The following is a 57,671-nucleotide window of genomic DNA, read 5'->3' on the forward strand; positions in this document are numbered from 1 at the left end:
TCAGGACCGATATTCTGACTAAAAATAGGGGTACCCGTAAAACCAAAGTGCTGCGAATTAGTAAACCACTGATTAACATTCTTGCGCATTTCACCAAACTGACTACGGTGTGCTTCATCTTCCATAAAAATGACCCGTTTATCATGATAACTAGTCAATAGATTTTTATATTTAGGATTTTTAACAGCACTGTTCATCTTTTGGATCGTTGTAACAATCAATGGATTATCATGCGACTGTAATTGTCTCACTAAATTACCAGTATCTGTCGTTGTATCCAATGCGTTTTCACCAGGAATTGATGACATATACGAATTAAAGTTTTTTGAAGTCTGAACATCCAGATCATTCCGATCAATCATAAAAATAACTTTTTCAGCATTCGTATCACGTGCTAATAGTTGGCTCGCTTTAAAGGATGTAATGGTTTTCCCTGAGCCAGTTGTATGCCACACAAAGCCGTTCTTATCAGGATGTTCTTGTGCTTGTTTCATAATCGCTTCAACTGCATAAATTTGATAGGGACGCATAATCATCATCAGTTCTTTCGCTGAGTCAAAAATCGTATATTTCGCAATCAAACTATGCAACCGTTCTTTCGTAAAGAATGACGCAGAAAAAGCATCAAGTTCGTTCAGCCAATTATTTTCTCGATCAGTCCAGTAGAACATGAAATTAGCATTTAAATCACCGTCACCATTGGCGAAATAACGTGTTTCACCACCATTAGAAATGACAAATAACTGTACTAGTCTAAATAATCCTTGCTGCATACTCTCGCTTTTATAGCGAATAACTTGATTAAATGCCTTCCTAAAATCAACATCACGCCGCTTTAACTCAATTTGTACAAGGGGTAAGCCATTAATCAACACTGTCACATCGTAACGATTCTCATGCGTCCCATTAATTGTCATTTGATGGGCAACTTCATAACGATTATTTTCAGCATGTAAACCATCAAAAATCGTTAAATAAACCACCTCATCATTATCACGTTGAATACTAATTTTCCCCATTGGATTAGCATCTGATCCTCGTAATTGGCGAGAAATTTTATAATGGCTTTTAGCCCCAATCAATTCATTTAACACACGTTTAAATTCCGAATCTGTTAATGGTTCATGATTTAAATTATTAATATTTTGTTCATTTAAAATTTGTCGAAAATGAGCTAATAAACGAGTTTCATCTGGTAGAACGACGGTTTTATACCCGAGGCCATTAAACCGACTCATCAGTTTATTTTCTAAATTCTGTTCTGACTCATAATCGTTCATAACTTTACCCCTTAAAAATGTATAAACTTCTAATGTTAATTCTACTATATTTTGATTATTAAAATCTTATTTATTTCCAAATTTCTACCTTGAAATGTATTAAATAATTTTTTTATTGCGACATTATCTAACAGGTAACACGACACATCATTAATACATAAAAAACGAATACATAAAAAACGTTTAGAAATTTATTCCAATTTCTAAACGCTAATAGTTAATTTTTTACTGGCAAGACGATTTGCTTTAATTCCTTTTCATCAGCTGCAATCATAATCGCAGTCGTTGTGTCACCAACAACATTAAGTACCGTACGGAAAATACCCGCAAACCAATCAATTCCTGCTAATAAAGCAATACTGTCTAATGGTAATCCAAGCGTTGGAACAATAATTGTTAGCGCCACTAAGCCGCCACCAGGCACTGCGACAGTTCCTAAGCACGCCACAATGGCTAACAGCACAATCTTTAACATCATCGCAAATGACAATGACAACCCATAAAACTGAGTCATTGTCACACATGCTAATGCTAAATACATGGCTAACCCATTACTATTTAACGCCATCCCCAATGGCAAAACTAATTCACTAATCTCTTTTTTAACACCCAAACGATGTTCAGCATCAGCTATTTCGATTGGTAATGAGGCAGCAGAAGATGTCGTTGTCATTGCGATCAATAGAATATTAGCAAAACCATGCATGACTGTCCGTAAAGACATCTGCGCACGTATCATAATCATGCCAAATAGGGCAGCTAAGAAAAGAATCGTGCCAATCGCAAATAAGGCTAAAAACTTGAATAAGGGTAGTAGAACTAATAACCCATTTTTAGCAATGGTTGCTGCAGTTAACGCACCAATACCAATGGGTGCCAATCGTAAAACGAATTGAATCAAATCAATCAATAATTGGTTCATTTGTTCTAGGCCACGAATGATATTTTGATACTGTTGATGAGCATTTGTATGGCTTAAAACAACACCAAAACAGAGTGCAAATATAATCACTTGAATCGTATTGCCTTTTGCTAACGCCGTAAAAATATTGGTTGGAAAAAAATCTAATATCATGGTTGACGTTGAAAGGGGCTGACTCGTTATCTTTTCAACGAGTCCTGGATGTAATTTCAAGTGAATGCCAACACCAGGCGTCAACCACCAACCCAATAAAAGTCCAACTAACGCAGCAACAAGGGTCGTACCTGCAAACCAGACAGCTGTTTTTAATCCGAGACGTCCTAATTGCTGCAATGGTAATTTACCGACTGCCACAATAACTGTACAAAAAACTAAAGGCATCACTGCCATTTGAATCAGTCTCAAAAAGATATCACCAATCATTTGAATCCCTGCAATTTTTGTGCCAAAAATAGCACCGAAAGTCACACCAATGATCATCCCAATAATAATTTGCGTTGTTAGATGAACTTTTACTCGCATTTTCTCACGCCCCATTTGCTTGTGTAGATAGACTAACAGCTAACAATGCAATACCATTTAATAAATCTGACATCTTTGTGTATTCAACCGGGGCATGACTAATACCTGCTTCACTTGGTACAAAAATCATCGTTGTTGGCACGACCGCACTCATTATTTGACTATCATGACCTGCACCCGAAAATAACTCTTGGAAGGGGAGCTTCATTTGAATAGCTATCTTAGCATTTCGTTGTCTTAATGCCTGTGATAAAAGGGTTGCAGGAACATGTAATGTCTGTTTTACCGTCACATGATCAAATTGTGCTATCATTGCTTTCATCGCTGTCACAAATGTGGCTAATAATTTGTCTGATTCATCCCGACAATCAATGGTAAACATGCAGGTTTCGGCAATGACATTACTCACATTAGGAGAGACATGCATTTCTCCAATGGTAAATGTTAGACTTTGTGATGATTGTCCGGCCAAATCATATAATTTTGTCATCAGATAACTTGCCGTTGCAACTGCATCTTGACGTTGTGCCATTGGTGTCGTACCAGCATGGTTTGCCTGACCATGCACCGTTACATCATAGCGATTTTGTGCAACAATGCCAGTCACTAAACCAATTGATTGGTGTGCCTGTGCCAGGCGCGGTCCTTGTTCAATATGTAGTTCCATAAAACTTGCTGGTAAAGACGCTCGCTGTCGACTCACACCAGACATTGCTTGTAATTGTTTGACTGCACTGCGTCTAGCTTGTTCAAATGTTATACCTGATTTATCAACTAATGATGTTACTTGCCGATGTCCTGTATAATAACTGGACCCAGTAAATGCTGCTGGAAAACGGCTACCTTCTTCTTCGCTAAAAGAAATTAAACGGAGCGGTTTTTTAGGTAAATAACCTTGTTGATAGACTTTTTGTATCGCACAAAATCCGCCCAGAATACCAAATAAACCATCATAACGACCACCTTGACGCACAGTGTCCATATGAGAACCCGTTGCAATCGGTGCAACTGTTTCTTGTCCCGGAAAATCTAGAGAAACATTGCCATAATCATCAACAGTGGCTTTTGCATGATATTTTTGACCAAGTAAAATTAAAGCACGTTGATTCTGCAACCACTGTTGATTATAAACGAGCCGATTTTGTCCAACTTCATCTGATGCATTGAACTGATCTAGCAAATCACCTAATTGTACAGTTTCATTCGACATAATTATTTACTAATACCCGTTATTGGTGAAGATGCCGCAGCTTTTTTATCCAAAACACGACCAAGATGTGCAAGATAGCCTTTTCGGCCTGCTTGAACAGCTAACTTAAAGGCTTCTGACATCAATGGTATATCACCAGCTGTTGCCATCGCTGTATTAGCCATTACTGCAGCGGCACCCATTTCCATAGCTTCAGCTGCTTGACTTGGACGACCAATACCGGCATCAACGATAATCGGTGCATCAATTTCGTTAATTAAAATTTGAATCAACGCTTTCGTTGCCAAGCCTTGATTCGTACCAATTGGCGCTCCTAATGGCATCACAGCTGCAGCACCTGCGGCCACTAACTTACGCGCAGCATTTAAATCAGGCAACATATATGGCATCACAATAAATCCTTCATCTGCCAAAACCTGCGTTGCTTTGATTGTTTCTTCATTATCAGGTAACAAGTAAGTTTTATCTGGTACAACTTCAAGCTTAATGAAATCACTACCACTTAATTCACGAGCAATACGTGCCATGCGGATAGCTTCTTCAGCATTCGTACAACCAGATGTGTTTGGTAAAATCGTGACATCTTCAGGAATATAATTCAAAATATTTTCTTCAGCTGCGTTCGTTCGGCGCAAAGCCATTGTAATAATTTGTGCGTCAGCATGATGAATTGCCGAATCAATTAATTCATATGAATATTTTCCTGATCCTAAAATGAAACGCGAAGAAAAATGGTGACCACCAATAATTAAATCATCATTACTTTCAACCATGATTATTTATCTCCTATTCTGCTAAAACGGGGCGCTTAGTTAATAACCGTAAGATGGCATTAGCCTCATGACCAGCACATACCATAACACGTGGTGCCATCAGTCCTTCAGCACCTTTACTATAACCATCTCCACAAATATAAACATTTGGTAACTGTTGTTTTGTTTTCATCTCATTAGTGACATGTAATCCTGCCATACCATTGCCCATAACAAGTGGCTTGTCAGGATAAAAGTTGGTTATACCATCCAATAACATCGCCTTGGCCATTGGGTTATCAAACGCCTCACAGACAATATCACAATCTGCAAATAATATTTCGATATTATCAGGCGTTATTTTGACCTGCTGGATATCAATATCAATAAATGGATTAAATTCTAATAAATTTTGCTTCAATGCCACAACTTTAGGTATCCCAATCTGACTAACTTTATATTGTTGCCGATTAAGATTACTCATTTCGATGGTATCAAAATCAATGATTGTTAAATGACCAACACCACTACGGGCAAGTGCAATTGCAATATTTGAACCTAAACCACCTGCACCAGCAATCGTAACTTGCGCATTTTGCAAAGGTTCCGTTGTACCAGCAACATTACGTGCTTTCATGCCCTCAAAGAAGTCGGCGACAGCTACGCCTTGAAATTTTGGTGTCATTTTATTTGTCCTCTTTTCTAACCACCACCAACAAAAGAAATTAGTTCAACATGATCATTTTCTGATAATCTTTGTGTCGCTAATTCTTCACGATGAATAATTTTGCCATTTAATTCCACGACAACATTTTGCATCATATCTGTTTTTTCTTGTAATAAATCGACTAGTGTCTTACCAGCCATATTTGCGATTTGTTCACCATTTAAAATAATCAAAAAAATACCCTCCTTTCTGATCACGAAAGAAGGGTATTTGTACACAGTCAAATATCGTACTTCCTTCGATCGTATTATCGACATCAGGTTCATGGGTATATTCTCAGCTTGACAGCACCCCAGACGATGGTTGTTTAGATTTTGTTTTTACCAATTGCTTTATGCAATCCTCGTAAAATATAAAAAGCAGCCTCTTTGTTTTCACAAAAAGACTGCCCATCAATTACTATGTTCGGACTGTATCTTCCTGCGCAGGTATTAACCAAATCAGGTTCAGTGGGTATATTCTCAGCTTGACAGCACCCCAGATACGTTAATTAACTTAACAAGATAACCATAGCACGTTTAATTATGAAACACAACTCATTATTGAAATCGCTTTCAATGATGAGCCGTTGCATGCATCATTTATCTTGTATCATACGACAAGTCACCACCTCAAATTTCACTACTATGAAATTCTAAACCACTATTTATGACCCCATCTCTGGCTTTACCATCTGCTCTAAACGACCCATCCACCAGCCCAATCCTGTGCCAAGAGCTAATAAGATAACTGCAAACATATAATGCCAAACAGTGAAACCAGTATAATCTATCGGGATAATCATCACTGTTGATGCCATCACAATACCAAAAATAATATGGAACAACTTGGCATAAGCAACTTTAAAAACATACGCCATGACTTTTGCAAATACTAAAACAATCACAATCAATCCTAAGAGAAGGGGGACCAATACCGTTAAATCACCGTTTTTAATACCATCACTCATTCCTTTGTATAGTCCTAAATAAATTAAAAAATTAGATGGACTCAATCCTGGTACAAGTAATCCTAATCCAATCAATGCACCAGCTAAAAACCAAGCGCCCATGCTGGGCTCAATGGTTGAAAATAATGGTCGGCCAAACCATAAGAATATTAACATCAAAATACACGCCATTATGGACAATGCGATATCCCATTGTGATCGTCCCATTTTTCCCGCTTCGTACCATAATGCTGGCACCGTTCCTAAAATAGCACCAATAAAGAACCAACGTGCAACACTTTCAATTTCTCCTAACATAAAGCTAATCAAAAATGATAGTAAAAAAATACCCAGCACTGCACCAATTCCAACTGGTAAGAAAAACCGGACATTTGCTTTAAAGTTTTTCAATGGATTTGCCATAAATAAAATTAAGCGTTCATATAATCCAAAGACGGCGGCAAGAGCACCACCACTAATGCCTGGTAAAATAAATCCTGATCCAATTAATGCACCTTTAACAGCACGGAAGATAATATCTCCTGGTCGTTTTTGCATTGATTATTTCCTCATTTCATGTCGTTTATCACTATATTCGTGTTCATGGCGATATAAATGGCCATTAATTATTATTATATCTAATCATTCCTTATAATAAGTTAAAAAATCACCGTTTTATTAGCTTATTTTTTTATAAACCAATTTTTTTAATTATTTGCTATAATGAAGTACAAAATTTCAATTATATCGGGAGGCGCATATCCATGTCATTAACTTATACGCGACAAGCAAAATTAACGGATGTTGATGCTATTTATCGTATTATTCAACAGGCAGTAGCCTATCTCGGCAGTCAAAATTCACCCCAATGGCAAGGATCAGCAGAGCCCCAACGAGAAGAATTTGTGCAAGATATTCAGAATGGCCTTGTCTATGTGCTCATCCATCATCATCAGGTGGCTGGTGTTGGTAAATTAGTGCCCGGACCTGAGCAAGCTTATGAGGACATTGATGGTTCATGGTTAGGTCATGAGTCACAATATCTCTGTCTACATCGCATTGCCATCGATGCAGATGTTCGTGGTCAAGGTCTCGCACATCATTTAATTCATGATCTAGTGATATTGTCATTAGAGCATGGCTATCGTGATATTCGGATTGATACCCATGAAATTAATCAGGGGATGCAAAAGACGGTTAAAAAAGCTGGTTTTCAATATCGTGGTCACGTGCTTATGCCTGTCCCAAATGGTGAACGACTTGCTTTTCAGCTACTATTAGAAGATTAGTCATCGTTATTAATAAAAACATCGGTCGTTTTGAACAGCTGAAAAGGACGGCAATCTATCAATTTGATTGGTAGATTGCCGTCCTTAAATGTCTTCCAAAAGACTGAAGCCTTTTATCTCACGCTTATTTTTCATTTATTCCTGACGCCGACGTTTTGACCACAAACTATAACCACCCAGTAACAAGATAAAGAATAGAATGGTTAGAAAGACTGATAATCTGGTTTCAACGTTAATTGCTAAAATAATTAACACAATGATAAAGAAAATAATCGTTAAATAACTTGTCGCCGGAAATAGTGGCATTTTATAGGGATTATTAATCGCTGCTTGTGTTTGCCTATATTTAATATGTGCAACCATAATCAGTAACCAAACAAAAATGAAACTCATTGTGGCAACACTGGTAATCATCGCAAATATTTTTGAAGGGAAGAAATAGTTTAATAAGACAACCACTAAGAACACAATCGATGATGCCAACATACCTGTAACAGGCACCATATTCTTTGACACTTTTGCTAGTGAATGAGGTGCTTGGCGATTTTTTGCTAGCACGTATAATGTACGTGACGTTGAAAAAATCGCTGAGTTCGCCGCTGATAAAGCAGCTGTTAAGACAACAAAGTTAACTAGCGTTGCTGCAAACTTAATCCCCATACCCGAAAACACCTGTACAAAAGGGGACTGTGATGTATCAATTTGATTCCAAGGATAAACTGACATAATAATCGCAATGGCCCCGACGTAGAATAAACCAATTCTCACGGGCACTGAATTAATTGCTTTTGGTAAATCACGTTCAGGATTTTCTGTTTCACCAGCAGTTAAACCAACCATTTCAATTCCTGTAAAAGCAAAGATCACCATTGGAAATGCCATGATAAAGCCCTTAAATCCTGTTGCAAAGAAACCACCATGTGACACTAAATTACTAAAACTAGCTGTATTGCCACCTGTATGGAATCCTGAAAGAATTAGACCAATGCCGACAACGATCAATGCCAAAATCGCAAATACTTTAATTGAAGCAAACCATGATTCTAATTCACCAAACCACCGAACGTTAATCAAATTAAATGTTACTAATACAATAATAACGATTAATGGCGTAATCCACTGTGGTAATGATGGGAACCAATACCGCAAATAAATACCACTAGCTGTTAAATCAGCCATGGCTAAACTTGCCCAACTTAACCAATATGCCCAACCAATAGCAAATTCCCATTTATCACCCAAATAAATTCGCACAAAATCAATGAATGAACGAACTTTTGTATTCGAAAGTAATAGTTCACCGACCGCACGCATCATTAAATAGGCAAATAAACCAGTGATGGCATACGCTAAAATTAGCGCTGGACCTGCTGCTTTAATTGCCGAACCTGATCCTAAAAATAGACCCGTTCCAATCGCACCACCAATGGCAATCATTTGTACATGACGTGCCTTGAGACCACGTGATAACTCACGTTCAGACTGATTATTCATAAATATACCTCACTGCATGAGGATAAAAAAATATCCCCATGCCAAATTAAATTTGACATAGGGACGTTTGATAACGCGGTTCCACCCTAATTCTTAGTCACTGACTAAGCCACTTAATTACAGGTAATTTTCGTCTTTCCAAAAGCGCCACTATTAGCTGATGATAATTTGTTTTCACCAAATACAAATTCTCTAGATATCATCAATAACCAACAGTCTCTTTTTTCACCAAGACATCAATTAGTATGTCTAACTATAGGACGTTTAAGTTTGATAGTCAATAGCGATTCACTGATAATTACTTAATTTTGGCAACTAACGATTCAAAATGCTTCACATCTTTCGTTTCACCCGCAACTGTTAACACATCCCCAACCTGAATCACTTCATCAGGTTCGGGTGTAATAACGACTCGGTCTTCTGAACGAATTGCAATGATATTAAGACCATAATTTTTTCTAATGTCGATCTCTTCAATCGTTTTGTTTGCAAAACGTAAATTACCGATTTTAATTTCACCTAATGAATGTTTATCACCTAAGTCAATAAAATTAAGCAAGTTTGGTGTCATCAATTGTTCAGCTAAACGATGGGCCATTTCATTTTCGGGTCTCACAACCTGATCAGCACCAACTTTGTCTAGTACACGAGCGTGCAAATTATTTTCAGCTTTCGCAATAACGTGACGAACACCTAAATCTTTCAATAGAATCGTTGTTAAAATCGATGCCTGCTGATTATGCCCAATAGCAACAACAACATGATCAAAACTTGCTAAATCTAAATCTCGTAATGCATCTTCATCCTGTGCATCTGCAATGACTGCATGTGTTGCAATATCCATATAATTCTCAACTAGGTTGGGATTTTTATCAATAACTAAAACTTCCTGATCAGCTTCTATTAGTGATTCTAGTAATGAGCTACCAAACCGGCCCAAACCAACAATCGCATACGTCTGTTTCATATTGGTAACCTCGCAAATTTTCTTTAATTCATTTTATCACTAATTATATTCAGACTCTCGATTTAAATAACTTGATTAACCTAAAAATAACCTTTAAAATTGACCATGTTCGATTATGAACTTTTCATGAATATTGTGTGAAGTCTTGTAAACTGAACAAATAAAATATAATAAAAGGAGTTTTAGGACAGATATGAGTACTTTTTCACGAACTGCAACACTGTTTTCAACGGTTGTTCTTGGAAGTATGCTAGCAACAACAACTGTTTCAAGTGTTAATACGGTCATTAATGCTGCTGAAACAACTCAAGCTGCAACAACTAAAAAGAATTATGATTTGAAAATTTTGCAGGGAAATAGTGATGCAACTTCTACTGCATCCCAATTCTATTTAAACACGATTTCATTAGAGAAACTGGCTGATGGTAATTATTATGCCTATTTAACATCTAATACACCAGTTAGTCTCGGCGACGACCCCATTTCAAGCGAGGATACCCAACATCAAGTTGTTAAAATGGGGACCACTCAAAAAAATGGGTACAACCAGACAGTTTATCGCCTAACATTAACCGCTGACGAATTAGCAAGTGGTCAACCAATCAAAACGAAAATTCATGTGAACATTCCAATGATGAATTATGACCATGAATATGACATTCGTTTAGCTATTCAGGGATTCAAGCCTGAAACAACTACTAGTTCAAATAATGATCAAACGTCAGTTAGTTCACCAACTTCATCAGTATCTTCAACCAAGAATAGCCAATCCACAAGTGTGTCGTCTTCTTCTACAACATCAGTTTCTGATAATGACACAACCGTATCAACAGTTAACAATTCACAAACTGATGAAAGCAAAACAACTGACAATAACGATAGTAATCAAGTTTCAGCTGGTGAAGCAATTAAAATGACTGCTGATCAGGGCATGGACAAGTTCTTCAATTCAACTGCTCACATTAATGTCAAAGGGGATAAAACTGACGTCACAATCAGTCTTCTGGATGACAAAACAGTTGGGATGATTCCTTATATCACTCTTGATGGTCAAAAGAAGTCAGTGACTAGTCAAGATACAACCTTTACAATACCAACTAAGGATTTACAAGCTGATAAAAATGGACAAGTAACCTTAAAGTCTACTACTCATGTTGACGCTATGGGACATGTCCACGATTATCCATCTAATCTAACCTTTAACGTTGGTGATCTAACAGCAACGCAAGACACATTCAAAACTGGTGACTATCAAATTAATGTTAGCCCTGACAGTCAAATGGATAAGTTCTTTGCACCAAAGTTTAACGTTAAAATTGGTGATCAAACAAGTGTTGTCTCAGTCACATATGGTGTTCCTGACATAATGTCAATGGTTCCAAGTGTCACTTTTGACGGTCAAACTAAGGATACAGATGGTAAAACATCCGTTGATTTTACTATTCCTACCAAGGACTTGATACCAGATAAAGATGGTAAAGTAACAATTGCATCATTTACCAGTGTACCAATGAGTCCAAGCAAGGGTTATAGTTCAAATATCACTTTTGATATGACCCCCGCATTGATCAATGCACCAAGTGATAATGACAGCTCATCTAGTTCATCATCAGAATCGACAGCCACATCTGATAAAGACATCTTGCAAGACGGCACTTATTCTATTAATTATAATGTCTACAAATCAGGAACAACTGACGATTCAACGATGAAAACTTACATGACTGAATCAGCCAAAGTAAACGTTAAAGATGGGGAGGCTACCATTGATTTCGCAACCAAGAACGATGCGATGTCAATGATGAAGAAATTCTCAATCAATGGCGTTACGGCAAAAGCCAAAGATGATTCTTGGGTTGTGACCTTACCAGTTAAAGATTTGAATAAAACACTGACTGCTGAGATGACAATTTATGTTGCCGCAATTAACTTCACAGAAACACCTAGTGCAGATATTGTCTTTGACATGAAAAGTGTCAAAAATGTCGCAACGGATGATTCATCAAGTTCTAGTGTTGCTTCCTCAAGTCAATCTAACCAAAGTTCTTCTAGTGCTGCTTCTACAAGTCAGTCTAGCCAAAGTTCTTCTAGCGCTACTTCTACAAGCAAGCCTAGTCAAATCTCTTCTAGTGCTACTTCTACTAGTCAACCGAGTCAAAGCTCTTCTAGTGCTGCTTCTACAAGCAAGCCTAGTCAAAGCTCTTCTAGTGCTACTTCTACTAGTCAATCGAGTCAAAGCTCTTCTAGTGCTGCTTCAGAATCTAAGCCAACACCAGCTCAACCCGATATTCAAAAAGATGGTAAGTATGCTATAAATTACAATGTTTACAAATCAGGGACAACGACTGATTCGGCCATGGCTAACTACATGACTAAATCAGCCAAAGTGACTGTTAAAAATGGTGAGGCAACCATCAACTTTGAGACTAAGAACGATGCCATGTCAATGATGAAGGAATTTTCTGTCAATGGTGCCAAAGCACAAATGAAGGATAATTCTTGGATTGTCACATTACCAACTAAAGATTTAACTAAGACAATGAAAGCCAATATGACAGTCTATGTCTCACAAATTGGCTTCACTGAAAAGCCATCTGCAGATATTGTTTTTGATATGAAGAGTATCAAAAATATTGGTAGTGATACAACTGATAGTTCATCTTCAAATGATGCAAGTTCTTCTAGTGCTGCTTCTAAAAGTCAATCTAGTCAGAGTTCTTCTAGTGCTGCTTCAGAATCTAAGCCAACACCAGCTCAACATGATGTTCAAAGAGACGGTAAACTAACAACTGCTCTTCACGATGGTGTCTACAACAACGTTCGTTACCATGTATACAAAACCGGTACAAGCACAGTTTCAACTATGAATCAATACATGACTGATTTAGCTAAGGTGACGATTAAAAACGGACAGGCTACAATTTACTTTGCAACTAAGAATGGTGCTATGTCGTTGATGAAACAATTCTCTGTGAATGGTAGGACCGCTCATAGTTCTGCAAATGGTTGGACAGTTACAATACCCGCTAGTGATTTAACGAAAACCATGAATGCGCAAATGAAGATTTATGTTGCTCAACTTAACTTTACTGAAAATCCATCGGCTGATATTGTTTTTGACCTTGCCAAAGATGCTGGAAATTACCATCCAACAGGTAATACACAACAAACTACAGCACCATCATCACTAGCATTACCAACCGGTCAACAATCTGCTATGCAAGATACTGTTTTGCATCAATTGACGATTTTGCAGAGTAATAGTAATAGTACTTCAGTTGCTGCACAATATTTCCTACCTACTATTCAATTGCGTCACAATAAGAATGGCTCATACACTGGATATGTCACAACACATACACCTGTTATGATGGGGCGTAATCCAATTTCATTCATGGATAGTCGTCACCAAGTTAAGCAGATTAGCACGATTAAGACCGGTAACTACTATCAATCAACTTACGAGCTTCAATTCTCAGAAAATGAAATTAAAGCACCTATTGCAACGCAAATTCACGTTCAGTTTACCTCACCGCTTCAATACGATCACATCTATACGATTCGCTTGGTAATTGGCCGTGCATTGAGTAGTGCTAGTGAAGCCACGCAACCAACAACTGGTTTGCCAGATGATTCTGGTCTCACAACTAGCCCATTAAGTTCAGATGTTTCACGTGGAACATCATTTACACCTTTAAATAATGCAACAACTACTTCTAAAGGTAATACGCAAAATAACGCTAAAGCCAAGTCACATACCAACTCACATGCTAAGAAAAATAGTCATGCCACTCAAGTCACTAAAGATACCCAAGATGATTCTAAAAATGATAATACGACACAACGTAACGTATTAATTGTTGCTGGTGGTATTCTAGCTGCTGCATTGGGTTACGTTGGTGTCGCCCTTTTGACGAATTTCTTTAAGATGAGGTAGGCAAATGTTTCATAATAAATATCTTCGAGCAGTCCTTGGACTATTCGCATTAATACTTTGTATGTTTGGTATGCAAACTGCTGTTCATGCAGACTCATATACTGTTCCTATGCAAGTACTAGAAAATGGTACATCTAATACTTCTTATGCAGCAGCGTACTTTTCACATTCTGCGACAGTGACGGCAAACGGTAATAATACCTATACTGTAACGTCAACTGTGACAACTGGTAAAGATCTTGGTGACTATCCTGTTCAAGTACTGAACATTGATGGTGCAGGAGCAAATGTATCACGTAGCCAATCTGGTAATTCACAGACGATTACTTATAGTTTCGTGACATCAAACTTAAGCGCTCGTCACAATGCTGCAATTAAAGTTGATGTCGACAGTATCAATTACCATCATAACTACATTGTTGGTTTAGTATTAGATACCTCTAAAGTACCTGCTGCCTCTACATCAACATCTTCTAGTCAACAGGTTAATTCACAATCCAGCAGTTCATCAGTCACAACAAATAGTACAAGTGAATCTGTCACTAGCTCAAGTTCTCAAAATGACAATGACAACACTAATGCAGTAAGTAGCAAGTCGTCATCAACTAACAAATCAACTTCAAAAGCAAAACATAAAACTCAAGTTACTGAAGAAAAACACAAAGATCAGGGTACGCAACTACCAATCGTTGGTATCGTTGGCGGTGGCTTAGTCTTAGGTATCATTCTTGGTCTTGTCTTTAATTTGAAGAAAAAGAAGTAAGTGACGATGCGAAAACAACAAAAAATATTAACTATTTTATTGTTAATACTATTAATTATTAGTGCTGGCTGGGTTTGGCTAATGATGCGGCCAGTTCACGAAACGACAACTTCAAAGCGAATTATTGTGACAACAAATGCACAAGCCCAAATATTTGATAAGTTAAACGTGCCTTTAGTGGGTGTACCAACACCTGGTGATCAACAATCGCTACCTAAAAAATATCGTGATTTACCACAAGTAGGTAATCATGTGGCACCAAACTTGGAAAAAATTGGTCAATTAAAACCTGACTTGGTGTATTTAGATACGGCGATTGCTTCTGATTATCAGCAAAAGTTAGATAGTGATCATATTAAACATCATCAGTTGAACTTTAATACATTATCGAATTTACAGTCAGCAATTACTTCTCTTGGTAAAACTTACCATCGAGAAACTGCTGCTAAAAAATTAAATCACACACTGTCGTTACCACAACAACATACCAAGCATCATCAAAATGTTTTGTTATTAATGGGAATGCCCGGTGGCTCATTCTTAGTTGGCACGAAACATAGTTATGTCGGTGATTTAATTACTAAAGCTGGTGGTCATGTGGTTGGCAATGGTTCCAGTCCGTTCGTCACGATGAATGCTGAACAAATTGCCCAAACGCAACCAACGGTCATCATCACGATGGCTCATGCAATGCCTGGTAGTGTTTTCAAAAATTTTGACTCACTGTTCACGCAATCAACATGGCAAGCAGTTCCTGCCGTTAAAGAAGGTCATATTTACCGAGCAAAGGAACCAACATTTGGTATGACTGCTAATTTAAATGCGCCTAAAGCTTATCAACAAATTCGTACTTGGCTTAAAAAATAGGAGGCGATCATGTCAAAATATTATCGATTTATTTTGGCCATCTTAGTGGTTATCAGTATCATGGTCGCACTTGTCGTTGGTAGTACACCAATTTCTTTGATGAAAATTATTCAAGGTAATCATGACACTTGGCAATTAATGATTAATTACCGGTTACCAAGAATTCTTGTCGCGGTATTAGGTGGGGCACTCATTGGTATTAGTGGGTTATTGCTACAAAGCATTTTACGTAATCAACTTGTGGATACATCTATTTTAGGTATTATGAATGGTAGTCAATTTCTATTGATTGCTTTCTTGGTGCTTTTACCACATTTGTTAAACGTCAACGTTTTGCTAAGTAGTTTTGCTGGAGCAGTATTGACAGCCGTTTGGTTCGTTGTACTACCAAAACATCAACCACCATTGCGTCTAATTTTATTGGGAATTGCAACAGCCATGACTTTTCAAGCACTCACTAATATTGCTAGTGAAGGTTTGGGAGTTCCAATACCCTCACTAAGTACGGTGAGCTGGCCACAAGTCATGCAATTATTCATGATGACGATTATTGGTTGTATCCTGATCACTTTTGTTTGGCCAAATTTGAAATATTTTGCGCTCCCTTCTCGGCAAGTCAAACTACTTGGTATTTCAGAAGAGAAGACGATTTGGTTTATCCTGCTGGCAATTGGTTTATGGACTGGGGCACTAACCAGTCTCATCGGTATAGTGTTCTTTCTAGGAGCCATCTTGCCAGAAATTGCCCGTTTTATGAGTCCAAAACAACAAAGTCAGCAGTTAATCTGGCCTACCGCTTTATGGGGTAGCTTGTTATTGCTTAATGCCGATACCATTGCACGTACAGTCATGGCACCCAAGGAACTACCCACCAGTGCCATTCTATTAGCAATTAGTGGTCCGTTATTTGGTCTAATGTTAATCAAAGGAGGTCATCATGCTCAACCTTGATCATCTTTCCTTTAGTCGTGGTAATCATCAGTTATTAAATAATGTATCAGCGTACTTACCTGAGCATCAAATTACTGCATTGATTGGTCCAAATGGCGTTGGTAAATCAACTTTAATTCAATTACTAACCAACGAACTGCAACCTGACCATGGTTCAGTCATTAGTCAAGCCAAGCACGTTGCTGTATTATCTCAACATAACCAGTTATACGAACCCTTAACTGTGTGTGAATTACTACAACTTAGTCATGCAACGATGGATACAGAAGTCATCGAAACCTTGCAATTGACGCCGTTATTAAATCAACAAATGTCTGATTTGTCTGGTGGACAACAACAGCTTGCCTGGTTAGGATTCGTATTACAACAACAACCAGATTTATTGATTTTAGATGAGCCAACAACGTTTTTAGATTTGCATTTTCAAGAACGATTCTTAAAAACTTTGCAACAACTACAAGTAAAACGACAAATGACCGTTTTAATGGTGCTTCATGATTTAAATCAGGCATTTCGGTACAGCCAACACATTTGGTTATTACGGCGCTCTGCTGACCTAATCAGCGAATCTGCTGTCCTAATGCAAAAACAAATAGATTTGCTTTCTGAAGCATTTGATACACCGCTACAATTGCTCAAAATAGCCAACCAAACAATCATCCAACCAATTTAGGACGATTATTTGGTTAACAGACAGTAAAAACACCAATGGATCAATTTCAAAATTGTCATTGGTGTTTTTTACTGTCTGCTTATCAACAAATCAAACAATGACAAGCTAATCTTTTTACATTCTTTCAGTGTCATGTTACGCTGACATCGAAGGAGTGAATGCTCACTCACTTTTAAAGGTAACAGTGTCACAAAGAATAATCAGAGGGGTGACAACATGGGAGAAATCATTCAAATAAAAGATCTTGCCCAAGGTTATGGGAAAAATATTGTTATTAGCGATATTAATTTATCGATTGTATCTGGTGAAATTTTAGGTTTAATTGGTCCAAGTGGTTCGGGGAAAACCACGCTCATTAATACGATCATGGGCATGTCGAAACCGAAAAAAGGATCTGTTACTGTATGAGGGACAGCTATGCCTAATCGCAAAATATTGGCTAAAATTGGCTTTATGGCGCAAGCTGATGCTTTATACGAATCATTAACTGCTCGAGAAAATTTGATTTTCTTTGGACAAATGCAAGGTATGAATAAAAAAGCGTTACCAACGCAAATTGACTATGCAACAAAAGTTGTTAATTTAGATGAAGATTTAGATAAACAGGTGAGTGACTATTCCGGCGGTATGAAACGACGCTTATCTTTAGCCATTGCTTTAGTTGCCAATCCAGAAATCCTCATTTTGGATGAACCAACTGTGGGCATCGATCCTGAATTAAGACAACAAATTTGGCAAGAATTACACAGATTAAGTCATGAAGGCAAAACAATTCTCTTAACGACCCACGTTATGGACGATGCTGAAGAATCAGACAGTCTGTTGATGATTCGCAATGGTGTCGCCATCGCGCAGGGCCAACCAGCCAAATTAATAAAAGAATATAAAGTTAACAGTGTTGAGGAAGTCTTTTTAAAAGCAGGGAGGGATCAAGATGCGCACGCTAGCAATGATTAAGCGAATTTTACAAGAAATGTTGCGAGATAAACGAACTTTAGCCATGATGTTTATCGCACCCTTACTGATTCTTACTTTGATGTATTTTCTTTTTCAATCTAATGACGATTAAACAGCAGATTTAGCCGTTCAAAATGTTGACACAACGCTTGTGAAAGCTATTCACAATGACAATCTGAAAATACATCATATCTCTTCTGATGATTCAGCAAAACAATTGATCCATGATCATGACTATGCTGCTGTCATGACACAAAAAGACAATAAATTAACTCTAACGCTACAAAATAGTAATCAAACCAAAAGTTCAATTATTAAAAAAAGTTTGCAAGCCGGTCAAATTAAACTAAAAACACAGGCTTCAGTAACGGCTTTAAAAACACAAAAAGAAGCGATTCAAAAATTACAGCAACAACTAGCAATACTTGCAAAACAAACCGGTACGCAAGCAAATGTTCAAACCACATTACCTGAACAAAAAAATAATGCAACGAAATCCTATTCGGTTAGCACACACTACATTTATGGTGACAAAGACACGAATTTTTTTGATGCTTTCTTGCCAGTTATGATGGGATTTGTCGTCTTTTTCTTTGTTTTTTTGATTTCAGGAATCGCCCTACTACGTGAAAGAACAACCGGTACATTAAAGCGTCTATTAGCAACACCCATCAAACGTGGTGAAATTATTACTGGCTACTTAAGTGGTTATGGTATTTTGCGCTGATTCAAACACTATTGATTATTGTATATAGTATCTACATTTTTGATATTCAAATCTTGGGTAGTATTTGGCATGTCATCTTGATTAATGTTCTAATGGCTACGATTGCCCTAACAATGGGCTTATTTATTTCAACTTTTGCAACATCAGAATTCCAAATGATGCAATTCATTCCAATTGTTGTTATTCCACAAGTCTTCTTCTCAGGAATCATCCCCATCGACCAAATGGCGGGCTGGTTACAAGCAATTGGCCATGTTATGCCACTCTATTATGGTGCCGATGCAATGAACGCTGTTGTAACTAAGGGATTTGGTATCACCCAAATTTGGCCAGATCTATTAGCATTATTAGCTTTTACTGTCCTATTCTTGGTCTTGAATCTCAATGATATGCGCCGTTATCGTGAAGTTTAGGGGAAATTAAATTATCTATGACTAACAATATTTCAACACTATTTAATAAAAGCTTGACTGAAATGAATATTTCTGATAAACAAAAAGCCGTTTTGCAAGCATGTTTGATGCTATTTTCCGAAAAAGGCTTTGAAAATACGAGTACTAGTGATATTGCCAAGTTAGCTGGTGTCGCAGAAGGCACCGTTTATAAAAAATTTAAGACCAAAAAAAAATTATTACAAGTTGTGATTGATTCAATCATTAATGAAGTGATGCCTAATGTTGCAAATGAATTTATCAATGAACTAACAAAACTAAAAGTTCTTCACTTTCAAGAATTTTTACAAAATATCATTCAAAATCGACTACAATTTTTTATTAATAATTTGCCACAAATTCGTATTTTGATTCGTGAATCAATGACTAATGACAAAATTCGCCAACAAATTATCAAAAATATTTCTAATTTGAACTTGGAGAAATTAAACATAATTTTTGAATACTACCAACAACAGGGTCAAATTGTTAATTGGCAGATCAGTCGAACATGCCAATATATTCTAGGAACCATTGGTAGTTATCTTGCACCGTTAATTTTTTCTACGAACTATACGATCGATGTGACTCGTGTTAGTCAAGAAGCAGCCGAATTTTTAATGAGAGGGTTGCGTCTCGCATAAAAAAATTTTTCCTAGAAATTAGTAATAGAAACTCATATTATTTCTACTGTTAATTTCTGTGAGATGATAACGAAAATTACTTATTTTAATGCGCTTTGGTGTTCGCAAACAATATGTGTTAAGTATTGATGACTGGCAATCATCTCTTGGCAATGCCATTGATCTGCTAAGTTAATTTCATAGATGCAACTAGCTGACGGATTTATCTCATCAATAACGCGCTGCCAATCCACTCGTCCTTTGCCTAATGGTAAACTATCATGATCTTTTCCCATCGAATCAACCAAATGATAGTGTTTCACTTGCGGCTTCAGGTGTCGTAAGCTTGCTATCAGTGCATCATTATCAGCATGAACGGTAATGAACGCATGACTAATATCAAATGCCAAGGGGAAGTTCGCTTGAACGATTCGATTCTCTATTTCAGGATCACCATATCCGTAAACTGGTGAGATACCATTTTCAAAAACAACATGTTCGGGCGCAATTTCTCTTAACCGATCCATTTCATGAAAAACGGCATCTTGAGCGAGTGTAATCGTTGGCCACTGATTTGTAATATCACTCATAGCAGACTTATAAGCGCCATGCACTAGGGCATAGCTATTGGTTTGTGCTGCCAATTTTATTAAACGTGCTGCACTTTGAATAACAAATTGATACAGATTTGGGTTTACTGCTGGATTCGTATATAGCTCACAACGTTGATTATGCCATTTCATAGGATGATGAAAAACGATGTGAGGCACTTGATCACTAACATATGAGACCATCTTTAAAAAGTGTTCCCAACCATCAGTTGTAAAATCTTGATCCGTTAAATGAAATTCAAAGACATCAGGATGATATTGTAGTCGATCATCAATTTGACGTTTATTCGTACTAGCCTTTAATCCTAATTGCATAACAGTACCTCCATTCACCCTTAGTATACACTGTTTAAAACGGCACGATTATTAATCGTCACCGTGTTAAGACGTTAAAAATAACTGTTGTTTTCACAAAATAAGAGGTTGGAACAAAAGAACATGTTCCAACCTCTTATTTTTCTAATTTCAATTTTACTTATTCAAAATATGATTTCCAAGCCGTATTAATATTTTGTTTCTTAGTTGTATTTCCCCAGAATGGCACTTTAACAACCCCAAGCACTTTATTATTATCGACAAATCCCCAATAACGAGAATCATTAGAAACTGTTCGATGATCACCTAACACAAAGTATTTACCAGCTGGCACTTTAACCGTTTTTTGACCTGTCCAACCTTGACGATTACCTAATTGCTTAAGTGATTGCCAATTACCAACTTGATTGACCGTATTGGTTGCTAATTGTTCAGATTCAGAAATATATTTTTGATCAACAACTTTTCCGTTGACTTTTAGAACACCGTCAACAGCACTAACCGTATCACCAGGCAATCCAATCACACGTTTTACATAATCCTTACTTTCAGTTGCTGTTGGATCTTCACCATGAGCATCAAATACGATGACACTACCACGGTGAATCGTCTCTGTTTTTAATTTATCAGTTCTAAAAACAAAGACGCGTTCGTTATTGGTTAGATTTGGTTCCATTGACGCACCATCAACTCGAACCATAGTAAACCAAACAGACCTTATCCCAAAAGCGATAAGTAATCCTAACAGAATTGGAATAACCCAAGACATTAATTCACGAAATGTTTTCATGGGTACGCTCCTTACACATAATATTATTAATGCTTAATTTTACCATAATTCTAACCATAGAGGTGCTAAATTAAAAATAGATTAAGATGACCAAACAAAAAAACAGTCACGAATAATTTCGTAGACTGCTATTTTAGATGACTTATATTAACGCTTATGGCGACGGACCGCTTTACGAATAGCACGCTCTTTAGCACGTTCAGCTTCTTTCTTTGCTGCACGCTCTCGTCGAATCTCAAATGGATTTTGAATCGTCCACGTTTGGGCAACTTGGAATGCATTTGAAATCACCCAGTAAAGTGACAAGGCAGAAGGTACTGAGATCGCAAAGATAAAAATCATGATCGGCATGACATATGTCATTGACGTTGTCATACCATTTTTTTCTGGTTGACCCATCATAATCAAATATGATGACGCAAAGGTAAATAGGGCGGCCAAGATTGGCAAAATAAAGTAAGGGTCACGCTCACCCAGCTGTACCCAGAAAAATGTGCCTGTTTCCAATACTTTCGTTGTTCGAATAGCCGTATATAGCGCAATCAAGATTGGCATTTGGACAAGCAGTGGGATAAAACTGGCAAACGGATTAACACCAGCTTCCTGATATAACTTCTTTTGTTCAGCTTGCATTGCCTGCATTGTTTCAGGATCACGACTTGAATACTTTTGTTGTAATTTTTTTAATTCAGGTGCAATCTCTTGCATCTTACGCGTTGAACCAGTTTGATAAACCATCAACGGTAAAATCAATAACCGAATCAATAACGTAAAAATAATAATACCAAAACCATAGTTATTGCCAAACCAGGCTGATACACCCAATATTGAACGTGAAAAATTAGCGATAATTATACCACGCCAAAAACCATTTCCTGTAACATGCCCATCATACATGACGGCCGCAACTATCATGATCAACAACGCAACAATTGCAGTAATAGCCGAACGCATGGTAAACATTTTTTTAGCAGTCTGCATTCGTTCTCTCCATATATAGTAGTTTTTATTCCGCTTCATCATCGACAAAAACATTTGCCAATTTAAAAACGTGTTCTAAATTCTTTTTAATGATCGCCATGTCTTGATCATGTGCTGCTGGTCGCGCTATCACAAGGATATCAATATCCGAACGCATTTTGGGTTTGAATTCCAAAACACTTTGTCGAATACGACGCTTTACCCACACACGCTCATGACCACGCAAACCAACTTTCTTAGAAATTGAAATTCCTAAACGAAAGTGGGTTGGTTGTTCACGCCTCATTGTGTAAACAATAAACATTTTATTTGCGACCGAGTGATGCTGCTCAAAAACTAGTTGAAAATCAGCTTCTTTTTTTACACGGTAACTCTTACGCATTTGTTTTTGCTCCAAACTTTTTCACGACAAAAGAAAACGCATGAATCGGCCGAAATAGCCGACTCATGCGCGATCATTATCAGTAATCCTAATAGAAGGCCTGACCTAATTAGGCTGACAATACCTTGCGGCCCTTTTGGCGGCGACGTGCTAGCACCTTGCGACCGTTGCTAGTGCTCATGCGCTTACGGAAACCATGCACACGTTCACGGTGACGCTTCTTAGGTTGGTATGTACGCTTCATATGAATACACCTCCCATTCGTAGTTAGATTTGGCCTGCGGTTGGCATGGCCAAACCACAATTCGTATCCAATTGTACCATTACCGATACGTCAAATCAAGAAAATTAAGTCATTTAGATAATCTTTATGTATTTTAAATTGCAAATAATACGTGATTAATATTTTCCTTAAAAAAAACTTTATATTTAGAAGCACCTTTTTTTTAAAGAAGTTTTCCAAAAACTAACAGAGCGTTATGTTAATAAAAAGAGACAATCTAACAGAGTGTTAGGTGAGTTTTCCCCACAATCCACAGTTTTTCCACATGTTCCACATATTGGGAAAACCTGCTAACACATACCCTGTGGATATGTGGAAAACTATTTAAAAAACTGTACTATCAACATTCTGTTGTTAACAATTGCTTGTAAATTTCTCACTTTTCCCCTAAGTTATCCACACTTTCCAGAATTGGGTCATTATTTTGTTTCACATCCAGTTGATAACTTAAATTAAGATTTCCACAGCCTGTGAATCTACCAAAATGTTACTTAATGAGGCGAAAACATTGATATAATAGGCATATTCCTTGTGGAAAACTTATTCACTTGCTGATAAAATGAAGTTTGTCGAATTGTGCTATCTATAGAAGATAGATTCAGCAAACGTCCTGTGGAAAACCCACAAAAAGATAAATTAATTTTTTAAGGAGGTTACCAAATGGATCCTATCCAACTTTGGAATGCCATTAAAGAAGAGCTCCGGAATTCAATTTCACAAGGCTTTTCATACACAAACTATGTTGATACATTGAAACCGTTGCAACTGGTTGAAAATGAAAATAATACGGTAACCTTACAGTTAACAACGGCATACGAACAAGTCGCAACTGAATGGTTAAATGCAAGTAGTTCATATTATCAAGCATTCATGCAAGCAGCAATGACTGCCACACTGAACTTAACTGGTAAACCAACCTTTATTATTCCTTCTGTCACATATGTGTCACCAACACCAACGACGTTATTCGATTTACCAGATGATGATGAACAGCTAACACAACAAGGTAAAGCCAATTTAGCTTCTGAATTTGTGACGCAATCGATTTTAAATCCAGAATTTCGATTTGAAACATTTGTTTCTTCTGACGAAAATCGCGAAGCTTATGCTGTTGCACAAGCCGTTGCCGATAAGCCAGGAACACAATGGAATCCTTTACTCATTTATGGTGGTGTTGGTTTAGGAAAAACGCACTTAATGCAGGCTATTGGTAATAAAGTGCTTGAACGCACACCGAATGCTAACGTCAAATTCATTACGACTGAGGACTTTATCAATGATTTTACTGAAGCATTGCGTCGTGGTCAGAAAGAAACTGAAGCCTTCAAGCGTGAATATCGATCAACTGACTTACTAATGGTAGACGATGTACAATTCTTAGCTGGTAAAGAAAAAATCCAAGAAGAGTTTTTCAATACGTTCAATGCCATTACACGTGAAAATCATCAAATCGTTTTAACATCTGATAAATTACCAAAAGAAATTCCTGGTCTAGAAATGCGATTAGTCACCCGTTTTGGTCAAGGTTATTCTGCCAATATTACAAAACCTGATCTACCAACACGTGTTGCTATTTTAAGAAATAAATCTGACTTAGAAAACCTAAGCATCCCAAATGATGTCATTGATGAAATTGCAGCAGCCGTTGATACCAACGTTCGTGATCTAGAAGGTGTCTTCAATCAAGTTGTTGGAAAAATGCGTTTTTCAAATGTGCCAATTACCGTTGAAACAGCGCGTACTATATTGGAAACAATGAATTTCAAGCGACAACGAGCCATCACGATTCCATTGATCCAAGAAGCTGTTGCTAATTTCTTTAATGTCACTGTCCAAGATTTAAACGGGAAAAAGCGTAATAAAGAAATTGTTGTCCCACGTCAAATCGCAATGTATATCGCTCGCGAATTAACACAGGATTCTTTACCACAGATTGGCCGTGCATTTGGTGGTAAAGATCATACGACTGTTATGCATTCTACGGAAAAAATTGAGAATGCCATCGAAAATGATAGTATTCTAGCTGAACAAGTGCAAAATATTCGTGAAGAATTGAGCAATGGGTAAGAAAGTTCCTTGTGAATAATTCACTAATCATTAGCTAGTTATCCACAGATTTATATACATAGACCAATAATTGGTATAATGGTATAGGTTTGAGTTATCCACAACTTCCACACCCCTTATTATTATTATTATCTTTTTATTTATAATTAAGTAAGGAAGAACGCATTTCATAATTATGTTTTTGTACATTGAGGAGATCTTATGGAATTTACTATTAATCGAGCAGCTTTTATCAAAGCAATGAATAATGTTAACCGGGCTATTTCATCACGAACATCAATGACAATCTTAAAGGGGATCAAATTAGTTCTTGATGAAACCGGCCTAACATTAACTGGATCAAACACTGATATTTCAATTGAAATCTTAATTCCAGTTAATGATGATGAAGCAAAATTACAAATTGTTGATTTAGGAGCCATTGTTTTACCAGCAACCTTTTTTTCAAATATTGTCAAACGACTACCAGGCGAAAATTTTAAATTAAAAAATTCAGCAGGTTTACAAACAAAAATTACGTCTGAAAATGCAGAATTTGATATTAATGGTCAAGATGCGAATAATTATCCACATTTACCAGAAATTGAAGTTCGTAATAATTTGACATTATCTGCAGACACATTAAATGAAATTATTGGACAAACTGTGATTGCGGTTTCAAAACAACTTAGCCAACCAATTTTGACAGGTGTTCATTTTATTTTGGCAAGTGGTAATTTAACAGCTGTTGCAACTGATCGTCATCGTCTTGCACAACGTACTGTTGGTTTCGATGATTCTGATGTTAATGCAGACATTATTGTGCCAGGAACATCACTGAACCAATTACAAGCAATGTTGGATGAAGTTGAAAAAGTTGACGTTCGTGTTGCTGAAAATCAAGTTATTTTTCAATTAGGGGAGAACACAACTTTCTATTCACGCTTGTTAGAAGGCAATTATCCTGATGCATCACGCTTAATTCCAACAGAAAAAAGAACAACTTTGACGATTAATGCACGTGATTTACTACAAACGATTGAACGTGCAGCTTTGTTAAGTCATGAAGGTCGTTCAAATGTTATCCAATTTACAATTAATAGTGATAAATCATTGATTTCATCAAACTCACCTGAAGTCGGTCGCGTTGAAGAGCAAATTTTTGCTGCTGAAACAGCCGGGGATGATTTAACTATTTCATTTAATCCTGATTATATGCGTGAAGCATTACGTTCATTTGGTGATGAGCAAATTCAAATCGGATTTAAGACAGCATTAGATCCATTTACATTAGTGCCAACCAATAATGAGACAAATTTCATCCAATTAATTACACCAGTTAGAACTTACTAAAACATTTAAAAAGCCGAAAAATGCTATTTGACGACAAAACAGTATTTTTCGGCTTTTTTATTTAAATTAGGTTAAACAACCTGAGACAGGCTATGACGCCTTAATAAGATTGTGGAAAGGTAAAAAAAGGCGTATAATATAGGCAATATGAAACCGTGTAAAAGCCGTTTTAACAAGCGGTAGAGAGGATGGAATATTGGCAACAGAAGTGCAAATTCAAGCACCCTTTATAACGTTAGGGCAATTGTTAAAAGAAGAGAGCATTATTGCAACTGGTGGTCAGGCAAAGTGGTATTTACATGAAAATACGGTCTTAGTAAATGAAGAACCTGATGATCGTCGTGGTCGGAAACTATATCCAGGAGACGTGATTGCTGTCCCATCTGGTGAACGTTTCGTTATTAATGGAACAGGTGCTAGTACAAACTAATGGAATTATTGTCGTTAAAACTAAACAACTTTCGGAACTATGAAAAATTAGATGTCACTTTTTCATCGGGTGTCAATGTCTTTTTAGGACCGAATGCGCAAGGCAAAACCAATCTACTGGAAGCCATCTATGTTTTAGCTTTAACACGGTCACACCGCACATCAACTGATAAAGAATTAATTAGTTGGCAAGCAAAAGAAGCATTGGTTGCAGGGACTGTTGCACGACAATATAGCGATGTACCACTATCATTAAAATTCACAAATAAAGGTAAAAAAGCACGAATCAATCATTTAGATCAAGCAAAATTAGCGAACTATATTGGCCAATTAAATGTGATTTTATTTGCACCTGAGGATTTGGATTTAGTAAAAGGTGCACCAACCGTACGTCGTAATTTTATTGATCGTGAATTTAGCCAAATGAGTGCGAAATATTTATACACAGCTAATCAGTATAAAGAAGTATTGAAACAACGTAATCGTTATCTGAAACAGTTACAAAGTAAACAAGCAACTGACAAATTATATTTAGATGTTCTAACGGAACAATTGATTAATTTTGCAAGTGAATTAATCATGCGGCGAGTGACACTCATTGAAAAATTAGATGCGGCAGCACAACCAATTCAAGCGGCAATTACGCAAGATAATGAACAATTACATGTTCATTATGTTTCACAACTTGACACAGAGGCACTAAAAGATGTGGCGACTGTTAAACAAGAAATGTTCGCACGCTTTGAACGATTAGTTGAACGTGAAATGATGATAGGGACGACATTATTAGGACCTCATCGAGATGATTTGCGTTTTGATGTGAATGGGCATGATGTTGCTAATTTTGGTTCACAAGGACAACAACGAACAACTGCATTGGCAGTGAAGTTAGCAGAGATTGATCTAATGAAAGAAGAAACGGGCGAATATCCAATATTACTATTGGATGATGTGCTTTCTGAATTAGATAGTAGTCGTCAAACCCATTTGTTAGCTGCTATGCAAGATAAGGTTCAAACATTTATTACGACGCCGTCATTAAGTGATGTCGCACGTCAGTTGATACATGAACCCAAAATATTCCATGTCAATTCAGGACATTTAGTGGTAGATGAAAATGTTGCAGTAGAAAATACTAGCGAAAATTACTAGTTGTTAAGTTTAAGGAGGGAAACATGGCTGAAGAAGATGTATCACAAATGCATACACAAGCAGATGATTACGATGCCAGTCAAATTCAAGTTTTGGAAGGATTGGAAGCTGTTCGTAAGCGTCCGGGTATGTATATTGGATCGACATCAAGTCAAGGACTACACCATTTAGTGTGGGAAATTGTCGATAATGGTATTGATGAAGCCTTAGCAGGGTTTGCTGATCATATTACAGTAACCATTGAAAAAGATAACTCAATTACTGTTATTGATAACGGTCGTGGTATCCCAGTCGATATTCAAGCAAAAACTGGTAAGCCAGCTTTAGAAACAGTTTTTACAATTCTACATGCTGGTGGTAAATTCGGTGGCGGCGGATATAAAGTTTCTGGTGGGTTACACGGTGTTGGTGCTTCGGTTGTTAATGCGCTATCAACAACTTTAGATGTTCTAGTTGTACGTGACGGTAAAGGTTATGCAATGGACTTTGAACGTGGTCACGTAAAGACAGAAATGCATCAAGTTTCAATTGAGAATGAGCCTGTTTCACGTGGAACAATTGTTCATTTTTCACCAGATCCAGATATCTTTCGTGAAACAACCAAATTTGACTATAAGACATTGATGAATCGTGTCCGTGAATTGGCGTTTTTGAATAAGGGACTTCGCATTTCAATTACTGATATGCGTCCAGAGGAGCCAATTGTTGAATCATTCCACTACGAGGGTGGTATCAAAGAATACGTTGATTTCTTGAATGTCAATAAAGATGTGATTTTTAATGAACCAATCTATGTTGAAGGTATGGAAAATGATATTGCTGTAGAAGTATCACTACAATATACGGATGATTTCCACAGTAATTTATTGTCATTTACAAATAATATTCACACATATGAAGGTGGTACACACGAAACTGGCTTTAAATCAGCTTTGACACGTGTTATCAATGACTATGCACGTAAAAATAAAATATTAAAAGACAATGATGATGCACTTTCTGGAGACGATGTTCGTGAAGGATTAACAGCGATTGTTTCAGTTAAGCATCCGGATCCACAGTTTGAGGGTCAAACAAAGACGAAATTAGGTAATTCTGATGCTCGAACAGCAGTTGATCGCATGTTTTCAGATACGTTTGCTCGTTTTATGATGGAAAATCCAACAACTGCAAAGCAAATTGTTGAAAAGGGGATTCTAGCTGGAAAGGCTCGTTTAGCTGCAAAGCGTGCGCGTGAAGCAACACGTAAGAAGTCAGGACTAGAAATTGCTAATTTACCAGGAAAGCTTGCAGATAATACCTCAAAAGATCCAGAAATTTCAGAATTATTTATTGTCGAAGGTGATTCTGCTGGTGGTTCGGCTAAGCAAGGACGTGAACGTCTAACGCAAGCTATCTTACCAATCCGTGGAAAAATTTTGAACGTTGAGAAAGCATCAATGGAAAAGATTTTAGCCAATGATGAGATCCGGTCATTATTTACAGCAATGGGGACTGGATTTGGTTCAGAATTTGATGTAACAAAAGCAAAATATCATAAATTAATTATTATGACTGATGCCGATGTCGATGGTGCGCATATTCGAACGCTACTATTAACTTTAATTTATCGTTACATGCGTCCACTGTTAGAAGCAGGTTATATTTATATTGCCCAACCACCGCTATATCAAGTACGCCAAGGTAAGTTTATTAAGTATTTAGATGCTGATGAAGAATTGGAAGCATTATTACCAACTTTGCCAGCTTCACCAAAACCAGTTATTCAACGATACAAGGGACTTGGTGAAATGGATGCTAGTCAATTATGGGAAACAACAATGGATCCATCAGTTCGTCGTTTGTTACGTGTTGAAATGGATGATGCCGTTGAAGCAGATATGGTATTTTCAATGTTGATGGGTGATAAGGTTGAACCACGTCGTAAGTTCATTGAAGACAATGCCCAATACGCAGAACTAGACGTTTAGTATTATCGACGTGTTAACACTTAAAGTAAGAGAAAGGAAGTCAAATGGCTGAAGAAGAACAAAAAAACAGCCGTATTAAGCCCGCTAAACTTGGTGAGCAAATGCGAACATCTTTCTTGGATTATGCCATGTCAGTTATTGTGGCACGTGCGTTACCAGATGTACGAGATGGGTTGAAACCAGTTCATCGTCGTATTTTATATGGCATGAATGAATTAGGGGTAACACCAGATAAGCAACATAAAAAGTCAGCCCGTATTGTTGGGGATGTTATGGGAAAGTACCATCCACATGGGGATTCGGCAATTTATGATTCTATGGTGCGTATGGCGCAAGACTTTTCGTATCGTTATATGTTGGTTGATGGACATGGTAACTTTGGATCAGTTGATGGTGATCCAGCTGCTGCCATGCGTTATACTGAAGCGCGTTTAAGTAAAATTGCGACCGAAATGTTACGTGATATCAACAAGGATACGATTGATTTTCAAGATAACTATGATGGTACTGATCGTGAACCAGTTGTTTTACCAGCTCGTTTTCCTAATCTACTAGTCAATGGTGCGAATGGTATTGCGGTTGGAATGGCAACTAATATTCCACCACATAATTTAGGCGAAGTTATTTCCGGTCTTCATATGTTGATGAAGAATCCAGATATTACCACAACGGAATTGATGGAAGCAATTCCGGGACCAGATTTTCCAACAGGTGCTATTGTGATGGGAAAATCCGGTATTCGTAAAGCTTATGAAACGGGTAAGGGTGTTGTTACAGTCCGAGCAAAGACTGAAATTGAAACTGAAAAATCTGGTAAAGAACACATTATTGTGACTGAACTACCTTATATGGTCAATAAGGCTAAGTTAATTGAACGCATTGCTGAATTAGGTCGTGATAAACGCATTGAAGGAATTACTGGTGTCAATGATGAATCCGATCAAGAAGGAACGCGAATTGCAATCGAGATTCGTCGCGATGTTTCAGCATCTGTTGTCTTAAATAATCTGTACAAGAACACGTTGATGCAAACAAGTTTTAGTTTCAATATGTTGGCGGTGCAAGATGGCCGACCAAAACTTTTGGGATTAAAGGATATGTTGGTCGCTTATTTAGAACACCAGCAAAAGGTTGTTCGTCGTCGTACAGAATTTGATTTACGTAAAGCGCAAGCACGTGCTCATATTCTTGAAGGATTACGGATTGCTTTAGATCATATTGATGCGATTATTCATATTATTCGTAGTTCAGAGACTTCAGAAATTGCTAAGCAGAAGTTGATGTCCGATTATGCTTTATCAGATAAACAAGCACAGGCTATTCTAGACATGCGTCTGGTTCGTTTGACTGGTTTGGAACGCGATAAGATTGAAAATGAGTACCAAGGATTGTTAGCATCAATTGCCGATTTCCAAGATATTCTAGCTAAACCTGAACGAATTGATGAAATTATCTATACTGAGTTACTCGAGGTGCAATCGAAATATGGCGATGATCGTCGAACAGAATTGCAAATTGGTGATGTAACAAGTATTGAAGATGAAGACTTAATTGAAGAAGAAGACATTATTGTTTCATTGACACATGCTGGCTACATTAAGCGAATGGCACAAACAGAATTCCGTGCACAAAATCGTGGTGGTCGTGGTATTCAAGGTATGGGGGTCAATGATGATGACTTTATTGATGAATTAATTGGGACATCAACACATGATACATTATTGTTCTTTACGAATTCAGGTAAAGTTTACAAGATGAAGGGTTATGAGATACCAGAATATGGTCGTACAGCGAAAGGTATCCCGGTTGTTAACTTACTAGGTATTGAAGCTGGTGAGAGTGTTCAAACTGTTATCAACGTTCGTGGTGATGCCAGTGAAAGTGAAGATTATCTATTCTTTACAACTCGTCAAGGTGTTGTAAAACGGACACCAGTTAATGAATTTGGTAATATCCGTGCTCATGGTTTGAAGGCAATTAACTTACGTGATGATGATCAATTAATTAATGTATTGGTTACTGATGGTGATCAAAACATTATTATTGGTACCCATGGTGGTTACGCAGTATCATTCAATAGTGAAGCGGTTCGTTCAATGGGTCGTTCTGCTGCTGGTGTTCGTGGTATTACATTGCGTCCATCAGATTATGTCGTTAGTGCACAAGTATTGACCAAGGATGGACGCGTGCTAATTATTACTGAAAAAGGTTATGGTAAGCAAACGCCCGTTGACCAATACCCAATTAAAGGTCGTGGTGGTAAAGGTATCAAGACTGCACAAGTGACTGAAAAGAATGGGCCATTAGCTGGTTTAAAGGTTGTTGATGGTAGCGAAGATATTATGTTGACAACGAATAAAGGTGTTATGATCCGTTTCACAGTTGATTCAATTTCTGAAACGGGGCGTGCGACACAAGGTGTTCGTGTCATTCGTTTGGATGATGATTCTTCAGTTGCAACATTTGCGAAAGTTGAGCATATTATACCGGAGTCAGCTGACGAAGAAGAAACAACGACAGACTTACCAAATGCATCAACCGATGGTCAACAACCAGCAGAAGTTGTTGAATTACAACGTCGTGCAGAAAATGATGACAATGAGCAAGAGTAGTATTATTTAAATAAATAATCAAAGGGCGTGAGACAAAAAACAGCTTTAATTGCAATTTTTTGTAACCCATTTTAGGAGCAAGCAATCTACCAACTTAAAGTGGTTGGATTACTCGCTCTTTTTTGATGAGGTTGGGACAAAAGAAAATGTTTCAACCTCTTTTTGCTAAAATTATTTGAATTATAAGCCTATAATTTTTATAGCATAAACGCGTTCACAAAGACTGGATTCTCAATGTAACGGATTTACCCGCTTCACGGTCTGACGACCGCAAAACGTCCAAACCACGTTACACACCGAATCCAAAATGACTTTGTTCTCGCTCTCATCAAAAATAGGTGTTAATGTTTTTAAGCGGCAGATTAGATCAAATGTACAGTTTAGATTTTTTATTATACGTGATATTAATGCGCATGATGAGAGATAAGCTACGCCACCATCTTTTTGTTTAAAAATACTCAATACGGATATATTTAATCTTGACATCTCAAATTAATGAGTTTAAAATTTACACCAGATTAAAATAAGATTAAAAAGCAATGAAGAGATGAGTAAAATTGTGGCGTTCTCAGAGATCTTGTGATGGGTGTGAACAAGTAGCTAAGCAATTTGAAGATGGTCTTTGAGCGAAAGATTGGCGAGCGTCAGTGAGCTGTCGATGGTTAACTACCAATATCAAGTTAATTATGGCAACATAATAAGCTGGTGTTTACCAGGAATTAAGGTGGTACCGCGTTCAAAACGTCCTTAGGAAAGATATCTTTCCTAAGGATTTTTTTATTAAGCAATAAGTAAAATAATGTGATTCGGAAAGTAGTTACAAAACAAATTTACAGAGAAACGATAACTGTTGAGAGTCGTAATTGTGTTAGTAAACGAAAAATGGCCGATGATTAAGCAATGTGAGCAATAATGTTAGCATTGTTCGGGTTGTCTCCGTTATTGGACAAACCGAAATATAGGCAAAATTTCCTATATTTTGGTTAATGAGGTTTGTCTGAGTAATCGACAAACAAATCAGAATGGTAACGTGATGCCCTCACTTCTGTATAACACAGAAGTGGGGGTTTTAATTTAGTATAAAAATGAGATTGAAAAGGAGATATACACATGAGAAAAACAGCAATTATTACAGGGGCAGGTCAAGGAATCGGTGAAGCAGCTGCTTATCGTTTAGCAAAGGATGGCTTTAATATTGCAGCCGCCGATATTAATCAACAAACCGTGACAAAAGTTGTTCAAAATTTACGTGATCAAGGTTTTGAGGCAAAGGCTTATGTATTGGATGTTGCCGATCGCCAAGCTGTCTTTCACCTAGTCGATGAAGCGGTCAATGATTTTGGTGAATTAGCGGTATTCATAAATAATGCCGGTATTGCTTTTATTGATTCAGTGATTGATTCAGATCCAGAAAAAATTGCTAGATTGTTTGATGTTAATCTGAAAGGCACTTATTGGGGCATTCAGGCTGCTGCCAAGAAATTTAAACAACAAGGTCATGGTGGTCGCATTATTAATGCTGCTTCACTTGCTGGTATTGAGGCATCAGCCTTACAGAGTGCTTACTCAGCTTCCAAATTTGGTGTTCGGGGCTTAACGCAAGCTGCTGCTAAGGAATTGGCACCTGATCAAATTACAGTTAATGCATATTGTCCTGGTATTGTCCGCACCCCATTACGTGATGCAATTGATGCGAAAACGGCTCAAATTAAAGGAATTTCTGTTCCGCAACAACAAGCCAATTGTTTAACGGAAATTGGTTTAGGTCGTGAGGCAACTGCTGAAGATGTTGCAGAAATTATTGCTTGGTTTGCTTCACCGAGTGCAGCCTATATTACTGGTCAATCATTGTTAGTTGATGGTGGAATGCACTTTAGTTGATAAATCGTCTTTTTTATTATCAATACTGCAGAAAAAGAAAATAAAGGGAGGAGCATGCAATGGGTGTAACGGATATTGCGATTGATTTGCAAGATATCAAGGTAACTTTTAAGCGAAACGATGAATTAGTAACAGCTGTAGATAATGTCTCATTACAAGTAAAAAAAGGTAGCATCTATGGCATTATTGGTTATTCAGGTGCTGGTAAAAGTACTTTGGTACGAGTGATTAATTTATTACAACGGCCTACCAGTGGTCAGGTCATGGTGTCTGGCAAAAATTTACAACAATTAACAGATAAAAAGTTGCGTAGTGTTAGGCAAAAGATTGGTATGATTTTTCAACATTTTAATTTGCTACGTTCACGTACAGTTTTAAACAATGTTGCATATCCGTTATTGAGTCAAAAAATATCACGCAAAGATCGTGAGGCTAAGGCTTTAAAGTTGTTGCAATTAGTGGGATTAGAGGAATATGCACAATCATATCCAGACGAATTATCAGGTGGGCAAAAACAACGTGTTGCCATTGCCCGTGCTTTGGCAAATGACCCAGATATTTTAATTAGCGATGAGGCAACCAGTGCTTTGGATCCGCAAACAACTGAAGCGATTTTAAAATTATTGAAGAAACTGAACGATCAATTGGGGCTCACTATTGTTTTGATTACGCATGAAATGCAAGTCATTAAGTCAATTTGTCAGGAAGTTGCTGTGATAGAAAAAGGACAAATTATTGAACGTGGTTCAGTTGGTGAATTATTTACGAATCCACAACAACCACTAACAAAAAAGTTTGTTGAGTCGGCAGCAAATGTGACTGAAATGCGCCAACAAATCATAGAAGATAAACTAGTAGAGAAATTGCAACCAAATGAACACCTATTATATTTAAGATTTTCTAGTCAAGCAACTAGTGAGTCAGTTATTTCAGAATTAGCTATTCAGTATGGTGTGAAGGCTAATATTATTTTTGCCAACGTACAAAAAGTTGCGCAATTATCATTAGGGTACATGTTAGTTATTTTATCAACCCCAAGTGATCAATTTGATCAAGTGTTGCGCTATTTAGAGGGAGCAGGTGTCAAGGTCACTGATTGTTCTGATGTACCACAGGCGAAAGGAGAAATTTATGTTAGCTAATTTGTTTCCAAACGTTGTTAGTATCTGGCCACAATTTGTTCAATCCACTTGGGAAACACTATATATGACGTTCTGGTCAGCATTGATTGCAGGTGTGTTGGGGCTTGGAACAGGCATTTTCCTTGTTGTGACGCAACCAGGTGGTATTGATGCTGACCCACCATTTTATCTTTTTTTAGATAAAGTCGTTAACTTATTACGATCAATACCATTTATTATTTTACTAGCAGTTATTGCACCAGTCACAAAGTACATTGTTGGCACGACGGTTGGGACACCAGCTGCCTTAGTGCCATTAATTATTGGTATTTTTCCGTTTTATGCTCGCCAGATTCAAAATGCATTATTAAGTATTGAACCATCAGTCATTGAAGCTGCCCAAGCCATGGGATCGAGTACTGCTGAAATTATTTTTCGTATTTATTTACGAGAGTGTTTGCCTGATATTATTCGTGTTTCAGTTGTTACGATTATTAGTTTGCTTGGGTTGACAACAATGGCAGGTGCGATTGGATCAGGGGGTCTTGGTGATATTGCGATTAGTGTTGGCTATGCCCGTTTTGAAAATGATGTAACGATTGCGGCATTATTAGTGATTTTAGTGTTGGTATTTATGACACAAATCATTGGTGACTGGATTGCCCGTAGAGTTGAACGATTTTGATGGCAAACAATTCATATTTAGGCATCGACATAAGGGAGGCTAAAAAGTGAAGTTAAAAAATTGGTTGATATTAATCAGCAGCTTCGTGATACTTGGTGTTGTTGCGGTTGGCTTACATGTGGTCAATACTTACAAAATAGCGAATGCGCCTGATCAAATCACAGTCGGATCAATGGGAAGTGATTATCAAGTTTGGCAATATATTGCCAAAAGTAAAGAGGCTAAGGCGCTTAATTTGAAAATTCATGTGAAGCAGATCAACGATGGTGTGCAAATGAATAATGCAACGTCAGAGCATAATGTGAATGTTAATGCTTTTCAATCGTATGCATATTATGAGGCTTATAATCACGAAAATCCGAAACATCAGTTAACCGTGTTAGGAACCACTTACTTAGAGCCAATGGGCATATATTCAGATAAGTATCGGGCAATCAAAGATATTGGGACTGGGGCAACCATTGCTATTGCAGATAATCCAGCAAATACCGCACGCGGGTTGTTATTATTACAAGATGCGGGGTTGATCAAATTGAAAGCAGGTTTTAACTCATTGGGTAATGTGGATGACATCGTATCAAATCCGCGTCAGTTAAAATTTAAAAAGATTGATGATACAACTGGTCCACGTGTCTTGAATAGTGTTGATGCTGCATTAATTTCAAATACTGTCGCCTTAGAAGGACACCTTAATGTGCTGAAAGATTCACTCTATCATGAGAAAATCAATCAAAGCACCCGTCAAAATGTTAATATTTTAGCGACAGCAGCTGATGTTTCGCATAAAGATAAACAGACTTATCAAAAATTAGTCAAACTTTATCATGAACCGGCGATTCAAAAATATGTGAAAGATAAATATCAAGGTACCAAGATTGACGTACAAAAACCAGTTGCTTATTTGAAATAAATCTGAATAGGTAACTGCCATGATGTGAAAATAATTTTTTTAAAAGGGTGATTCTGGTCACTCTTTTTTTATGTGATCACTTTTAAATGGCTAAGGTAATGCAAATAATTGTATTTTTCTGATTACAAGATATAAAATGGCCCTAACTTGGTATTTAATATTCATATAAGTTACAGGGAGATAGACGTGTTGAAAATAAAAAAGACGAATCTTTTCATCGGACTGATTTTAGGGGCAAGTTTAGGCCTTTACGGGGATATCAATGATGATGTGAGGGCTGAAAAATGATAGTCATACGTCTAAAGCAGTGAAACAGGCAAAAATATTAAGTCAACAATATCAATATAAAAAAGCAAAAGCGCTGCTATCTGGGCATAAAGGTGCAACCGTCAATCAGCTGAAAAAGAATATCAATAACTAACAATCAAAATTGGTCACGTGGGATGACCCAACAAAGATTTCACATCTTTTTTATCATTCATTAATTGGTGATCCTAAGCAGGCATTTTCATCTAAACAAGCTTAAGGGTATAAAGATTACATGGTTACAATTGATGAGTTTAAGCCAATGCTTAGTCAGTTATATGATAGAGGCTATGTGTTAATTAATTTTAAGGATATTATTTCGATTAATCAGCAAGGCAAGTTAAAATTTAAACCAATTCAGTTACCAGTAGGGAAAAAACCACTAATTCTTTCTCAGGATGATGTTAATTATTATGAGTATATGAAAGATTCTGGGTTTGCCGATAAATTATTACTGAATAAAAATGGTGCTGTTAAAAATCAATATACCGTAAATGGTCAAAAAAAGATTGGCGACTATGATATGGTGCCAATTATTGATACATTTATTAAAAAACATCCTGATTTTTCTTATGGTGGGTCAAAGGGTATTGTTGCTGAAACAGGTTATAACGGTACGTTAGGTTATCGTTCATCAGTCAGTCAATATGGTCATACAAAAAAGACACACCAAGAAGCAAAACGTGCAACAAAAGTCGCTGATGCGATGAAAAAAGAAGGTTGGTAGTTTGCATCCCATTCATGGGGACATATTAATATGACAGAATCAAATATCGACAATATCAAAGCGGATACAAAGCTTTGGCAGCAAGAAGTACAACCAATTGTTGGTAAAACCCCTGTGCTAATCTATCCATTTGGTGCAGACATTGGTTCTTTCACTAATTATACGAATGATAATGAAAAATACACTTATCTGAAGAGCGTTGGTTTTCATATTTTTGATAATGTTGATGCATCACAAACTTCTTGGGGTCAGTTGACAGATGATTATTATCGCAACGCGCGGATAAATGTAGATGGTATTCGGTTACATGAAACGATGACTGGGCAAAATGTTGTTTTGAATGATTTTTTTGATACGAAGACAGTTTATCATCGTGACAATTAAAACCGTCTGATAAATAATAGATAAAAATAGACAAGTTTTACTATTGATTGACTAATTCGCGTTATAATAGTACGCAATACAACAAGTGTTGGAGGAATAATTTATCATGGGTAAAAATCGCGTCCCTGCTGAAGCAGTTCGAAATGCGTTAATACATTTTATTAAGAAACGTAATATTTCCATTCCAATTATTTTAAAATCTGTCGATATTTCAAGATCACGTTTATATGACTATCTAAAAGGAAATGGTCGTGTTAGTGCAACAACATTTGTGAATTTACTGAGTACAATTGGGGTTTCATATGACGAATTGTTATTGCACATTTATTTAACACAACCGGAATTGGTTGATTCAACGATTAAAGAATTAGGACTAGATCCAAATTCGTATACACAAACACCTAATGAAGACATGGTGTATCAAGTATTATCATTATTTGAGGAAACACAAGACACACGTTTGTTATTAAATGTCGTTCGTGCAATCAATGCTCAAGTCGTTAACTTTGCACAACGCTATCGTTTAGTGGAGATTGCACGACCAACCATTGTTAAAATTTTAGATCATCGTGATTCATACTCATCGACGGATATGTTATTATTTGCTAATATTATTCGTCATGAGCAGTATAGTACGGTCAAAACAATGGTTAAAAAAATGTCTGATCAGGTACAACAAATCGCCTCACTAGAAGGCTATGGTTTGGTCGAAATGGATAACTTTTTGCCAGCAGCAGTTTGGAATGTTGGTTTGTTAAACTTCCAATTATTATTATTGGCCTTGGAAAATGGGGATCAAGAGACAGTTGCAAAGACACTTCATTTTATTGAAGTATGTACATTGCCTGATTTTGGTAGTTATTTTACTTTTGTTAAAAAATTGACAGAAGTTGTTAAATTAACGTTAAATGATCAACCAGAGGAGGCAGAAAAGCTTTGGGAAGCAACAGTGAGTGCGCTGAAGTTTATGGTTGATGATCGTTTCTGGCCAAGTTTTACGTATTTATCACAACAGTCATATCAAGAATTTATCAAACCAGTGACAGACTATCGGAACATTATTAATGAAATCATTTGATGATAATGAGAGTGTGACAAAAGGCTTCAGTCTTTTGAAACGCGTTTAAAGGCGCTAATCTACCAATCAAAATTGATAGATTAGCGCCTTTTTAGCTGGTCATAACGACTGATGTGCCAATCCCTATTGTATAGATTTATCACCATTATAATTACTTTAAGTGCAATACCATATGACGATGGTTGATATTAGCTTCTTTAAAGATAGGACCTTCAGCTTTAAAACCTAGTTTTTCATAAAAACCAATGGCGGTAACTTGAGCACCTAAATCCAAAATTTCGACATTTGCTTGTGTTGCATCAGTAATGATTTGCTGCAATAAAGCAGCTGCATAACCGTTACCACGTGCCGTTTTTATTGTAGCAACACGCTGAACGTGCCAATGATGTTGTTCATCATTGTTAGCGACACGTGCTGTTGTGATTGGTTTATCTGCTAAAAAACCAACATAATGGATTGTCTCAGGATCGAGGTCGTCTAATTCAATTTCTGTGGGCACACCTTGTTCTTTTATGAAAACAGCTTTACGAATCATAATGGCAGCATCACGAATTGTGCCGATGCCATGTTCATGTTTAATTTGGAAACCTTTTTCTATCATATTATTGCCTCATTAATGATGTTTTTACTATTTTACCGCATATTTATCATTTTAGAAAAAAGACTAAGGTGCCATAAGCGATTTTGCGCTATAATGGGACAGATATTACTTTTAAAATCAGAGTTACAAGATTTAGAAAGAAGAGAGCAAACAACTATGGCGCATAAGGGTCGTTTTGCTTGGATGAATACACGATTAGGTTTTGTCTTAATCTTGATCATATTAGTCTGGGCAAAAACACAATTAGCAAATATAATGGATTTCCATCTTTATTCAGGTGCTTCCATTGTTCAAGTAATCACCTTGTTGCTTAATCCAATACCGATTGCAACGTTACTCATCGGGATAGCTTTTTATTTTCGAAAGTCTAAGTTATTTTACCCAGTGGCGATTATTATGTACATCATTAATACATTAATGGTGCATTTAAATGTTATTTATTATCGTGAATTTACAGACTTTATGTCCGTAGCAACGATGTTGGGCTATGACAAAGTAAATCAAGGATTAGGCGCTTCAGGATTTGCCCTGACAAATATTCATGATTTACTTTATTGGATTGATATTCCAATTTTTATTATCTTATTTCTATTAAAAAAGATGCGTTTTGACAAGCGTGAAACATCAAAATTTATGGGCTTTACGATGACAACCTTTGCGTTATTTGGGTTCATGACAATGCTTGTGTTAGGTGAGGCTGATCGACCACAACTAATTACACGTCAATTTGATAGTAAAATGATGGTTAAGTATCTTGGTATTGATGCCTATACTGTGTTGGATGGTATTAAAACACACGGCGTAACCGAGATGCGAAAAACAGCGAAGAAATCTGATATTGATAATGTTTTGTCATATGTGAATAAACATTATGCAGATGCAAATGCTAAATATGCAGGTATTGCAAAAGGTAAGAACGTTTTTGTGATTCACTTGGAATCATTCCAACAATTTTCACTTGATTTAAAGGTCAATGACCAAGAAGTGACACCTAATTTGAATAATATCTATCATTCAGATTCAACGATTGCATTTGATAACTTCTTTCACCAAGTTGGCCAAGGAAAAACTTCCGATGCGGAAAATATGTTAGAAACATCAACCTTTGGCTTACCACAAGGATCATTATTTGCGACACAAGGTAATGATCAAACCTTTGAAGCTATGCCGTCAATATTAAAACAAACGGGTGGCTATTCATCAGCTGTCTTCCATGGTAATAATGCTAGTTTCTGGAATCGTAATAACGTCTATAAAAATATGGGTTATCAATATTTCTTTGATGCCAGTTATTATGATACATCTGGGGACAAAGCCATGGGTTATGGCTTAAAGGATAAGTTATTATTTTATGATTCAATTCCGTACTTAGAAAAAATGCAACAACCATTTTATGCGAAGTATATTACGGTAACGAATCATTTCCCTTATAGTCTAGATGATGAAGATAAAGATCCAAACTTTACGACGACGGATACAGATTCTGATGTTGTTAACGGTTATTTTGAAACAAACCATTATTTGGATCAATCAATCGGTGAATTCTTTAACTATTTGAAGAAATCAGGACTATATAACAAATCAATTATTGTGCTATACGGTGATCATTATGGTATTTCAAATTCAGAAAATAAACAATTAGCTTCCGTCTTAGGTAAAGATGCCAGTGATTGGGGTGATTTTGATAATGCACAAATGCAACGTGTGCCATTTATGATTAATATTCCTGGTTGGCATGGTGGTGGTATCAACCATACTTATGGTGGTGAAATTGATGTGATGCCAACGATCTTACATTTATTGGGTGTTGATTCAAAGAAATATGTGCAATTAGGGCAAGACTTGTTAAGTACTAACCGACAACAAGTGGTCGCCTTCCGTGACAAAGATTTCGTGACACCAGAATATACGTACACTAATCATGTCTTGTACGATAATGCGACAGGTGAAGCAATTAAAGCACCTTCAAAGAAAATCAAGGCAAAATTTGAAAAAGATCAGGAAATCGTTAAAAAACAATTAAAAGTATCCGATAATCTTAATCAAAAAGATTTATTACGTTTCTACAAACCAAAAGGTTATCAACGAGTCGATGCATCAAAGTATAACTATTCGAATGGGTTAGCAAAGCTATTAAAGCTTGATAAACAATTAGGTACAAACTCAACATCTTTGTGGCATCAACGTAATGATAAAAAATCACAAACATTGTATGAAACAGATGCACCAGAAAAGGATAAACCAAAGTCAGATACTTCACGTATTCAACAAGTTAATCCAGATGGTGGTGATGATACAGATGGTGGTGATGACACACCAAATCCATAATGTGGCGATATCGATATGAGATTTGGTCACAGGATAATCTTTGATTTGTCGATATTTTCTTGTGCTACATTTAACGAAGTTGACAAATTTGTTAAATGACCTGACAATAAAAGCGACAATATTTGAAGGAGCGGGGTTATGGCATTTTCAGGAGAACATCACTTTCGTATGAAGGCTTTGGCATCGGATTTATTTCAATTTCGAATCGGTGAATTAGCAACAATGACGGGTGTGTCAACACGTCAATTGCGTTATTGGGAGAGCAAAGGCATTATCTCTTCATTAAATCGAGAAGGTGAACAAGATGCACGTGTCTATAATTACACGACATATGTAACAGTTGCCGCAATTAAAGAGTTTTTAGATGATGGTTATACACTAAAAGGTGCCGTCAAAAAAACAAAAGAATACCAAGAAAACTGGCGTGTATTACATGAAGTTATGCATAATGGTGTTAAAGGGGTTGTGTTATTAGAGGGTATACCAACTGTTGATTTAGGATTCTTTGATGAACAAGAAACGCAACGTTTATATGCTCGCATTGATGAAAATCATCAAGTAAAATATATTGTGCAATCCTGGCCAGATAACTCAAAACAGATTGATTAAAAATAAGCTTTCATGACATGTGTTAGCAAAAATTTTTTGATTCTTAATATATGGCAAGACTGACAATTTACCATTGCATATGGTTAAATGTCAGTCTTTTTCATTTTACGAATTTTTTTAAATAATGCTCTTCTAATCGCAAAAATAAGTAAAGAACTGTTAAACTAATAAATAGATAGAACAACGAGGAAAAATGAATGGCAGATTGGCATAATTTTTATAAACGATCATGGTCAGAACGGCTGGCAGTATTAGTTGATAATCAAAAGTTAACAGTTGCGGAACAAACACTGATGCAACAGCAATATGATAAGATTGGGGCACAGCAAGTTGAAAATTATATTTATAATTTTGGTGTACCGACGGGATTATTGTTACAATTGCCAGTTGATGGTCAAGAAGTGATCGTACCAATGGCAACAGAAGAACCTAGCGTGATTGCAGCAGCCAATAATGGTGCACGTATGATGCGTCAAGGTTTGGGTGTCAAAACAAGACGCCGACAACATTTTATGCGTGGGCAAGTATTATTGGTTAATGTGCAAGATGTAGATGGCTTACAATCTTATATTATCGATAATACAGAACAACTATTACAGTGTGCGAATGATGCACATCCATCGATGTTAGCTAGAGGTGGCGGTGCGCAGAAAATAACAGTCGAACTACTAGATGAAACTAATGTGGCGGTCAATGTCTTGGTTGATACAAAAGAGGCGATGGGTGCGAATACAGTCAATACAATGGCTGAAGCTGTTGCAAATCAGCTCCGTCAGCAAGGATACCAGGTATTAATGGCGATCTTATCAAACTATGGCACAGAATCTTTGGTTGAAGCTGAAGTTGCGATACCAGTTGATGCATTAGCAACCAAACAAGGATTGTCAGGTGAACTTGTTGCAGAAAAAATTGCTTTGGCCAGTCATCTGGAAACTTTGTCACCACATCGGGCAGTAACTGCTAATAAAGGTATCTTAAATGGTATCGAGGCGGTGGTTTTAGCAAGTGGCAACGATACACGGGCTGTTAATGCATCATTACATGCATATGCTGCACGTCATGGTCAGTATCAAGGATTAATTTCATGGCAAGTAGAACAGCAACAATTGGTTGGTCGAACCGTGATGCCATTATCAATTGGCGTTGTTGGTGGGTCGATTGGGATTGTACCAGCTGTTAAATTAAATCATCATATTATGAATAATCCAAATGTTGAACAATTGGCTAGCATTATTATTGCGACAGGTTTGGCACAAAATTTGGCGGCATTACGCGCCTTGGTTTCGACAGGTATCCAAGCAGGTCATATGGCATTGCAAGCGAAGTCACTTGCTCTTCAAGTCGGTGCAACAGAAGAAGAATTACCACAACTCGTTGAAAAATTAAATCAAGCAACGCAAATAAATGCAACCACTGCACGGCAATTGTTAGTAGAAATACGTGCCATGATATCTAAAAAATAAAAGTAGGAAAAATAAATGAAATTTGCAAAAGAAACAATCACATTATTAGATCAGGTCAATAAGGTATATCCCGGGTCCGTTGTTTTACGAGGTAATGAGGAAGCGAGTGGGGTTATTACGCATGATCAAGTAACCACAGCAATGTTAGGGACACGATTGATGGTTGAAGTAAATGATGCAACCGCACCAAATTTTCTAGCAACTTCAGAATTATTAATGATGCTATTGACATTAAATGGTTATCCACAAATTTATTTTCAATTGAATGATGATGATGTGTCATTAACTGATCAATTGATGGTTATGGCGACTTACTTATATCAACCAGCTTTGCGAGCAATTGTTTATCGGGAACAGGCAGCACATGGCTTGTTGACAGATGATGTTGTTAAGGGGATGGTTGCGGGTGTTCAAAAGACATTGACGAAAGAAGCTGAAAATAATCAGGGAGAAGCAGCATTACGGTTACTAACGTTACTAGACTTACAAGTATTTTTAAATAATGTACCACAGGAAACGACAGCAATTGTTGAAACGATGATTGCGTTATATCCAAAAGCATGGGCGGCAGCAGAAAAAATTGTAACAGCTATGCGAATTGATGATATTAAAAATCCATTTACAGTTCATCGTGCTGTCGTGACAGCTTTTTCTATGTTTGATGAACAAATGGCTGCTTGGCATTTACCTGAAATTCATGCTGATGAGTTTGCGACATTGACACCAGTACTATCAGAACGTCAATTGAGGTTACCGCTGGCACAAGTATTTGATATCAAACATATGACGATGACAGACCGTAATACTGGTAAATCAGCTTATGCTGGTTTATTAAAAACATCGGGTCAGAATAGTTTTGTGCTTTCAGCACCGGATGATCAACTTGCTGATTTTTTCAAGGAACTTTATCAAACACCCGTTAAAGAAGTATTGACAAAATTAGGCCAACCTTTTGCAGTTCGTTAGGAGGAGAAAATGACATTAATAACGTCGGACATCCAACAATTATTTAATCAGGCGAAAAATATTGTGTTTTTAACTGGTGCTGGCGTGTCAACAGCATCAGGTATTCCTGATTATCGATCTAAGGGAGGTATTTATGATGGCGTCTCATTACCACCAGAATATCTATTAAGCACAGAAGCCTTAGCAAAAGAACCTGAAAAGATGTATGAATTTGCAAAGGAAAATATGTATTTCCCAGATGCACAACCAAATATTATTCATCAAAAGATGGCAGCTTTAACGCAACAACAACGTGCACGAATTATTACCCAAAATGTTGATGGTTTACATTTGAAGGCAGGGGCTGAACATGTTATTGAATTCCATGGGTCACTATATAATATTTATGCACCTAAAGATGGTCAACCAAGTGATGTGAAATCATATTTACATTCACTTTATCGTGAAGATGGTGCATTATTACGACCAGCAATCACTTTATATGGTGAAGTACCATTTCGGGTCGATGAAGCAGTACAATGGGTTGCACAAGCAGACTTTGTTGTGATCGTGGGAACAAGCTTTGTGGTCTATCCATTTGCTGGTTTATTACAATACGTGAGTCCAAATGTACCAGTATTAGCAATTAATTTAGAAAAAATTCCAGCACCATCGAACGTTAAACAAATTGTTGGTGATGCACGGGAATTTTTCACTGATCTCAAAATATAATCAATGTTCTTTCTATTTATTAAATAAGCTGATAGGTATGATGGTTGTTTAATCGCTAGTAAGATGATGTTAAACATTTATATTGTAGATTTGGTTATATCTTAGTAAGAGTTAGGCAAACTTATTGGCAGAGGAGAAGAATGATTTAAGTCGGTTAAAAAGTCGTGAATTCACCATTCTAATCTGGTGGATTCACGATTTTTTATTGTACATAATAGATTTATTTGCCAGATAATTTTCTATACTAATTGGTGAATAAGAATGTTCGTAAAAAATTATAAATAATTACTTGTTGACGAACGTTAGGATTACTGCTAACATATTTAAGTGGTCGTGTGAGATAACGGATTTACAGTTTAAATCAATTAATAATTAATTTAATTAGTTGTTGACAATGATTTGAATATACTGTAATATGAGTTAAGTTGTCAGCGGGACAACGTAGATCATTGAAAACTGAATATCGTTTCGATGAAACAAATGTGTAGGGTCATCAAGCAATTTGCTTGATACAAAAACATTTGCGAAGTCAATTCGCTAGTAAATTCGTTTAACTTCTGTTAAACAACAAAAAACAATGAGTTATACTCAAACTTTTAAAATGAGAGTTTGATCCTGGCTCAGGATGAACGCTGGCGGCGTGCCTAATACATGCAAGTCGAACGCTTTGTCTTTAAATGAAATGACGAGCTTGCTCAGATTTGATTTTATCTGACAAAGAGTGGCGAACGGGTGAGTAACACGTGGGTAACCTACCTCTTAGCAGGGGATAACATTTGGAAACAAGTGCTAATACCGTATAATACCAACAACCGCATGGTTGTTGGTTGAAAGATGGTTCTGCTATCACTAAGAGATGGACCCGCGGTGCATTAGCTAGTTGGTAAGGTAAAGGCTTACCAAGGCCATGATGCATAGCCGAGTTGAGAGACTGATCGGCCACAATGGGACTGAGACACGGCCCATACTCCTACGGGAGGCAGCAGTAGGGAATCTTCCACAATGGGCGCAAGCCTGATGGAGCAACGCCGCGTGTGTGATGAAGGGTTTCGGCTCGTAAAACACTGTTATAAGAGAAGAACGGCACTGAGAGTAACTGTTCAGTGTGTGACGGTATCTTACCAGAAAGGAACGGCTAAATACGTGCCAGCAGCCGCGGTAATACGTATGTTCCAAGCGTTATCCGGATTTATTGGGCGTAAAGCGAGCGCAGACGGTTATTTAAGTCTGAAGTGAAAGCCCTCAGCTCAACTGAGGAATGGCTTTGGAAACTGGATGACTTGAGTGCAGTAGAGGAAAGTGGAACTCCATGTGTAGCGGTGAAATGCGTAGATATATGGAAGAACACCAGTGGCGAAGGCGGCTTTCTGGACTGTAACTGACGTTGAGGCTCGAAAGTGTGGGTAGCAAACAGGATTAGATACCCTGGTAGTCCACACCGTAAACGATGAGTGCTAGATGTTCGAGGGTTTCCGCCCTTGAGTGTCGTAGCTAACGCATTAAGCACTCCGCCTGGGGAGTACGACCGCAAGGTTGAAACTCAAAGGAATTGACGGGGACCCGCACAAGCGGTGGAGCATGTGGTTTAATTCGAAGCAACGCGAAGAACCTTACCAGGTCTTGACATCCCTTGCTAATCCTAGAAATAGGATGTTCCCTTCGGGGACAAGGTGACAGGTGGTGCATGGTTGTCGTCAGCTCGTGTCGTGAGATGTTGGGTTAAGTCCCGCAACGAGCGCAACCCTTATTATTAGTTGCCAGCATTCAGTTGGGCACTCTAGTGAGACTGCCGGTGACAAACCGGAGGAAGGTGGGGATGACGTCAAATCATCATGCCCCTTATGACCTGGGCTACACACGTGCTACAATGGCATATACAACGAGTCGCCAACCCGCGAGGGTGCGCTAATCTCTTAAAGTATGTCTCAGTTCGGATTGTAGGCTGCAACTCGCCTACATGAAGTCGGAATCGCTAGTAATCGCGGATCAGCACGCCGCGGTGAATACGTTCCCGGGTCTTGTACACACCGCCCGTCACACCATGAGAGTTTGTAACACCCAAAGCCGGTGGGGTAACCTTTTAGGAGCCAGCCGTCTAAGGTGGGACAGATGATTAGGGTGAAGTCGTAACAAGGTAGCCGTAGGAGAACCTGCGGCTGGATCACCTCCTTTCTAAGGAAAATCGGAAACCTACACAATCAACGAAACGATATTTAGTTTTGAGTGATTTACACTCAATGAAGACAGAGAGTCGAATCTCTGGGACTGTAGCTCAGCTGGTTAGAGCGCACCCCTGATAAGGGTGAGGTCGGAGGTTCGAGTCCTCTCAGTCCCATGATATGGGGAATTAGCTCAGCTGGGAGAGCGCCTGCTTTGCAAGCAGGAGGTCATCGGTTCGATCCCGATATTCTCCATCGCAACCAAACGGTTGCTTATTAGTTCTTTGAAAACTGAATCATAATTGTAAATTTTTAAATTCATTTCAATTGATATTAATCAATTAAATTGAGCCGAAAAAATACACCGCGTAATTTTTTGAGTTTTTTAAATCAGTTTAAAATCGCTTGTGACCATTGAGTCACAATACTCAAACGAAATCATCAACGAGAGTTGATCGGTTAAGTTATTAAGGGCGCATGGTGAATGCCTTGGCACTAGGAGCCGATGAAGGACGGGACTAACACCGATATGCCTCGGGGAGCTGTAAGTAAGCTATGATCCGGGGATTTCCGAATGGGGGAACCCAACTTGTGATGCAAGTTATCGTTCAATGAATACATAGTTGAACGAAGGTAGACGTTGTGAACTGAAACATCTCATTAGCAACAGGAGAAGAAAGAAAAATCGATTCCGTCAGTAGCGGCGAGCGAACGCGGAGGAGCCCAAACCAGTGTGCTTGCACACTGGGGTTGTAGGACTACCGTTGTGGAGTTACAAATTTGTTTATTAGCAGAAGCAGCTGGGAAGCTGAGCGAAACAGGGTGATAGCCCCGTATGCGAAAGTAAGCAAACTCCCGTGTAGGATCCTGAGTACGGCCGGACACGTGAAATCCGGTCGGAAACTGCGAGGACCATCTCGTAAGGCTAAATACTCCCTAGTGACCGATAGTGAACCAGTACCGTGAGGGAAAGGTGAAAAGCACCCCGGAAGGGGAGTGAAAAAGTTCCTGAAACCATGTGCCTACAACAAGTTAGAGCCCGTTAATGGGTGATAGCGTGCCTTTTGTAGAATGAACCGGCGAGTTACGATAACATGCAAGGTTAAGGTGGAAAGACCGGAGCCGTAGCGAAAGCGAGTCTGAAATGGGCGTTCGAGTATGTTGTTGTAGACCCGAAACCAGGTGACCTACCCATGTCCAGGGTGAAGGTGCGGTAAAACGCACTGGAGGCCCGAACCCGTACATGTTGAAAAATGTTGGGATGAGGTGTGGGTAGCGGTGAAATTCCAATCGAACTTGGAGATAGCTGGTTCTCTCCGAAATAGCTTTAGGGCTAGCCTCGGAAGATAGCGTGTTGGAGGTAGAGCACTGTTTTGGTGCGGGGCCCATCTCGGGTTACTAAATTAAGATAAACTCCGAATGCCAATCACGTATGTCCGGGAGTCAGACAGTGAGTGATAAGATCCATTGTCGAAAGGGGAACAGCCCAGATCGTCAGTTAAGGTCCCTAAGTGTGTGTTAAGTGGAAAAGGATGTGAAGTTGCATAGACAACTAGGATGTTGGCTCAGAAGCAGCCACCATTTAAAGAGTGCGTAATAGCTCACTAGTCGAGTGATTCTGCGCCGAAAATGTACCGGGGCTAAACACACCACCGAAACTACGGGTGCCACATCAGTGGCGCGATAGGAGAGCGTTCTAAGGGCGATGAAGTCAGACCGTGAGGACTGGTGGAGCGCTTAGAAGTGAGAATGCCGGTATGAGTAGCGAAAGACAGGTGAGAATCCTGTCCACCGTATGACTAAGGTTTCCTGGGGAAGGCTCGTCCTCCCAGGGTTAGTCGGGACCTAAGGCGAGGCCGAAAGGCGTAGTCGATGGCTAACAGGTTGAGATTCCTGTACCAGGTGAACATGTTTGAACAATGGAGGGACGCAGAAGGCTAACAGAACCCAGCAGTTGGAAAAGCTGGGTCAAGCAATGAGTCTGAGAGTGAGTCAAATGCTTGCTGTCATAAGGATAAGTTGTGATGAGGACCGAAATCAAGTAGGGAAGTCTGTGATGTCACGCTGCCGAGAAAAGCTTCTAGTTAGTGTTTACCTGCCCGTACCGCAAACCGACACAGGTAGTTGAGGAGAGCATCCTAAGGTGAGCGAGTGAACTCTCGTTAAGGAACTCGGCAAAATGACCCCGTAACTTCGGGAGAAGGGGTGCTCAGCGCAAGCTGAGCCGCAGTGAATAGGCCCAGGCGACTGTTTATCAAAAACACAGGTTTCTGCAAAATCGTAAGATGACGTATAGGGGCTGACGCCTGCCCGGTGCTGGAAGGTTAAAAGGAGTGCTTAGCTTCGGCGAAGGTACGAATTGAAGCCCCAGTAAACGGCGGCCGTAACTATAACGGTCCTAAGGTAGCGAAATTCCTTGTCGGGTAAGTTCCGACCCGCACGAAAGGCGTAACGATCTGGGCGCTGTCTCAACGAGAGACTCGGTGAAATTTAAAGACCCGTGAAGATGCGGGTTACCCGCGACAGGACGGAAAGACCCCATGGAGCTTTACTGTAGCTTGATATTGAGTGTTTGTGCAGCTTGTACAGCATAGGTAGGAGCCGTAGAAATCGGGACGCTAGTTTCGATGGAGGCAAACGTGGGATACTACCCTCGTTGTATGAACACTCTAACTCACACCACTAAGCGTGGTGGAAGACAGTGTCTGGCAGGCAGTTTGACTGGGGCGGTCGCCTCCTAAAAGGTAACGGAGGCGCCCAAAGGTTCCCTCAGAATGGTTGGAAATCATTCGCAGAGTGTAAAGGCACAAGGGAGCTTGACTGTGAGACTTACCAGTCGAGCAGGTACGAAAGTAGGGCTTAGTGATCCGGTGGTTCCGCATGGAAGGGCCATCGCTCAACGGACAAAAGCTACCCTGGGGATAACAGGCTTATCTCCCCCAAGAGTCCACATCGACGGGGAGGTTTGGCACCTCGATGTCGGCTCATCGCATCCTGGGGCTGTAGTCGGTCCCAAGGGTTGGGCTGTTCGCCCATTAAAGCGGTACGCGAGCTGGGTTCAGAACGTCGTGAGACAGTTCGGTCCCTATCCGTCGCGGGCGTAGGAAATTTGAGAGGAGCTGCCCTTAGTACGAGAGGACCGGGGTGGACGTACCACTGGTGTATCAGTTGTTCCGCCAGGAGCATCGCTGAGTAGCTATGTACGGATGAGATAAACGCTGAAAGCATCTAAGTGTGAAACTCGCCTCGAGATGAGATTTCCCATTCAGTAATGAAGTAAGACCCCTCAAAGATGATGAGGTAGATAGGCTAGAAGTGGACGTGCGGTGACGCATGGAGCGGACTAGTACTAATGGTTCGAGGACTTAACCAAGTAGCAAGTGGTGTAAGGCAAAAAAGCAATTATGATTCAGTTTTGAGGGAACTAAGTTCACTCAATTAGAAACGTGTCGTGATGATGGCACTGAGGTCACACCTGTTCCCATACCGAACACAGCAGTTAAGCTCAGTTACGCCGAAAGTAGTTGGAGGATCGCCTCCTGCGAGGATAGGACATTGCGATGCAAATGAAAGAACTCACAATTGGTTGCGGGTTCTTTTTTTGTCGATAAGAATTGATAAACTATTTCAATGTCTTTCAAAAGACAGTTGGCTTACTGATAATAATCAGACAATTGAAACAAAATTAATTTTGTTAAATTGAAAAGCAGGTTAGAAAATTTGGAAAATTTTCTAACCTGCTTTATTTTTTAAGCACTTATATGTTATGTGTAGATTTTTTAATTAAAAAAAGATCGTGATTCATTGTTAAATCGTTCACGGAAATGATGTGGATGACCATGTCGATGTGCGTGTTCAGCTTCTAACATATGAGAGCGAGCACGCCCAAAACGGGTACTCATCTTATCAAAGTGAGCCCAACGTTCGTCATCACCAAAAACTTCTTGTAGTTGTTTCTTAAATTCATCACTTTCACTGTTCTTAACAAGACGTGTTAAGTAGTCGTTAAAATTAACGAGCTCGTCTTCTGTAAAGTCTTTAAATAAGAGATTTTGTAATGAATCACTCGTGACATCACTTTCTTTGAGGTTTTCACGACCTTTATCAGTTAATCTGAGATAACTAATGCGCGAATCTTCATCAGACTTTTCTCGATTCACCAGGCCACCTTCTTCTAACTTTTTAATAATTTGTGTTACACTAGAAGGCTTAATATCAAAAGCCTCTGATAGATAGCTTGCTGTGACATTTTCTGTTGTTGACAAAATTTTTAAGGTAGCAAATGATTTATCATGATGTTGTGCGATTTTTGTAGAAAAGATGATGTATGGATGACGAGAAATCATCAAAATATTTTTAATAATAGTGTCTTTATGCATTGTGTAATCCTCCAATTAATATTTATTATTTAGTTAGTTAATATATTAACTTACTAAATAATAAACTTATATCGTTAGTTTGTCAAATTTCAAACTAACTAAATATAACTATTTATCAGAAACTGCTGATATTTTTGATTTTTCAGCGAGAAACGCTAAATTTTGCTATAATTATTGTCAGACAAACAATATAGATACTAAAATATACATTCTACTCATCTGTAGGATGGGAGGTAATAATTAATGGCAGAACAAAAGACTTTTTACATCACAACACCAATCTACTATCCATCTGGTAAATTGCACATTGGTAATACATACACAACTGTACTTGCTGACGCTGCTGCACGTTATCACCGATTGTTGAATGAAGATGTGTATTTTCTAACAGGAACCGATGAACACGGTCTAAAAATTGAACAAAAGGCCGAAAAACTAAACGTTTCACCACAAGAATACGTTGATAAGATGGCTGCAGATATTAAAAAATTGTGGTCTGAACTTGAGATTAGTAATGATGGTTTTATTCGTACAACAGATGACTATCATGAAAAAGCAGTTCAAAAGATCTTTCAAAAATTTTTAGATCAAGGTGATATTTATAAAGGTCAGTATGAAGGTTGGTACTCTGTTGATGATGAAGAATATTTTACTGAATCACAATTAGCAGAGGTTTATCGTGATGATGACGGTCATGTCATTGGTGGCAAAGCACCTTCAGGTCATGAAGTTGAACTGGTTAAAGAAGAGTCATATTTTTTCAAGATGAGTAAGTATGCTGACTGGCTACTTGATTATTACAAGTCACATCCTAATTTCATTCAACCTGCTGCGCGGATGAATGAAATGATTAAGAATTTTATCGAACCGGGGTTAGAAGATTTGGCAGTCACCCGTACAGCATTCAATTGGGGTGTGCCAGTTGCTTCAGATCCAGATCATGTGGTCTATGTTTGGATTGATGCGCTATCTAACTATATTACAAAGCTCGGTTATATGTCAGATGATACAACAATGTTTGATAAGTACTGGCCAGCAAATGTTCATTTAGTTGGTAAGGAAATTGTTCGTTTCCATACAATTTATTGGCCAATTATGTTGCATGCATTAGGGCTGCCATTACCTGAAACAATTGTTGGCCACGGTTGGTTAACGATGCGTGATGGTAAAATGTCAAAGTCAAAGGGAAATGTTGTTTACCCTGATACGTTGGCAGATCGCTATGGGATTGATGCGGTTCGTTACTATCTACTACGTGCAATGCCATTTGGGAACGATGGTATTTTTACACCTGAAGACTTTGTGTCAAAGTTAAATTATGACTTAGCAAATGATCTGGGTAATTTGTTAAATCGTACAGTTGCGATGATTAATAAATATGAAGGTGGTGTGATTCCAGAATTACATACTGGATTGACTGACTTTGATCGCGAGTTAGTACAAACGGCACAAGATACGATTGCAACGTACAATGCGAATATGCAATCAATGCATACAGCAGATGCATTAGCTGCAATTTGGCAATTGATTTCACGAGCAAATAAGTATATTGATGAGACAACACCATGGACGTTGGCAAAGGATGATAGTAAAACTGATGTGTTGGCATCAGTTATGGCTCATTTAGCAGCAGCATTACGAGTTGTAGCCATTCTACTACAACCAATTCTGACACAAGCACCTCGCAAAATTTTCCAACAATTAGGACTGACAGAATCAAATGTTCAAATTGTTGATCTACGCTTTGAAGATTTGCCAACTGGTGGCAAAGTTGTTGAAAAGGGACAGCCAATTTTCCCACGAGTAGATGTTGAAGCTGAAGTTGCTTATATTCGTGATAACATGACGGGTCAAGGTGGTAAACAGACACGTTCAAGTACTAATCCTAAGGCACCTAAGAAGGTCATGACAAAAGAAGAAATCGTTTTTGATGATTTCGACAAGGTCGAATTACGTGTCGCTGAGATCAAGGAAGTTTCTGAAGTTGAGAAGTCTAATAAATTATTACGTTTTAAGTTAGATGATGGTTCAGCTGATGGTCGAACAATTTTGTCAGGTATTAAAAAGTTTTATCCAGAGTATGGTGAACTAGTTGGTAAGAAAGTTGCTTACGTTGCTAATTTGAAGCCACGTAAGATGATGGGGGAATTATCTGAAGGAATGTTACTTTCCGCTGAAAAAGATGGTAAAGTGACCTTATCAATATTGCCAGATGAGATTGAAGCAGGTTCAGAGCTAGGTTAATGGTTCAACATGAACAGTGTTAAGGGATTGGGAAGATATTCTCAATCCCTTATTTATTGAAGAAGACAGGCGGCGAGGAGGAGGTCGTATGACGATTTTTTATGCATTAGCATATATTTGTGCCACAATCATTATTGCTAATTTTTTGACACAAGCTTTTCCAAAAATACCACAAGCTTTGTGGCAAATTGCTGGCGGTATTTTGTTAGCTAGTTTACCAGTGGTGAATAAATATGTCATTATGTTAAATCCAGAATGGTTTATGATGTTGGTTATTGCACCGCTATTATTTTATGAAGGGCAACGTACACAAGCACGACTAATTTCAAAACATTTTCGATCAATTGTTGCATTAGCTGGTGTTTTAGCAGTGTTAACGGTGGTTGTTTTGATGATTTTTGGTCATGTTGTGATTGGTTGGGCATTACCATTTGCATTAGCGTTAGCAGCCATTGTGACGCCAACAGATGCAACAGCATTAGAATCAGTGACGAATGGCTTGGCTATGCCAAAAAACATTAAAAGATCATTGAACTTGGAATCATTATTTAATGATGCAACGGGTTTAGTGATTTTAGAGTTGGCCATTTTATGGATGAATACTGGTAAATTTTCATTTCTTCATGGTTTCGGCGAATTTATAATTGTTGCTTTAGGAGGCGTTATTGCTGGTGGTGTGGCAGGATTTATATTTATCTATTTACGCCAGCATTTATTGAAAGCAGAATTTGATGACACGGTATCCCATATATTACTATACTTCTTGACGCCAATTATTGTTTATGGCATTGCCGAGCATGGCTTTGGTGTATCAGGAATTATTGCTGTTGTCGTTATGGGCGTTCTATCTAATGTAGAACAACAGCATACAAAGTTTATGGCACCAAAGTTAAATCATTTAACCATAGAACTGACAGATATTATTTCACAAATTTTGAATGGTGTGGTGTTTGTCTTATTAGGAACATCTTTGGTGCGTGTGGCAAAAGTTTATATTCGGCAGCCAATGAGAACTTGGCTGGTATTACTAGGTATTGGTGTGTTGTTATATATTGTGATGACAATCTTCCGGTACTTTGCGATGCAATATAGTAAACATTTGGATAGTCCACAACGTGTCAAACGTGATAGTTTTGTCTTTGCAATTGGTGGTGTTCATGGTGCTGTGACGATGTCGATGGCATTTTCTCTACCGCTAACTTTAACTAATGGCGCAGCTTTCACAGAAAGAGATGCGTTGTTATTAATTGCAGCAACAGTCATTATTATGAGTTTGTTAGTACCTGTTATTGGGTTACCGAAAGTATTAAAGCGGATAATGCCTGATTATGACGATGAAACATATAATCAAGCACACACCAGCATGGTGAATGCAGCAATCGCTTATGTCGGTGATTCTGATTCATCTGAGATGACAAAACATAACGTGATGCAACAATTAAAAGACCAGCTTGGCTATGGTGATGCACAATTAGATGATGCCACACGTAAACAAGCTTATCGTACCTTGTATGAAGTGGCGGATCAGGCGATGATTACAGCTATTGATAGTGGTGAGGTTTCTAATGAAGCATTGACGATTTATAATCGGATGCAGTCATTCCAAAATGGGTTTGGTAAAATTGGTAAGCAGCGCTTTCGAGTTTGGCAACGCCTGGTAAAACGTTTATTTCAGAGACAGTCGGTGCATGTTAAAAAAATGCAACCACGGAATCATGTTGCTGCTGTTGATGAAATTTTGTCGATTATTAATGTAGCAATGACGGAGTATATGAATCATTTACCAAAAGAAAATGATCAGCCACGACAATTAATTGCTTTGCGGAATGCATATACGCAGCAACAGGCACTTTTACAACATCAAAAAGCAAATTCTGCAGATGAGCAAACGGTCTTATTAGCTGCCTTACAAGTTGAACTGAATTATATACAAGAACGTCGTTTACAAGGTGATTACCATCCTAGTTTATTAAAGTCGTTATATGATGAAGTCATTAGTGCACAGGGGATTACTTTAGCAAATAATATAGAAGAATAATATTTGTCTAATCATAGGTAATCTGTGTGTTTGCATGTTATGCTTAATATACTGGTATTAATGAGTTCTTTTGGTGTTTTTAAAAAATACTTGCTAAAATAATAAAAATTAAAAAAAATAATGCATAAATAATAAGG

The 57,671-nt window shown here is 37.9% G+C and carries 43 protein-coding genes, 2 tRNA genes, 3 rRNA genes, 2 pseudogenes, 2 riboswitches and 1 other annotated feature (1 of these 53 running past the window's edge); of the genes and pseudogenes, 34 read left to right on the plus strand and 16 right to left on the minus strand.

Translation table 11 applies throughout. The features are described 5' to 3' along the window. The 7 genes from ACSKY2_RS07445 to ACSKY2_RS07475 all read right to left on the minus strand — a co-directional run. Positions 1–1,280 carry the start of a type I restriction endonuclease subunit R gene (locus ACSKY2_RS07445; RefSeq protein ID WP_489877318.1) on the minus strand. It extends 1,582 nt beyond the left edge of the window, so 1,280 of the gene's 2,862 nt are visible here — the first part of the coding sequence; it begins with the start codon at positions 1,278–1,280; the stop codon falls past the left edge of the window. A 217-nt stretch (positions 1,281–1,497) separates the two neighbouring features. Next, positions 1,498–2,724: a dicarboxylate/amino acid:cation symporter gene (locus ACSKY2_RS07450; protein ID WP_489877319.1), complete on the minus strand. Its 1,227-nt coding sequence runs from the start codon at positions 2,722–2,724 to the stop codon at positions 1,498–1,500. 4 nt (positions 2,725–2,728) lie between these two features. Beyond that, positions 2,729–3,934, minus strand: a complete 1,206-nt coding sequence (locus ACSKY2_RS07455) for a hydantoinase/carbamoylase family amidase (protein ID WP_489877320.1) — start codon at positions 3,932–3,934, stop codon at positions 2,729–2,731. A gap of 2 nt (positions 3,935–3,936) precedes the next feature. Next, positions 3,937–4,707, minus strand: a complete 771-nt coding sequence (locus tag ACSKY2_RS07460; RefSeq protein ID WP_489877321.1) for a thiazole synthase — start codon at positions 4,705–4,707, stop codon at positions 3,937–3,939. Between the two features lie 13 nt (positions 4,708–4,720). Beyond that, positions 4,721–5,371, minus strand: coding sequence for a sulfur carrier protein ThiS adenylyltransferase ThiF (gene thiF / locus ACSKY2_RS07465; protein WP_489877322.1), 651 nt, complete (start codon positions 5,369–5,371; stop codon positions 4,721–4,723). 17 nt (positions 5,372–5,388) lie between these two features. After that, positions 5,389–5,586, minus strand: coding sequence for a sulfur carrier protein ThiS (gene thiS, locus ACSKY2_RS07470; RefSeq protein ID WP_489840429.1), 198 nt, complete (start codon positions 5,584–5,586; stop codon positions 5,389–5,391). A 42-nt stretch (positions 5,587–5,628) separates the two neighbouring features. Next, positions 5,629–5,718, minus strand: a riboswitch (TPP riboswitch). Between the two features lie 95 nt (positions 5,719–5,813). Then, positions 5,814–5,903, minus strand: a riboswitch (TPP riboswitch). Positions 5,904–6,059: 156 nt separating this feature from the next. After that, positions 6,060–6,899 carry a DUF368 domain-containing protein gene (locus tag ACSKY2_RS07475; protein WP_489877323.1) on the minus strand — a complete coding sequence of 280 codons (840 nt, stop codon included), beginning with the start codon at positions 6,897–6,899 and terminating at the stop codon, positions 6,060–6,062. A gap of 206 nt (positions 6,900–7,105) precedes the next feature. Here ACSKY2_RS07475 and ACSKY2_RS07480 point away from each other — a divergent pair, with 206 nt between their 5' ends. Continuing rightward, positions 7,106–7,630, plus strand: a complete 525-nt coding sequence (locus ACSKY2_RS07480; RefSeq protein WP_489877324.1) for a GNAT family N-acetyltransferase — start codon at positions 7,106–7,108, stop codon at positions 7,628–7,630. A 135-nt stretch (positions 7,631–7,765) separates the two neighbouring features. Here ACSKY2_RS07480 and ACSKY2_RS07485 read toward each other — a convergent pair whose 3' ends face one another. Beyond that, positions 7,766–9,124, minus strand: coding sequence for an amino acid permease (locus tag ACSKY2_RS07485; RefSeq protein ID WP_489877325.1), 1,359 nt, complete (start codon positions 9,122–9,124; stop codon positions 7,766–7,768). A 298-nt stretch (positions 9,125–9,422) separates the two neighbouring features. Further along, positions 9,423–10,091 (minus strand): potassium channel family protein, encoded by a 669-nt coding sequence (locus tag ACSKY2_RS07490; RefSeq protein WP_489840425.1) that lies wholly within the window; start codon positions 10,089–10,091, stop codon positions 9,423–9,425. 193 nt (positions 10,092–10,284) lie between these two features. On the opposite strand from ACSKY2_RS07490, the gene ACSKY2_RS07495 reads away from it, so the two are divergent. The 8 genes and pseudogenes from ACSKY2_RS07495 to ACSKY2_RS07530 all read left to right on the plus strand — a co-directional run bounded on the left by ACSKY2_RS07495 (position 10,285) and on the right by ACSKY2_RS07530 (position 20,041). Next, a complete protein-coding gene (locus ACSKY2_RS07495) occupies positions 10,285–14,028 on the plus strand; it encodes an NEAT domain-containing protein (RefSeq protein WP_489877326.1) in 3,744 nt (1,247 codons plus the stop codon). A gap of 4 nt (positions 14,029–14,032) precedes the next feature. Continuing rightward, positions 14,033–14,791, plus strand: a complete 759-nt coding sequence (locus tag ACSKY2_RS07500; RefSeq protein ID WP_489840423.1) for an NEAT domain-containing protein — start codon at positions 14,033–14,035, stop codon at positions 14,789–14,791. Positions 14,792–14,797: 6 nt separating this feature from the next. Next, a complete protein-coding gene (locus ACSKY2_RS07505; RefSeq protein WP_489877327.1) occupies positions 14,798–15,658 on the plus strand; it encodes an ABC transporter substrate-binding protein in 861 nt (286 codons plus the stop codon). A gap of 9 nt (positions 15,659–15,667) precedes the next feature. Continuing rightward, positions 15,668–16,609: a FecCD family ABC transporter permease gene (locus ACSKY2_RS07510; RefSeq protein ID WP_489877328.1), complete on the plus strand. Its 942-nt coding sequence runs from the start codon at positions 15,668–15,670 to the stop codon at positions 16,607–16,609. Next, positions 16,596–17,282 carry an ABC transporter ATP-binding protein gene (locus ACSKY2_RS07515; protein ID WP_489877329.1) on the plus strand — a complete coding sequence of 229 codons (687 nt, stop codon included), beginning with the start codon at positions 16,596–16,598 and terminating at the stop codon, positions 17,280–17,282. Before ACSKY2_RS07510 ends, ACSKY2_RS07515 begins: the two co-directional genes overlap by 14 nt. A gap of 216 nt (positions 17,283–17,498) precedes the next feature. Beyond that, positions 17,499–18,239: pseudogene (locus ACSKY2_RS07520) on the plus strand (ABC transporter ATP-binding protein). After that, positions 18,217–19,379: pseudogene (locus ACSKY2_RS07525) on the plus strand (ABC transporter permease). The pseudogenes ACSKY2_RS07520 and ACSKY2_RS07525 overlap by 23 nt, the downstream one beginning before the upstream one ends. Positions 19,380–19,396: 17 nt before the next feature. After that, positions 19,397–20,041: a TetR/AcrR family transcriptional regulator gene (locus ACSKY2_RS07530; RefSeq protein ID WP_489877330.1), complete on the plus strand. Its 645-nt coding sequence runs from the start codon at positions 19,397–19,399 to the stop codon at positions 20,039–20,041. An 80-nt stretch (positions 20,042–20,121) separates the two neighbouring features. On the opposite strand, the gene ACSKY2_RS07535 is transcribed toward ACSKY2_RS07530, so the two are convergent. From ACSKY2_RS07535 to rpmH, 5 genes are all read right to left on the minus strand, one after another. After that, complete coding sequence (locus tag ACSKY2_RS07535) at positions 20,122–20,946, minus strand: sugar phosphate isomerase/epimerase family protein (protein ID WP_489877331.1); 825 nt, start codon at positions 20,944–20,946, stop codon at positions 20,122–20,124. A gap of 160 nt (positions 20,947–21,106) precedes the next feature. After that, positions 21,107–21,736 (minus strand): signal peptidase I, encoded by a 630-nt coding sequence (gene lepB / locus ACSKY2_RS07540; protein ID WP_489840413.1) that lies wholly within the window; start codon positions 21,734–21,736, stop codon positions 21,107–21,109. A gap of 147 nt (positions 21,737–21,883) precedes the next feature. Beyond that, positions 21,884–22,717, minus strand: a complete 834-nt coding sequence (locus ACSKY2_RS07545; RefSeq protein WP_489840412.1) for a YidC/Oxa1 family membrane protein insertase — start codon at positions 22,715–22,717, stop codon at positions 21,884–21,886. Positions 22,718–22,742: 25 nt separating this feature from the next. After that, positions 22,743–23,099, minus strand: a complete 357-nt coding sequence (gene rnpA / locus ACSKY2_RS07550; RefSeq protein WP_489840411.1) for a ribonuclease P protein component — start codon at positions 23,097–23,099, stop codon at positions 22,743–22,745. A gap of 109 nt (positions 23,100–23,208) precedes the next feature. After that, on the minus strand, positions 23,209–23,343 hold the full coding sequence (rpmH, locus tag ACSKY2_RS07555) for a 50S ribosomal protein L34 (RefSeq protein WP_002828338.1): 135 nt from the start codon (positions 23,341–23,343) through the stop codon (positions 23,209–23,211). Between the two features lie 699 nt (positions 23,344–24,042). Here rpmH and dnaA point away from each other — a divergent pair. The 13 genes from dnaA (at position 24,043) to ACSKY2_RS07620 (ending at position 40,036) form a co-directional block, all read left to right on the plus strand. Further along, a complete protein-coding gene (gene dnaA, locus ACSKY2_RS07560) occupies positions 24,043–25,449 on the plus strand; it encodes a chromosomal replication initiator protein DnaA (RefSeq protein WP_489840410.1) in 1,407 nt (468 codons plus the stop codon). 201 nt (positions 25,450–25,650) lie between these two features. After that, complete coding sequence (gene dnaN / locus ACSKY2_RS07565) at positions 25,651–26,781, plus strand: DNA polymerase III subunit beta (protein WP_489877332.1); 1,131 nt, start codon at positions 25,651–25,653, stop codon at positions 26,779–26,781. Positions 26,782–26,977: 196 nt separating this feature from the next. After that, on the plus strand, positions 26,978–27,211 hold the full coding sequence (yaaA, locus tag ACSKY2_RS07570) for a S4 domain-containing protein YaaA (protein WP_489877333.1): 234 nt from the start codon (positions 26,978–26,980) through the stop codon (positions 27,209–27,211). Further along, positions 27,211–28,362: a DNA replication/repair protein RecF gene (recF, locus tag ACSKY2_RS07575; protein WP_489877334.1), complete on the plus strand. Its 1,152-nt coding sequence runs from the start codon at positions 27,211–27,213 to the stop codon at positions 28,360–28,362. The genes yaaA and recF overlap by 1 nt, the downstream gene beginning before the upstream one ends. A gap of 23 nt (positions 28,363–28,385) precedes the next feature. Beyond that, entirely contained in the window at positions 28,386–30,332 is a 1,947-nt protein-coding gene (gene gyrB, locus ACSKY2_RS07580; protein WP_489840406.1) for a DNA topoisomerase (ATP-hydrolyzing) subunit B, read from the plus strand. A 44-nt stretch (positions 30,333–30,376) separates the two neighbouring features. Continuing rightward, complete coding sequence (gene gyrA, locus ACSKY2_RS07585; protein WP_489877335.1) at positions 30,377–32,944, plus strand: DNA gyrase subunit A; 2,568 nt, start codon at positions 30,377–30,379, stop codon at positions 32,942–32,944. A 530-nt stretch (positions 32,945–33,474) separates the two neighbouring features. Then, positions 33,475–33,696, plus strand: a binding site (T-box leader). Positions 33,697–34,054: 358 nt separating this feature from the next. Continuing rightward, a complete protein-coding gene (locus ACSKY2_RS07590) occupies positions 34,055–34,825 on the plus strand; it encodes an acetoin reductase (protein ID WP_489877336.1) in 771 nt (256 codons plus the stop codon). A gap of 59 nt (positions 34,826–34,884) precedes the next feature. Continuing rightward, positions 34,885–35,967, plus strand: coding sequence for a methionine ABC transporter ATP-binding protein (locus tag ACSKY2_RS07595; protein ID WP_489877337.1), 1,083 nt, complete (start codon positions 34,885–34,887; stop codon positions 35,965–35,967). Beyond that, positions 35,957–36,631, plus strand: a complete 675-nt coding sequence (locus tag ACSKY2_RS07600; protein ID WP_489840402.1) for a methionine ABC transporter permease — start codon at positions 35,957–35,959, stop codon at positions 36,629–36,631. The genes ACSKY2_RS07595 and ACSKY2_RS07600 overlap by 11 nt, the downstream gene beginning before the upstream one ends. 46 nt (positions 36,632–36,677) lie before the next feature. Then, positions 36,678–37,541 (plus strand): MetQ/NlpA family ABC transporter substrate-binding protein, encoded by an 864-nt coding sequence (locus tag ACSKY2_RS07605; RefSeq protein ID WP_489877338.1) that lies wholly within the window; start codon positions 36,678–36,680, stop codon positions 37,539–37,541. Between the two features lie 541 nt (positions 37,542–38,082). Continuing rightward, the gene (locus ACSKY2_RS07610; protein WP_489877339.1) at positions 38,083–38,574 is read left to right on the plus strand and encodes a hypothetical protein; all 492 of its coding nucleotides are present in this window, start codon (positions 38,083–38,085) and stop codon (positions 38,572–38,574) included. A 30-nt stretch (positions 38,575–38,604) separates the two neighbouring features. After that, positions 38,605–38,958, plus strand: coding sequence for a hypothetical protein (locus tag ACSKY2_RS07615; RefSeq protein ID WP_489877340.1), 354 nt, complete (start codon positions 38,605–38,607; stop codon positions 38,956–38,958). A gap of 106 nt (positions 38,959–39,064) precedes the next feature. Further along, positions 39,065–40,036, plus strand: coding sequence for a helix-turn-helix domain-containing protein (locus tag ACSKY2_RS07620; RefSeq protein ID WP_489877341.1), 972 nt, complete (start codon positions 39,065–39,067; stop codon positions 40,034–40,036). A 151-nt stretch (positions 40,037–40,187) separates the two neighbouring features. On the opposite strand, the gene ACSKY2_RS07625 is transcribed toward ACSKY2_RS07620, so the two are convergent. Continuing rightward, the gene (locus ACSKY2_RS07625; protein WP_489877342.1) at positions 40,188–40,637 is read right to left on the minus strand and encodes a GNAT family N-acetyltransferase; all 450 of its coding nucleotides are present in this window, start codon (positions 40,635–40,637) and stop codon (positions 40,188–40,190) included. A gap of 156 nt (positions 40,638–40,793) precedes the next feature. Here ACSKY2_RS07625 and ACSKY2_RS07630 point away from each other — a divergent pair, with 156 nt between their 5' ends. The 10 genes from ACSKY2_RS07630 (at position 40,794) to rrf (ending at position 52,437) form a co-directional block, all read left to right on the plus strand. Further along, positions 40,794–42,965, plus strand: coding sequence for an LTA synthase family protein (locus ACSKY2_RS07630; protein WP_489840609.1), 2,172 nt, complete (start codon positions 40,794–40,796; stop codon positions 42,963–42,965). A 138-nt stretch (positions 42,966–43,103) separates the two neighbouring features. Then, entirely contained in the window at positions 43,104–43,574 is a 471-nt protein-coding gene (locus ACSKY2_RS07635) for a MerR family transcriptional regulator (RefSeq protein WP_489840396.1), read from the plus strand. Positions 43,575–43,771: 197 nt separating this feature from the next. Then, positions 43,772–45,037, plus strand: coding sequence for a hydroxymethylglutaryl-CoA reductase, degradative (locus tag ACSKY2_RS07640; protein WP_489877343.1), 1,266 nt, complete (start codon positions 43,772–43,774; stop codon positions 45,035–45,037). Positions 45,038–45,052: 15 nt separating this feature from the next. Continuing rightward, positions 45,053–46,003 (plus strand): IpaB/EvcA family protein, encoded by a 951-nt coding sequence (locus ACSKY2_RS07645; protein WP_489877344.1) that lies wholly within the window; start codon positions 45,053–45,055, stop codon positions 46,001–46,003. Between the two features lie 9 nt (positions 46,004–46,012). Beyond that, positions 46,013–46,714 (plus strand): NAD-dependent protein deacylase, encoded by a 702-nt coding sequence (locus ACSKY2_RS07650; protein WP_489877345.1) that lies wholly within the window; start codon positions 46,013–46,015, stop codon positions 46,712–46,714. A 597-nt stretch (positions 46,715–47,311) separates the two neighbouring features. Beyond that, a 16S ribosomal RNA gene (locus ACSKY2_RS07655) occupies positions 47,312–48,886 on the plus strand. Positions 48,887–48,975: 89 nt separating this feature from the next. Further along, positions 48,976–49,049, plus strand: a tRNA-Ile gene (locus ACSKY2_RS07660). Between the two features lie 6 nt (positions 49,050–49,055). Beyond that, positions 49,056–49,128, plus strand: a tRNA-Ala gene (locus ACSKY2_RS07665). Between the two features lie 202 nt (positions 49,129–49,330). Beyond that, a 23S ribosomal RNA gene (locus ACSKY2_RS07670) occupies positions 49,331–52,246 on the plus strand. Between the two features lie 74 nt (positions 52,247–52,320). Beyond that, positions 52,321–52,437 (plus strand): 5S ribosomal RNA (rrf, locus tag ACSKY2_RS07675). The 16S, 23S and 5S rRNA genes sit together here with 2 tRNA genes alongside, the layout of an rRNA operon. Positions 52,438–52,652: 215 nt before the next feature. Here the strand turns inward: rrf and ACSKY2_RS07680 are convergent. After that, positions 52,653–53,252 (minus strand): MarR family winged helix-turn-helix transcriptional regulator, encoded by a 600-nt coding sequence (locus ACSKY2_RS07680; RefSeq protein WP_489840392.1) that lies wholly within the window; start codon positions 53,250–53,252, stop codon positions 52,653–52,655. A gap of 243 nt (positions 53,253–53,495) precedes the next feature. Here ACSKY2_RS07680 and metG point away from each other — a divergent pair, with 243 nt between their 5' ends. Next, positions 53,496–55,496, plus strand: a complete 2,001-nt coding sequence (gene metG, locus ACSKY2_RS07685; RefSeq protein WP_489877346.1) for a methionine--tRNA ligase — start codon at positions 53,496–53,498, stop codon at positions 55,494–55,496. Positions 55,497–55,584: 88 nt separating this feature from the next. Continuing rightward, entirely contained in the window at positions 55,585–57,534 is a 1,950-nt protein-coding gene (locus ACSKY2_RS07690) for a cation:proton antiporter (protein WP_489877347.1), read from the plus strand. Positions 57,535–57,671 lie beyond the last annotated feature (137 nt).

It is taken from the genome of Weissella sp. ESL1156 (assembly GCF_058505625.1).

Bases quoted from the DNA above. Each gene is read 5' to 3' on its own strand.
- ACSKY2_RS07450 (WP_489877319.1), bottom strand. From the start codon at position 2,724: ATGCGAGTAAAAGTTCATCTAACAACGCAAATTATTATTGGGATGATC.
- ACSKY2_RS07455 (WP_489877320.1), bottom strand. From the start codon at position 3,934: ATGTCGAATGAAACTGTACAATTAGGTGATTTGCTAGATCAGTTCAAT.
- ACSKY2_RS07460 (WP_489877321.1), bottom strand. From the start codon at position 4,707: ATGGTTGAAAGTAATGATGATTTAATTATTGGTGGTCACCATTTTTCT.
- thiF (WP_489877322.1), bottom strand. From the start codon at position 5,371: ATGACACCAAAATTTCAAGGCGTAGCTGTCGCCGACTTCTTTGAGGGC.
- ACSKY2_RS07475 (WP_489877323.1), bottom strand. From the start codon at position 6,899: ATGCAAAAACGACCAGGAGATATTATCTTCCGTGCTGTTAAAGGTGCA.
- ACSKY2_RS07480 (WP_489877324.1), top strand. From the start codon at position 7,106: ATGTCATTAACTTATACGCGACAAGCAAAATTAACGGATGTTGATGCT.
- ACSKY2_RS07485 (WP_489877325.1), bottom strand. From the start codon at position 9,124: ATGAATAATCAGTCTGAACGTGAGTTATCACGTGGTCTCAAGGCACGT.
- ACSKY2_RS07490 (WP_489840425.1), bottom strand. From the start codon at position 10,091: ATGAAACAGACGTATGCGATTGTTGGTTTGGGCCGGTTTGGTAGCTCA.
- ACSKY2_RS07495 (WP_489877326.1), top strand. From the start codon at position 10,285: ATGAGTACTTTTTCACGAACTGCAACACTGTTTTCAACGGTTGTTCTT.
- ACSKY2_RS07500 (WP_489840423.1), top strand. From the start codon at position 14,033: ATGTTTCATAATAAATATCTTCGAGCAGTCCTTGGACTATTCGCATTA.
- ACSKY2_RS07505 (WP_489877327.1), top strand. From the start codon at position 14,798: ATGCGAAAACAACAAAAAATATTAACTATTTTATTGTTAATACTATTA.
- ACSKY2_RS07510 (WP_489877328.1), top strand. From the start codon at position 15,668: ATGTCAAAATATTATCGATTTATTTTGGCCATCTTAGTGGTTATCAGT.
- ACSKY2_RS07515 (WP_489877329.1), top strand. From the start codon at position 16,596: ATGCTCAACCTTGATCATCTTTCCTTTAGTCGTGGTAATCATCAGTTA.
- ACSKY2_RS07530 (WP_489877330.1), top strand. From the start codon at position 19,397: ATGACTAACAATATTTCAACACTATTTAATAAAAGCTTGACTGAAATG.
- ACSKY2_RS07535 (WP_489877331.1), bottom strand. From the start codon at position 20,946: ATGCAATTAGGATTAAAGGCTAGTACGAATAAACGTCAAATTGATGAT.
- lepB (WP_489840413.1), bottom strand. From the start codon at position 21,736: ATGAAAACATTTCGTGAATTAATGTCTTGGGTTATTCCAATTCTGTTA.
- ACSKY2_RS07545 (WP_489840412.1), bottom strand. From the start codon at position 22,717: ATGCAGACTGCTAAAAAAATGTTTACCATGCGTTCGGCTATTACTGCA.
- rnpA (WP_489840411.1), bottom strand. From the start codon at position 23,099: ATGCGTAAGAGTTACCGTGTAAAAAAAGAAGCTGATTTTCAACTAGTT.
- rpmH (WP_002828338.1), bottom strand. From the start codon at position 23,343: ATGAAGCGTACATACCAACCTAAGAAGCGTCACCGTGAACGTGTGCAT.
- dnaA (WP_489840410.1), top strand. From the start codon at position 24,043: ATGGATCCTATCCAACTTTGGAATGCCATTAAAGAAGAGCTCCGGAAT.
- dnaN (WP_489877332.1), top strand. From the start codon at position 25,651: ATGGAATTTACTATTAATCGAGCAGCTTTTATCAAAGCAATGAATAAT.
- recF (WP_489877334.1), top strand. From the start codon at position 27,211: ATGGAATTATTGTCGTTAAAACTAAACAACTTTCGGAACTATGAAAAA.
- gyrB (WP_489840406.1), top strand. From the start codon at position 28,386: ATGGCTGAAGAAGATGTATCACAAATGCATACACAAGCAGATGATTAC.
- gyrA (WP_489877335.1), top strand. From the start codon at position 30,377: ATGGCTGAAGAAGAACAAAAAAACAGCCGTATTAAGCCCGCTAAACTT.
- ACSKY2_RS07590 (WP_489877336.1), top strand. From the start codon at position 34,055: ATGAGAAAAACAGCAATTATTACAGGGGCAGGTCAAGGAATCGGTGAA.
- ACSKY2_RS07595 (WP_489877337.1), top strand. From the start codon at position 34,885: ATGGGTGTAACGGATATTGCGATTGATTTGCAAGATATCAAGGTAACT.
- ACSKY2_RS07600 (WP_489840402.1), top strand. From the start codon at position 35,957: ATGTTAGCTAATTTGTTTCCAAACGTTGTTAGTATCTGGCCACAATTT.
- ACSKY2_RS07610 (WP_489877339.1), top strand. From the start codon at position 38,083: ATGGTTACAATTGATGAGTTTAAGCCAATGCTTAGTCAGTTATATGAT.
- ACSKY2_RS07615 (WP_489877340.1), top strand. From the start codon at position 38,605: ATGACAGAATCAAATATCGACAATATCAAAGCGGATACAAAGCTTTGG.
- ACSKY2_RS07620 (WP_489877341.1), top strand. From the start codon at position 39,065: ATGGGTAAAAATCGCGTCCCTGCTGAAGCAGTTCGAAATGCGTTAATA.
- ACSKY2_RS07625 (WP_489877342.1), bottom strand. From the start codon at position 40,637: ATGATAGAAAAAGGTTTCCAAATTAAACATGAACATGGCATCGGCACA.
- ACSKY2_RS07630 (WP_489840609.1), top strand. From the start codon at position 40,794: ATGGCGCATAAGGGTCGTTTTGCTTGGATGAATACACGATTAGGTTTT.
- ACSKY2_RS07635 (WP_489840396.1), top strand. From the start codon at position 43,104: ATGGCATTTTCAGGAGAACATCACTTTCGTATGAAGGCTTTGGCATCG.
- ACSKY2_RS07640 (WP_489877343.1), top strand. From the start codon at position 43,772: ATGGCAGATTGGCATAATTTTTATAAACGATCATGGTCAGAACGGCTG.
- ACSKY2_RS07645 (WP_489877344.1), top strand. From the start codon at position 45,053: ATGAAATTTGCAAAAGAAACAATCACATTATTAGATCAGGTCAATAAG.
- ACSKY2_RS07650 (WP_489877345.1), top strand. From the start codon at position 46,013: ATGACATTAATAACGTCGGACATCCAACAATTATTTAATCAGGCGAAA.
- ACSKY2_RS07680 (WP_489840392.1), bottom strand. From the start codon at position 53,252: ATGCATAAAGACACTATTATTAAAAATATTTTGATGATTTCTCGTCAT.
- metG (WP_489877346.1), top strand. From the start codon at position 53,496: ATGGCAGAACAAAAGACTTTTTACATCACAACACCAATCTACTATCCA.
- ACSKY2_RS07690 (WP_489877347.1), top strand. From the start codon at position 55,585: ATGACGATTTTTTATGCATTAGCATATATTTGTGCCACAATCATTATT.